Origin of the sequence: Rhodoferax saidenbachensis (assembly GCF_001955715.1) — a bacterium.
In the GTDB taxonomy this organism is placed as follows: domain Bacteria; phylum Pseudomonadota; class Gammaproteobacteria; order Burkholderiales; family Burkholderiaceae_C; genus Allorhodoferax; species Allorhodoferax saidenbachensis.
In genome coordinates, this window is sequence record NZ_CP019239.1 from 960,243 (window position 1) to 1,017,691 (window position 57,449).

52 protein-coding genes (2 of these 52 cut by a window edge) are annotated in these 57,449 nt (G+C 60.8%); 15 read left to right on the forward strand and 37 right to left on the reverse strand.

From position 1 onward, the window contains the following. A protein-coding gene (locus RS694_RS04630; RefSeq protein ID WP_029705497.1) for an SDR family NAD(P)-dependent oxidoreductase crosses the window boundary here: on the reverse strand, positions 1-143 show its 5' portion. Its footprint begins 631 nt before the window's first position; the window shows 143 of its 774 coding nt (coding positions 1-143); its start codon is at positions 141-143; its stop codon lies off the left edge, out of view. A gap of 101 nt (positions 144-244) precedes the next feature. Between RS694_RS04630 and RS694_RS04635 the strand changes: the two genes are divergently transcribed. Beyond that, on the forward strand, positions 245-1,153 hold the full coding sequence (locus tag RS694_RS04635; RefSeq protein WP_029705496.1) for a LysR family transcriptional regulator: 909 nt from the start codon (positions 245-247) through the stop codon (positions 1,151-1,153). Positions 1,154-1,215: 62 nt separating this feature from the next. On the opposite strand, the gene RS694_RS04640 is transcribed toward RS694_RS04635, so the two are convergent. Further along, positions 1,216-1,524 (reverse strand): hypothetical protein, encoded by a 309-nt coding sequence (locus tag RS694_RS04640; RefSeq protein WP_051391639.1) that lies wholly within the window; start codon positions 1,522-1,524, stop codon positions 1,216-1,218. A 365-nt stretch (positions 1,525-1,889) separates the two neighbouring features. Here RS694_RS04640 and RS694_RS04645 point away from each other — a divergent pair, with 365 nt between their 5' ends. The 6 genes from RS694_RS04645 to urtE all read left to right on the forward strand — a co-directional run bounded on the left by RS694_RS04645 (position 1,890) and on the right by urtE (position 7,977). Then, positions 1,890-2,078: a hypothetical protein gene (locus tag RS694_RS04645; protein ID WP_029705492.1), complete on the forward strand. Its 189-nt coding sequence runs from the start codon at positions 1,890-1,892 to the stop codon at positions 2,076-2,078. 175 nt (positions 2,079-2,253) lie between these two features. Further along, positions 2,254-3,528: an urea ABC transporter substrate-binding protein gene (gene urtA, locus RS694_RS04650; RefSeq protein WP_029705490.1), complete on the forward strand. Its 1,275-nt coding sequence runs from the start codon at positions 2,254-2,256 to the stop codon at positions 3,526-3,528. A 107-nt stretch (positions 3,529-3,635) separates the two neighbouring features. Beyond that, positions 3,636-5,216, forward strand: a complete 1,581-nt coding sequence (gene urtB / locus RS694_RS04655) for an urea ABC transporter permease subunit UrtB (protein WP_029705489.1) — start codon at positions 3,636-3,638, stop codon at positions 5,214-5,216. Then, positions 5,213-6,328, forward strand: a complete 1,116-nt coding sequence (urtC, locus tag RS694_RS04660) for an urea ABC transporter permease subunit UrtC (protein WP_029705487.1) — start codon at positions 5,213-5,215, stop codon at positions 6,326-6,328. The genes urtB and urtC overlap by 4 nt, the downstream gene beginning before the upstream one ends. Then, a complete protein-coding gene (gene urtD / locus RS694_RS04665) occupies positions 6,325-7,206 on the forward strand; it encodes an urea ABC transporter ATP-binding protein UrtD (protein ID WP_029705486.1) in 882 nt (293 codons plus the stop codon). The genes urtC and urtD overlap by 4 nt, the downstream gene beginning before the upstream one ends. 78 nt (positions 7,207-7,284) lie before the next feature. Further along, a complete protein-coding gene (urtE, locus tag RS694_RS04670; protein ID WP_029705485.1) occupies positions 7,285-7,977 on the forward strand; it encodes an urea ABC transporter ATP-binding subunit UrtE in 693 nt (230 codons plus the stop codon). Here the strand turns inward: urtE and RS694_RS04675 are convergent. The 10 genes from RS694_RS04675 to RS694_RS04720 form a co-directional block, all read right to left on the reverse strand. Then, positions 7,970-9,643: a tetratricopeptide repeat protein gene (locus tag RS694_RS04675; protein ID WP_029705484.1), complete on the reverse strand. Its 1,674-nt coding sequence runs from the start codon at positions 9,641-9,643 to the stop codon at positions 7,970-7,972. The genes urtE and RS694_RS04675 overlap by 8 nt on opposite strands. A gap of 83 nt (positions 9,644-9,726) precedes the next feature. Continuing rightward, positions 9,727-10,557: an urease accessory protein UreD gene (locus RS694_RS04680; protein ID WP_029705482.1), complete on the reverse strand. Its 831-nt coding sequence runs from the start codon at positions 10,555-10,557 to the stop codon at positions 9,727-9,729. Between the two features lie 26 nt (positions 10,558-10,583). Beyond that, positions 10,584-11,057 carry a nucleoside deaminase gene (locus RS694_RS04685; RefSeq protein WP_029705481.1) on the reverse strand — a complete coding sequence of 158 codons (474 nt, stop codon included), beginning with the start codon at positions 11,055-11,057 and terminating at the stop codon, positions 10,584-10,586. After that, entirely contained in the window at positions 11,057-11,824 is a 768-nt protein-coding gene (locus RS694_RS04690; protein ID WP_029705480.1) for an ABC transporter permease, read from the reverse strand. Before RS694_RS04690 ends, RS694_RS04685 begins: the two co-directional genes overlap by 1 nt. A gap of 9 nt (positions 11,825-11,833) precedes the next feature. Next, the gene (locus tag RS694_RS04695; protein WP_029705479.1) at positions 11,834-12,658 is read right to left on the reverse strand and encodes an ABC transporter ATP-binding protein; all 825 of its coding nucleotides are present in this window, start codon (positions 12,656-12,658) and stop codon (positions 11,834-11,836) included. A 6-nt stretch (positions 12,659-12,664) separates the two neighbouring features. Then, a complete protein-coding gene (locus RS694_RS04700; RefSeq protein ID WP_029705478.1) occupies positions 12,665-13,693 on the reverse strand; it encodes an ABC transporter substrate-binding protein in 1,029 nt (342 codons plus the stop codon). Positions 13,694-13,768: 75 nt separating this feature from the next. Beyond that, positions 13,769-14,995, reverse strand: a complete 1,227-nt coding sequence (locus RS694_RS04705; RefSeq protein ID WP_029705476.1) for a M20 family metallopeptidase — start codon at positions 14,993-14,995, stop codon at positions 13,769-13,771. A gap of 33 nt (positions 14,996-15,028) precedes the next feature. Beyond that, complete coding sequence (uraD, locus tag RS694_RS04710; RefSeq protein ID WP_029705474.1) at positions 15,029-16,813, reverse strand: 2-oxo-4-hydroxy-4-carboxy-5-ureidoimidazoline decarboxylase; 1,785 nt, start codon at positions 16,811-16,813, stop codon at positions 15,029-15,031. Positions 16,814-16,822: 9 nt separating this feature from the next. Beyond that, entirely contained in the window at positions 16,823-17,773 is a 951-nt protein-coding gene (puuE, locus tag RS694_RS04715; RefSeq protein ID WP_029705473.1) for an allantoinase PuuE, read from the reverse strand. After that, the gene (locus RS694_RS04720) at positions 17,770-18,417 is read right to left on the reverse strand and encodes a GntR family transcriptional regulator (protein WP_029705471.1); all 648 of its coding nucleotides are present in this window, start codon (positions 18,415-18,417) and stop codon (positions 17,770-17,772) included. The genes puuE and RS694_RS04720 overlap by 4 nt, the downstream gene beginning before the upstream one ends. A gap of 66 nt (positions 18,418-18,483) precedes the next feature. On the opposite strand from RS694_RS04720, the gene uraH reads away from it, so the two are divergent. Continuing rightward, the gene (gene uraH, locus RS694_RS04725; RefSeq protein ID WP_029705469.1) at positions 18,484-18,837 is read left to right on the forward strand and encodes a hydroxyisourate hydrolase; all 354 of its coding nucleotides are present in this window, start codon (positions 18,484-18,486) and stop codon (positions 18,835-18,837) included. A gap of 124 nt (positions 18,838-18,961) precedes the next feature. Here the strand turns inward: uraH and RS694_RS04730 are convergent, their stop codons facing one another. Beyond that, a complete protein-coding gene (locus tag RS694_RS04730; RefSeq protein WP_051391638.1) occupies positions 18,962-19,486 on the reverse strand; it encodes an energy transducer TonB in 525 nt (174 codons plus the stop codon). Between the two features lie 89 nt (positions 19,487-19,575). Between RS694_RS04730 and xdhC the strand changes: the two genes are divergently transcribed. Continuing rightward, positions 19,576-20,382 carry a xanthine dehydrogenase accessory protein XdhC gene (xdhC, locus tag RS694_RS04735; protein WP_029705467.1) on the forward strand — a complete coding sequence of 269 codons (807 nt, stop codon included), beginning with the start codon at positions 19,576-19,578 and terminating at the stop codon, positions 20,380-20,382. A gap of 60 nt (positions 20,383-20,442) precedes the next feature. Then, positions 20,443-21,672: a urate hydroxylase PuuD gene (locus RS694_RS04740; protein WP_029705466.1), complete on the forward strand. Its 1,230-nt coding sequence runs from the start codon at positions 20,443-20,445 to the stop codon at positions 21,670-21,672. 42 nt (positions 21,673-21,714) lie between these two features. Here RS694_RS04740 and RS694_RS04745 read toward each other — a convergent pair whose 3' ends face one another. The 12 genes from RS694_RS04745 to RS694_RS04800 form a co-directional block, all read right to left on the reverse strand. Continuing rightward, positions 21,715-22,341: a LysE family translocator gene (locus tag RS694_RS04745; protein WP_029705465.1), complete on the reverse strand. Its 627-nt coding sequence runs from the start codon at positions 22,339-22,341 to the stop codon at positions 21,715-21,717. A 90-nt stretch (positions 22,342-22,431) separates the two neighbouring features. Further along, positions 22,432-23,409: a TRAP transporter substrate-binding protein gene (locus RS694_RS04750; RefSeq protein ID WP_081708511.1), complete on the reverse strand. Its 978-nt coding sequence runs from the start codon at positions 23,407-23,409 to the stop codon at positions 22,432-22,434. 3 nt (positions 23,410-23,412) lie between these two features. Further along, positions 23,413-24,300 carry a 2-hydroxy-3-oxopropionate reductase gene (locus tag RS694_RS04755; RefSeq protein ID WP_029705458.1) on the reverse strand — a complete coding sequence of 296 codons (888 nt, stop codon included), beginning with the start codon at positions 24,298-24,300 and terminating at the stop codon, positions 23,413-23,415. Between the two features lie 27 nt (positions 24,301-24,327). Further along, a complete protein-coding gene (gene garL, locus RS694_RS04760) occupies positions 24,328-25,110 on the reverse strand; it encodes a 2-dehydro-3-deoxyglucarate aldolase (RefSeq protein WP_029705456.1) in 783 nt (260 codons plus the stop codon). Positions 25,111-25,158: 48 nt separating this feature from the next. Further along, complete coding sequence (gene garD / locus RS694_RS04765; RefSeq protein ID WP_029705452.1) at positions 25,159-26,778, reverse strand: galactarate dehydratase; 1,620 nt, start codon at positions 26,776-26,778, stop codon at positions 25,159-25,161. Positions 26,779-26,785: 7 nt separating this feature from the next. Beyond that, a complete protein-coding gene (locus RS694_RS04770) occupies positions 26,786-27,745 on the reverse strand; it encodes a Bug family tripartite tricarboxylate transporter substrate binding protein (protein WP_029705450.1) in 960 nt (319 codons plus the stop codon). A gap of 46 nt (positions 27,746-27,791) precedes the next feature. After that, complete coding sequence (locus tag RS694_RS04775) at positions 27,792-29,057, reverse strand: glucarate dehydratase family protein (protein WP_029705448.1); 1,266 nt, start codon at positions 29,055-29,057, stop codon at positions 27,792-27,794. 6 nt (positions 29,058-29,063) lie between these two features. Further along, the gene (locus tag RS694_RS04780) at positions 29,064-30,347 is read right to left on the reverse strand and encodes a TRAP transporter large permease (RefSeq protein ID WP_029705447.1); all 1,284 of its coding nucleotides are present in this window, start codon (positions 30,345-30,347) and stop codon (positions 29,064-29,066) included. Next, positions 30,347-30,874, reverse strand: coding sequence for a TRAP transporter small permease (locus RS694_RS04785; RefSeq protein ID WP_029705446.1), 528 nt, complete (start codon positions 30,872-30,874; stop codon positions 30,347-30,349). The genes RS694_RS04780 and RS694_RS04785 overlap by 1 nt, the downstream gene beginning before the upstream one ends. A gap of 64 nt (positions 30,875-30,938) precedes the next feature. Next, complete coding sequence (locus tag RS694_RS04790; RefSeq protein ID WP_029705444.1) at positions 30,939-31,913, reverse strand: TRAP transporter substrate-binding protein; 975 nt, start codon at positions 31,911-31,913, stop codon at positions 30,939-30,941. Positions 31,914-31,942: 29 nt separating this feature from the next. Then, entirely contained in the window at positions 31,943-32,848 is a 906-nt protein-coding gene (locus RS694_RS04795; protein ID WP_029705443.1) for an SMP-30/gluconolactonase/LRE family protein, read from the reverse strand. 8 nt (positions 32,849-32,856) lie between these two features. Beyond that, positions 32,857-33,684, reverse strand: coding sequence for an NAD-dependent epimerase/dehydratase family protein (locus RS694_RS04800; protein ID WP_029705441.1), 828 nt, complete (start codon positions 33,682-33,684; stop codon positions 32,857-32,859). Positions 33,685-33,769: 85 nt separating this feature from the next. Between RS694_RS04800 and RS694_RS04805 the strand changes: the two genes are divergently transcribed. Together RS694_RS04805 and gudD are read left to right on the forward strand one after the other, a co-directional pair. Continuing rightward, complete coding sequence (locus tag RS694_RS04805) at positions 33,770-34,549, forward strand: FadR/GntR family transcriptional regulator (RefSeq protein ID WP_081708510.1); 780 nt, start codon at positions 33,770-33,772, stop codon at positions 34,547-34,549. Positions 34,550-34,610: 61 nt separating this feature from the next. Continuing rightward, positions 34,611-35,963: a glucarate dehydratase gene (gudD, locus tag RS694_RS04810; RefSeq protein WP_029705437.1), complete on the forward strand. Its 1,353-nt coding sequence runs from the start codon at positions 34,611-34,613 to the stop codon at positions 35,961-35,963. A 90-nt stretch (positions 35,964-36,053) separates the two neighbouring features. On the opposite strand, the gene RS694_RS04815 is transcribed toward gudD, so the two are convergent. Next, positions 36,054-37,490 (reverse strand): 8-oxoguanine deaminase, encoded by a 1,437-nt coding sequence (locus RS694_RS04815; RefSeq protein WP_029705436.1) that lies wholly within the window; start codon positions 37,488-37,490, stop codon positions 36,054-36,056. Positions 37,491-37,672: 182 nt separating this feature from the next. On the opposite strand from RS694_RS04815, the gene RS694_RS04820 reads away from it, so the two are divergent. From RS694_RS04820 to galE, 3 genes are all read left to right on the forward strand, one after another. After that, positions 37,673-39,049 carry a glycerate kinase type-2 family protein gene (locus RS694_RS04820; protein WP_029705435.1) on the forward strand — a complete coding sequence of 459 codons (1,377 nt, stop codon included), beginning with the start codon at positions 37,673-37,675 and terminating at the stop codon, positions 39,047-39,049. A gap of 150 nt (positions 39,050-39,199) precedes the next feature. Beyond that, a complete protein-coding gene (locus tag RS694_RS04825) occupies positions 39,200-40,843 on the forward strand; it encodes a sensor domain-containing diguanylate cyclase (RefSeq protein WP_029705433.1) in 1,644 nt (547 codons plus the stop codon). A gap of 7 nt (positions 40,844-40,850) precedes the next feature. Further along, entirely contained in the window at positions 40,851-41,876 is a 1,026-nt protein-coding gene (gene galE, locus RS694_RS04830) for a UDP-glucose 4-epimerase GalE (RefSeq protein WP_029705432.1), read from the forward strand. Positions 41,877-41,886: 10 nt separating this feature from the next. Here galE and pelG read toward each other — a convergent pair whose 3' ends face one another. The 11 genes from pelG to xdhA form a co-directional block, all read right to left on the reverse strand. Further along, a complete protein-coding gene (pelG, locus tag RS694_RS04835; RefSeq protein ID WP_029705430.1) occupies positions 41,887-43,260 on the reverse strand; it encodes an exopolysaccharide Pel transporter PelG in 1,374 nt (457 codons plus the stop codon). Beyond that, positions 43,248-44,798, reverse strand: a complete 1,551-nt coding sequence (pelF, locus tag RS694_RS04840; RefSeq protein ID WP_241463806.1) for a GT4 family glycosyltransferase PelF — start codon at positions 44,796-44,798, stop codon at positions 43,248-43,250. Before pelF ends, pelG begins: the two co-directional genes overlap by 13 nt. Next, positions 44,770-45,810, reverse strand: coding sequence for a tetratricopeptide repeat protein (locus tag RS694_RS04845; RefSeq protein ID WP_029705427.1), 1,041 nt, complete (start codon positions 45,808-45,810; stop codon positions 44,770-44,772). Before RS694_RS04845 ends, pelF begins: the two co-directional genes overlap by 29 nt. Then, a complete protein-coding gene (locus RS694_RS04850) occupies positions 45,807-47,162 on the reverse strand; it encodes a PelD GGDEF domain-containing protein (RefSeq protein ID WP_051391636.1) in 1,356 nt (451 codons plus the stop codon). The genes RS694_RS04845 and RS694_RS04850 overlap by 4 nt, the downstream gene beginning before the upstream one ends. Positions 47,163-47,169: 7 nt before the next feature. Next, positions 47,170-47,718, reverse strand: a complete 549-nt coding sequence (locus RS694_RS04855; RefSeq protein ID WP_029705425.1) for a hypothetical protein — start codon at positions 47,716-47,718, stop codon at positions 47,170-47,172. Positions 47,719-47,729: 11 nt separating this feature from the next. Continuing rightward, positions 47,730-51,038: a tetratricopeptide repeat protein gene (locus RS694_RS04860; protein WP_029705423.1), complete on the reverse strand. Its 3,309-nt coding sequence runs from the start codon at positions 51,036-51,038 to the stop codon at positions 47,730-47,732. Then, complete coding sequence (locus tag RS694_RS04865) at positions 51,035-51,922, reverse strand: hypothetical protein (protein ID WP_029705422.1); 888 nt, start codon at positions 51,920-51,922, stop codon at positions 51,035-51,037. Before RS694_RS04865 ends, RS694_RS04860 begins: the two co-directional genes overlap by 4 nt. Further along, complete coding sequence (locus RS694_RS20235; protein WP_051391634.1) at positions 51,885-52,892, reverse strand: polysaccharide deacetylase family protein; 1,008 nt, start codon at positions 52,890-52,892, stop codon at positions 51,885-51,887. Before RS694_RS20235 ends, RS694_RS04865 begins: the two co-directional genes overlap by 38 nt. Next, positions 52,876-54,642 (reverse strand): endo alpha-1,4 polygalactosaminidase, encoded by a 1,767-nt coding sequence (locus RS694_RS20240; RefSeq protein ID WP_051391633.1) that lies wholly within the window; start codon positions 54,640-54,642, stop codon positions 52,876-52,878. Before RS694_RS20240 ends, RS694_RS20235 begins: the two co-directional genes overlap by 17 nt. 197 nt (positions 54,643-54,839) lie before the next feature. Then, on the reverse strand, positions 54,840-57,221 hold the full coding sequence (xdhB, locus tag RS694_RS04875) for a xanthine dehydrogenase molybdopterin binding subunit (protein WP_076069393.1): 2,382 nt from the start codon (positions 57,219-57,221) through the stop codon (positions 54,840-54,842). Continuing rightward, positions 57,218-57,449 carry the end of a xanthine dehydrogenase small subunit gene (xdhA, locus tag RS694_RS04880; RefSeq protein ID WP_029709318.1) on the reverse strand. It continues 1,241 nt past the right edge of the window, so the window shows 232 of its 1,473 coding nt (coding positions 1,242-1,473); its start codon lies beyond the right edge, outside the window; it ends in the stop codon at positions 57,218-57,220. Before xdhA ends, xdhB begins: the two co-directional genes overlap by 4 nt.

Below are 57,449 nucleotides of genomic sequence, written 5' to 3' on the forward strand. Positions count from 1 at the left end.
GCCTGCGCTTCGGTGGCCTGGCTGCGGTAGGTGAGGATGACGTCGCTGCCGTTTTTGGCAATGTGCAGCGCGGTGTTTTTGCCCAGGCCACGGCTGCCGCCGGTGACGAGTGCGATGGGGGTGGTGTTGGTACTGGTAGACATGGTCGCTTCCTTGGTGGGTTGTTGATGGAAGCGAGTCTATTGGGCGGTTTGAATTTGATAAATATGCAAATAATGATTTTATTGTTTGTGATAATTGAACAATGAGTGCTCTGGACCGCATGTTGATCTTTACGCGCGTGGCCGAACTCGCCAGCTTTACGCAGGCGGCCGACGCACTGGGCCTGCCCAAGGCCAGCGTGTCCACCGCCGTGCAACAGCTGGAGGCCGAGTTGGGCACGCGCCTCTTGCACCGCACTACGCGCAAGGTGCAGCCGACGCAGGATGGCCAGGCGTTTTACGAGCGCTGCAAGGACTTGCTGGCCGATGTGGACGAGGTGCAAACCATGTTCCAGCAACAGGGCGTACAGAACCTGCGGGGCAGGGTGCGCATTGACATGAGTACCGGCATGGCGCGCAACGCCGTCATCCCGCGCCTGCCCGAGCTGCTGGCCCTGCACCCGCTCCTGGAGCTGGAAATCAGCAGCACCGAGCGCCGCGTGGACGTGGTGCGCGAGGGCTTTGACTGCGTGCTGCGTGTGGGCCCGGTGGGCGACACCAGCCTGATCGCGCGCCCGCTGCCACCTCTGCGCATGGTGAATGTGGTGAGCCCTGCCTACCTGCAGGCGCATGGCACGCCGCAAACATTGGCCGACCTGTCAAGCCATCACTTGGTGCACTACGCCAGCACCCTGGGCGCAAAGCCCGGCGGCTTTGACACCACCGAGAACGGCGAAGTTCGCAGCCTGCCCATGCAGGGCGCCATCACGGTGAACAACGCGGATGCCTATACCGCTGCCTGCCTGGCAGGCCTGGGGCTGATCCAGGCGCCGGCCGTGGGCGTCCACCTGCTACTTAAACAAGGCTTGTTGGTGGAAGTGTTGCCCGAGCACGTGGCGCCGCCCATGCCGCAGACCCTGCTGTATGCCAACCGGCGCAACCTGTCCAAGCGCGTGCGCGTGGTGATGGACTGGATGGCCGAGGTGGTGGGGGACTATGTGCGGACGGTATAAGTTGGCACCGTTTTAACCCCGTTCGCACTTGGGGAATGAGTGGGAACAGGCCCTAACCCGATTCAGGCGGTTTCGCTGCCGGTGGCTTGGCGGGATTTGACTTCCTGCGCCAGTGTGTCCGTAACATCTTCCAGCACTTTCACGGACTCGTTCAGGCGCTTTTCCAGCTCGTCGGTGCGTGCGATCGCTTGGCCCACATCGGCATGGCTCACGTCTTCCGGAATGCGGTTGTCCAGTACCGCGTGCACCACCCCTAGCTCTTCAGCAACGCCTTTGATGTCGTCTGTGGCTTGCTTTTGGGCATCCAGCGCGTCGGCAATGGCGTCAGGCTGGTTGTCTGCCTGTGGCTGTGCGCTTGGCGTAGTTGGCATATCGTGCTTGCTGGTTGGTGGGTAAAGACGAAGGGTTTGTCCGCAATGCGTACGGCATGGACGTGCCTGGCCCAGTATAGATGGCGGCGGCCTGTGTGGCCCCGCCCACACCCATGCCCTTGACCCTGCTGGATGCCAACCGGTGCAACCTGGCCCAGCGGGTGCGGGTGGTGATGGACTGGGTGGCCGGTGTGGTTAACACACATTTACAAGCCTTTTAGCCATCCAGCCCTTGCGGAGTATGCGCAAGCAGCTATAAAAAGAGTAGCATTTCAGGCGGGAAGGCAGCAACCAATCAGTAAGCGGGTGTCAACCGTGGCCGGTGCTGGCGGCTTAAAATGGCATCTATCTGTTGGAGACAAAAAATGAAGCGCGATAACGAGCCCAACGTCTGGCTCACCGTAGTGAAGTTGATAGTGGGTGCCGTGATTCTGATCGGCGGCGTCGGTGCGGCCCTGTATTACGTTTCCGAGCACCAGGGTGGCTTGCCCACACCCCCGGCCGACAAGTCCTGGGGCATCGCCAGCGACTCCCCCATCAACAGCAAACGCTGATCCACCGGCGCGCGCGGCCCGCGCCACGCTGGCTTTGCAGGTGGCATACGCCACTCGGCGTATTTGTGATCTCCCGGGTAATCCCTAGTATTGATTTGTCTGCAGCGAAACCCCGGAAACAGGGTTTGCAGCAGCGAAACAGTTCAGTCTTTACCCACTTGCCGGAGAAGCCCACATGCAAAGCCCCAACTCGCGTCGATTTACCCTGAAGGCACTTACTGCTGCCGTCGCCCTGACCACCCTGTCCGCCTTGCCAGCCTACGCGGCTGACACCATCAAGGTCGGTATCCTGCACAGCCTGTCCGGCACCATGGCCATTTCGGAAACCGTGTTGAAAGACACTGTGCTGATGGCGATTGACGAAATCAACGCCAAGGGCGGTATCCTGGGCAAGAAGCTCGAACCTGTGGTGGTCGATCCTGCGTCCAACTGGCCCCTGTTTGCTGAAAAGACCAAGCAACTGCTGACGCAAGACAAGGTGGACGTGATCTTCGGTTGCTGGACTTCGGTGTCTCGCAAGTCCGTATTGCCCGTGCTGGAAGAACTCAATGGCCTGCTGTTCTACCCCGTGCAGTACGAAGGTGAAGAGCTGTCCAAAAACGTGTTCTACACCGGTGCCGCGCCTAACCAGCAAGCCATTCCCGCTGTCGACTACCTGATGAGCAAAGAAGGCGGCGGCGCCAAGCGCTGGGTGCTGCTGGGTACTGACTATGTGTACCCACGTACCACCAACAAGATCCTGCGCGCCTACCTGAAGTCCAAGGGCGTGAAGGAAACCGACATTGACGAAAAATACACCCCCTTCGGCCACAGCGATTACCAAACCATCGTGGCTGACATCAAGAAGTTCTCCGCTGGTGGCAAGACCGCTGTGGTGTCCACCATCAATGGTGACTCCAATGTGCCTTTCTACAAGGAACTCGGCAACGCCGGCCTGAAGGCCAAGGACGTGCCCGTGGTGGCCTTCTCCGTGGGTGAAGAAGAGCTGCGCGGCGTGGACACCAAGCCTCTGGTCGGCCACCTGGCTGCCTGGAACTACTTCATGTCCATCAAGAACCCGACCAACACCGAGTTCATCAAGAAGTGGTCTGCTTATGCCAAGGCCAAGGGCATCGCTGGTCACAAGGACAAGCCTCTGACCAACGACCCGATGGAAGCGACTTACATCGGTATCAACATGTGGAAACAAGCGGTTGAGAAAGCCAAGTCCACCGACGTGGACAAGGTGATCGCTGCCATGGCTGGCCAGACTTTCAAGGCACCAAGCGGTATCGTTTCCAAGATGGACGAAAAGAACCACCACTTGCACAAGTCGGTGTTCATCGGCGAAATCAAGGCGGACGGCCAGTTCAACGTGGTGTGGAAGACACCGGGTCCTGTGAAGGCCAAGCCATGGTCTCCGTACATCGAAGGCAACGACAAGAAGCCTGATGAGCCAGCGAAGAAGTAAGGCTTAGGTAAAAAGAGGCCAGGTTTCCATGCCAGGCCTTGTCTTACCCAGCCGCCACAGCCACCTGGCCGTGGCGGCTTGTTCCATTCAACCGGAGAGATTGGCGTATGCCAAAGAGATTCATCCATCTGCTGCTATTTGCTACGCTTTTTATAGCTGCTAGCGCACATGCACTCACGGCCCAGGAGGCAAAAGCCATCACAACCGGCGAAAGTGACGACCGTGTGGCGGCACTGCAGGCAGCAGTGGCCAAGGCCGACGACAACACCGTGCGTTTTATCCAGGCGCTGTCGGATGACAGCGTGAAACTGGTGGGTGAGGTGCCCGTGATGGTGGTGGATGGCAAGGGGGTGGACCCCGTGACGCAGGCCGAGATCGCATTGCCCGAGACCGCCGAAGACGTGATGAACAACAACCGCATGCGCGGTGAACTGGACAATGCACTGGCTGCTGTGAAGCTACTGTCCAGTGACGTGGCGGTGCGCCGCGCCGCCGTGGCCACGCTGCAAGGCAATGTGGACATGGACAAACTGCCCCTGCTGGACAAGGCGCTGGCCGCCGAGACGGTGACCGATATCAAGGACCAACTGGCACTGTTGCGCGCATCGGCGCTGCTGTCCAGCGAAGACCCGGCTTTGCGCCTGGAAGCCGCCGCCCTGCTGGGTGACAGCGGCCTGGCTGCCACCAAGACCCTGCTGAGCGAACGCCTGCAGAGTGAGACCGAGAGCGTCGTAAAAGTGGCGTTGCAAAAAAGCCTGAGTGCGGTAGAGCGCCGCCTGGCCTGGGGCGACCGGCTGGGCGCCATGTTCAGCGGCATCAGCCTGGGTTCCATCCTGTTGCTCGTTGCACTGGGTCTGGCTATTACCTACGGACTGATGGGTGTGATCAACATGGCCCACGGCGAACTCATGATGATTGGCGCTTACGCCACCTATGTGGTGCAGGGCCTGTTCCAGAAATACCTGCCCGGCGCGTTTGACTGGTACCTGCTGGCCTCGGTGCCGGTGGCCTTTCTGGCGTCGGCCCTGGTGGGTGCGGCGCTGGAGCGCAGTGTGATCCGATTCCTCTATGGCCGCCCACTCGAAACCTTGTTGGCTACCTGGGGTATCAGCTTGATGCTGATGCAACTGGTGCGCACGATCTTTGGTGCGCAGAACGTGGGCGTGGAGAACCCGAGTTGGATGAGTGGTGGTGTGCAGGTGCTGGGCAATTTGTCCCTACCGTACAACCGACTGGTCATCGTCGGCTTCGCCTTTGCGGTGCTGCTGGGCGTGTGGTTCCTGATTGAAAAAACCCGGCTCGGATTGTTTGTGCGCGGTGTGACACAAAACCGCCCGATTGCGAGCTGTATGGGTGTGAACACGGCGCGCATTGATACCTACGCGTTTGCGTTGGGTTCGGGCATTGCGGGCTTGGCTGGTTGCGCGCTGAGCCAGGTGGGCAATGTGGGCCCCGACCTGGGACAAGGCTACATCGTAGATTCGTTCATGGTGGTGGTGCTGGGCGGTGTGGGCCAATTGGCCGGCACCGTGTACGCCGCGCTGGGCTTGGGCGTGCTCAACAAATTCCTGGAAGGCTGGACCGGCGCCGTGCTGGCCAAGATCGCCGTGCTGGTCTTCATCATCATCTTTATCCAGAAGCGTCCGCAAGGCATTTTTGCCATGAAGGGCCGGAGCGCAGAAGCATGAGTACCCCCGTTCCTATCCTCGTTCTTCCTACCCCGCAACCCCTGCTCACCCGCACCGGCTGGGGCGCCTGGCTGGCCGCATTGGTGGTTTTGTGTGCCCTGGTGCCCGTGTTGAATCTGTGGGTGCCTGAGGGCAGTGTGTTCCACCTGAGCGACTTTGCCGTAGCACTGACCGCCAAGATCATGTGTTACGCCATCTGCGCCATGTCCATGGGGCTCATCTGGGGCTACACCGGCATCCTGAGTCTGGGCCACGGCCTGTTCTTCGCGCTGGGTGGTTATGCCATGGGCATGTACCTGATGCGCCAGATCGGGCTGGATGGTAACTACAAGAGCGCGCTGCCCGACTTCATGGTGTTTCTAGACTGGAAAGAGCTGCCCTGGCACTGGGCGCTGTCGGACAGTTTTGTGGCCACGCTGTTTCTGGTGGTGGCGGTACCGGGGCTGGTGGCCTTTGTGTTTGGCTACTTCGCCTTCCGCTCGCGCATCAAGGGCGTGTATTTCTCCATCATCACCCAGGCCATGACCTTCGCCGCCATGCTGCTGTTCTTCCGCAACGAGACCGGGTTTGGTGGCAACAACGGCTTTACCGATTTCAAGCGCATCCTGGACATCCCGATTGCCACCACCAGCATGCGCATGACGCTGTTTGTGCTGACAGCCGCCGTGCTGCTGGGCTTCTTCTTGCTGTCCCGCTGGCTGGTGGGTAGCAAGTTTGGGCGTGTGCTGCAGGCTGTGCGGGATGCGGAAACCCGCGTCATGTTCAGCGGCTACAACCCCATCGGTTTCAAGCTCACCATCTGGACCATCTCGGCCATGATGTGTGGTGTGGCTGGTGCGCTGTATGTCACGCAGGTGGGCATCATCAACCCCAGCGAAATGAGCCCCGCCAACAGCATCGAGATTGCGATCTGGGCCGCAGTGGGTGGACGGGCCACGCTGATTGGGCCGGTCATCGGTGCTTTCATCGTCAACGGTGCCAAGAGCTGGCTCACTGTGACCTATCCCGAGTTCTGGCTGTACTTTTTGGGCGCACTGTTCATTGGCGTGACCCTGTTCCTTCCCGATGGAGTGGTAGGTTTGATCAAGAAACTCAAAGGGAGCAAAGCATGACTCCCGATCTGCTGGAACAAGGCGAAAAACGTATTCAGGCGCGCATGGCCGCGCTGGCGGCCCAGTCCGGGCAAACCGAATCCGGTGGCCGCGCCGCGGGCTTCTCGCGCGTGGCCAAGGCGGGTGAGGTGGATGTCACCCACGGCCGTATCTTGTACCTTGAAGACGTGAGCGTGAGCTTCGATGGCTTCAAGGCCATCAACAAACTCTCGCTGGACATTGCGCCCGGCGAGCTGCGTTGCATCATTGGCCCCAATGGCGCTGGCAAGACGACCATGATGGACATCATTACGGGCAAGACGCGGCCCGACTCGGGGACCGTGTTCTTTGGCAGCACCATCGATCTGTTGCGTTTCAAGGAGGCCGAGATTGCGCAGCTTGGCATTGGCCGCAAGTTCCAGAAGCCCACGGTGTTCGAGCAGCTCACGGTGTTTGAAAACCTGGAGCTCGCGCTCAAGACCAACAAGGGCGTGAAGGCCTCGATGTTCTTCAAGCTGGACTCGGCGCAAAGTGACCGCCTGGCGGAGATCCTGCACACCATCCACCTGGCCGACAGTGTGGGTCGCCTGGCCGGTAACCTGAGCCATGGTCAGAAGCAATGGCTGGAGATTGGCATGTTGCTCATGCAAGACCCCAAGCTGCTGCTGCTGGACGAACCCGTGGCTGGTATGACCGACGAGGAAACCGAGCGCACGGCTGAGCTGTTTCTCACGCTCAAAGGCAAACACTCGCTCATGGTGGTGGAGCACGACATGAGTTTCATCCGCACCATCAGCGACATCGTTACCGTGCTGTGCGACGGCTCGGTGCTGGCGCAGGGCACGCTGGACCAGGTGCAGTCGGACGAGCGCGTGATCGAGGTGTATTTGGGAAGGTAGCGTGCAGACCCCGTTCGCACTGAGCTTGTCGAAGTGCGTGCGAGGTCTCCGACAAGCTCAGACCGAACGGAATTGCATATGCTTTCAATAAAAAACATCAACCAGTACTACGGCGGCTCCCACATCCTGCGCGATGTGAGCCTGGAGGCCGAAATCGGCAAGGTCACGGTCATCCTGGGCCGCAACGGTGTGGGCAAAACCACGCTGCTCAAATCCATGATGGGCCTGGTGCCCATCAAGTCCGGCAGCATCGAGCTGGATGGCAAGCCCATTCAGAAACTCACGCCTTACGAGCGGGCCCGCATGGGTCTGGGCTTTGTGCCACAAGGGCGCGAGATTTTTGCACGCCTGACGGTGGAAGAAAACCTGCGCATGGGCCTGGCCTACAAAAGCGCAGGCATGCAGATTCCGACCGAGCTGTTCGATCTGTTCCCGGTGCTCAAGCAGATGCTGAACCGCCGTGGCGGTGACCTGTCCGGTGGGCAGCAACAGCAGTTGGCAATTGCGCGTGCGCTGGCGGCAGGCCCCAAGATTCTGATTCTGGACGAGCCCACCGAAGGCATTCAGCCCAGCATCATCAAGGATATCGGTCGCGTGATCCGCATGCTGGCCGACCGCGGCAATATGGCCATTGTGCTGGTGGAGCAGTACTACGACTTTGCACAGGAACTGGCCGACCAGTACGTTGTGATGGAGCGTGGTGCAGTGCTGGCGCGCGGCATGGGCCAGAACATGGAAATCGACGGCGTGCGCAGTCTGGTGGCTATTTGACGGCAGGCGACGCTGCGGCCTTTTCTGCCGCAGCCCGGTTGCCGGTACGCAGCACCAGCCCGCCCGACTGGCGTTTTTGCTCACCCAGCACGGCTTTGCCGATCCCGGTGCCGTAGAGCGAGCGCAGGTGCTGCAGCGCGTTGCCCAGGTCCTGGGCATCGGGAATTTTGGCAATGTGTTTTTGCAGCAACTGGTAGGCGTTGTCGATCAGGCGCGCATTGAAACACGCCTGACCATAACGCAGCAGGTTTCTCACAGCGGCGCCCGGGTCACCCGACATGCTCAGCGCAATGGCGGTTTCTGCACGCTCCAGAATGACGGTTTGCTGCACCCGGATGCGCTCTGCATAGGGCGGGTGGGCCGCGGCACTGTTGACCATCAATTCTGTCAGTGGGCGGTTGCTGCAAAAACGCAGGCCCAAGGTGTCCACCACGAATTCAATGTCTTCCAGCCGTATGGATCGGTAGGCGAGTTGCGCCATCAAGGCCAGCAGGTTGCACGCCGCTTCAAAATCGAAATCAGGGTCACGGACCCGGCCCGTCAATTGGCGCACCGCGTCAACAGCGGGGCCGAACTGTTGTTGCTGGATCAGGTTGAGTGCGATAACGATGTCGGCCTGGCGGCGATAACGCGGGTTGTCGGGGTTGCGTTCCAGCAAACGGTTGAAATCTTCCTGGCAGCGGAATAGACCCTTGCGGTCACCGGACTCCAGTCGGGCGAACGCCAGCAGTACCAGGGTTTGGCAATCGAACATTTTGGAGTCCAGGCCCATGCGCGCCGTGCGGTCCAGCAGCTTTTCGGCCTCGACATGGTCGCCACCAAAAAAGGTCATCATGGCCAGTTTTTGTATCCGGCTGATGCTGGACGGCGTGAGTTTGGCCGCCATCCTGTAGGTGTCCAGCGCCATGTCGAACTTGCCCAACTCGAACTGGGCACGCCCCATCACGTCGTAGGCATCGGCGTAGTTGGGGTCTTCGTTGATCAGCGTTTCGAGCAGGCTTGCGGCCTGCGCCGCCTGGCCAGACTCCAACTGCGCCCGTGCCACACCCAGGCGGGCCCAGGGCAAGGTTTTGGCTGCGATAACGGCCTGGTACAGCTGCTGCGCTTCATCCGTGCGCTCCAGGCGCAACAGCAGTTCAGCACCGACCCGCGCGGCATACAGCCAAAAGATGCTTCTGGACTCGAAGCGTTCCAGGCACAGGTTGGCCGCACGTTCGAAATCTTCTGCCTCGATGGCAGCAAAGATGTCGTGCATGGAAATCTTGCGTACCCGGGCCGCGTGCAGGCGATCTTCCAACTGGCTGGCTTTGTGTGGCTTGAGCAAATAGCCATCCAGCGCCGACTCAGCCGCTTCAGCCACCTTGGAGTAGGTGGCTTCGCCCGTGATCATGATGAATACAGTGGAGAAGGGCAGCAGTTGGTTGCGGCGCAGATCGTCCAGCAACTCCTGGCCCGAAGCCGATTCATCATTGAAGTACTGCTCGCACAGCACAAAATCGAAGACACGGTATTCCAGCAACTGGCGTACTTCCAATGTGCGGGAGGCCTGGGCCACATTGCCCATGCCGAAGTCGCGCAACTGCGAAACCAGGATAGAGCGGGACGTCGGATTCGGGTCCACTACCAGCGCGGAGCAGTTGGAATAGTCTTCTTCAGGTACAGCCATCAGTCATGCACAAAGATGCCCCCGGTGGATGCGGCGCAATGGATATTTTGATGCCCCATGCGGGGTCAGATCAAAATAATAGCCTACATGGACCAGATGCGGGGTGTTGAAGCGGCTTTGGCCCACAGCAGGGCGCGCCACGCTGTACGTATCTGCCGCAGCAATTCCACAGCAGGCTCAACCACGGGCGCCAGTACCCGTACAACGATCACTTGCGGACTGGGGCTGGTGGCGCCTGCAGTGGCCACCAGCGAATGGGCTCCAATAACCGTACGTGCGGCTTCTAGCGCCTGCTCTTTGCGGTCACGTTCCAACGGACTGCCACTGACGAAAAACAGCGAGGCCATGCAGCGCATGCCCGCGAGTCCCAGCGGGCCGTCCAGCAAGCGGGTGTCGGCCGCGCTGATGGCACCACGTTCCAGCCAGACGCCTGGCACTTCCAGGTGCTGGCAAAAGTGGCCTTTTACAAAAGGCTGGTTGGCGTTGGGCAAGCCGAGTGCGGTGACATCCCAGCCCAGCATCTCGGCGCCGGGTTGCACGTCCATGGTGAGCCGGTTTTCCGCCAGACAACCGGAGTAACAAATGGCTTCCAGCGGCAGCCATTCCAGGCGTGCGCCCGACTCCAGATGGATGTGTGTGCGCTGCAATGCGGTAGCACCGTCCGAGCGGTAGAAGCGGGACGCGCCCGGGGTGGTGATCAGGCCGTGGCTTCCATTGCCCGCACGGATCTGGATGTCCAGGGTGTCGCCCCCCACCAAACCACCCGGTGGGTGTACGAGCACGTTGTGGCAGACGGCATCTCCCTCCGGGTAAAGGCTTTGCAGAATACGCAGCGGCCCGCTGTGGCTGTGCCGTGCCACCGTGCGGTTGCCTTCCCATTGGTAATCCAGCGCAAGCTGGGCGTGCCACGCCATGGTGTTCCTTGGGTCCGGTGTACGCCTCAGCGCGTCCAGAAATCGCGGTGCAGTGCAGCGATGGCGTCTTCGACGGCAGGGACTGGCCCGATCACCTCGACCTGCTTTTGCCCTGCAGTCAGCACGGTGCGGCTGGGCAAGTCCATGGTGGGGTTCTCGGCGTGGTTGCCCGTCAGTTCCAGCAAACGCCGCTCGGTCATGCCGAAAACCAGTGTTCCGATATTCGCCCAATACTGCGTGCCTGCGCACATGGCGCAGGACTCCACGGTCGTGACCAGCGTGCAGCCCCACAGGTAGTCGGGTGTGAAGTTGGTCGCTGCCATGCGGGCCAATGTGGACTCCGCATGGTTCACCGTGTCGACATTGCCCTGCTCGGCCAGCACGGTTTCGCCATCGGGTGCCACCAGAATAGCGCCGAATGGGTGCTTGCCCAGGCCGATGGCCCGTTGGGCCACGGCATTGGCGCGCAGCAAATGCCGCTCAACCTGCTCAGGAGTCATCACGTATTTTGCGAACCGCGGTGCGCCCAACCGGTGGTGTGTTTTTCAATCGCGCTGAAAAGCTCATACATCACCATGGCCATCGCACCCACCACCACCAGCCCGGAGAAGGCCAGTCCCATTTGCATGGCGGAGCCGGCGCTGATGAGCAGGTAACCAATGCCTTCATTGGCAGCGGTCATCTCGGACACCGTGGTACCTACGAAAGCCAGCGTGATGGCGACCTTGAGCGAGCCGTAGAAGTAGGGCATGGAGCGCGGCAGGCCGACCTTGATCAACACATCCCAGCGCTTGGCACCCAGCACGCGCAATACGTCTTCGAGCTCGGGCTCCAAGGTGGCCAGCCCGGTGGCGATATTGACCATGATGGGGAAGAAGCTGATGAGGAACGCGGTGAGGATGGCTGGGCCCACACCAATGCCGAACCACACCACGAGGATGGGCACGAAGGCCGCCTTGGGCAAGGCATTAAACGCCGTCATGAGCGGGTACACCGCGGCATAGGCTAGGCGTGAGCTACCGATCACAAAGCCCAGCAATACACCGACCACGATGGCGATGCCAAAGCCCACCATGGTGACCCAGTAGGTGCGCCAGGCGTGCGCGCCGATGATTTCCTTGTATTCCCAAAACTGGGTCCAGATACGCCAGGGGCTGGGGAAGATGAATTCAGAGACCTCAAAGGCCGAACACAGGATCTGCCACAGCACGATCACCACGACCAGCAGGATCCACGGCGACCATATCTCCACTTGTTTCTTGTTCATGGATGGGCCTTATGGGTTGGGCGTGACGGGTTTGCGCATGGCACCAATGTGCCCGCGCAGCTCGTGCACGATGTCGGTAAATTCTTTGGTGTAGGTGATCTCCAGATCGCGCGGGCGCGGCAGTTCTATCTCCTTCTTCACCACAAAACGGCCCGGGCTCTTGCTCATCACATAGACCGTGTCTGCCAAGAATACGGATTCACGCAGGTCGTGCGTGACCAGAATCACGTTGAATTGCTGCTCGGTCCACAGGTCGCGCAGGATGCACCACAACTCTTCACGCGTGAACGCATCCAGCGCGCCAAATGGCTCGTCCAGCAGCAGCATCTTGGGTTCATGGATCAGTGCGCGGCAGATGCTGGCGCGTTGTTGCATGCCGCCCGAGAGCTGCCAGGGGAACTTGTCTTCGTAGCCGCCCAGGCCAACCTTTTGCAACAGCTTGCGCGCGCGTTCTTCGTATTCCTTGCGCTTTTGCTTGAAGGTGGAACGATAAGGCTCCACGATCTCCAGCGGCAGGAGCACGTTGTCGACCGTGGTGCGCCAGGGCAGCAGTGAAGGTGCCTGAAACGCCATACCCGAAATTTTGAGCGGCCCCGTCACCGGCTGGTTGTCGATCAGGATCTTGCCCATGGACGGCATCTTCAGGCCGGTGGTGAGCTTCATGAAGGTGGACTTGCCACAACCGGAAGGACCGACGATGGCGATGAATTCGCCTTGCCGTACCTTCAGGTCAATGGCTTCTACCGCGAAGTGGTTCTGCTTGAGCAGCTCTTCGTTGTAGGCCAGCCAGACATCCTGAAAATCGACAAACCAGGGGGAGACGGGAGCACTCATCGGTTTTTACTTCTTGGGCAGGACGTTGAGTTCGGCCTTGGTGGGCAGGAAGCTGCCGTTCCACACCACGTCAGGGTTCACGCGGCTCTTGGTGTTGAAAGCGTCCGACACTTGTGATGCCATCAGCGACAGACGCGGGCCGTTGACCTGACCAAAACCTTCGGCGCGTGCGTTGGCGCTGTTGATGACAGTGTCGATAGCTAGCTTGAGGCGGCGGGTTTCGAGTTCGGTGTTGATGATGCCGTCACGTGCTTTCACGTCGCCAATGGCGGCGGCGGGGTTGCCGATCACATCTTTCATGCCTTTGGCAAAAGCAACCAGAAACGCCTTCACGGCGGCTGGGTTTTCCTTCAGGATCTTGGGCGAGGCAATGATGGCGTTGCCATACAGCTTCACACCAAAATCAGGGTAGGGCAGAACCACTACATCTTCGGCTTTGACACCACGGGCTTCCAGGTTCAACAGCGATGTGAAGGTGAAGCCGGTGATGGCATCTACATCACCGCGGGCCAGCATGGTTTCACGCAGAGGTGGGTCCATGGCGGTCCATTGCACGCCGCTGATGTTGTTGGCCTTGGCGAAGATCGGGAAGGCGCGGCGGCCGGCGTCGAACACGGGGGCGCCGAGTTTTTTGCCATTCAAATCTACCGGGGTCTTGATGCCGGACTTTTTGAGTGCCATGACCGATGCGGGCGTGTCGTTGTAGACCATCATGATGGCCACAGGTTTGTTGGGGGCATCGGCGTTGTTGGCGTGGAATTCCATCAGCGCGGCCATATCGGCAAAGCCCAGGTCGTAAGCACCGGATGCCACACGTGTCACGGTGCCGCCAGAGCCGTTGCCGGCGTCGATGGTGACGTCGAGCTTGGCGTCCTTGAAATAGCCCTTGGCGGCTGGGGTCAGAAACAGGGCTGCAGGGCCTTCAAAGCGCCAGTCCAGCTGGAACTTGATAGGCGTGGTCTGGGCCAGCGCGGAACCCGTAGCGAGGGCTGCGGTCGCCAGGGCGATGGCGTGCAGGAAATTGCGTTTTTTCATGAGAGTCCTTCAGTTGAATGGGATAGTGAGCATGAAAGCAAGAAAAATGCCCAGATTTGGGGCGCGGTGCAAAAATCAGGAATGCAGCAAATCCAGCAGTGAGCGTGCAATCACTTTGGTGGCGCGGCGCAGGTCTTCCAACTCCAGGCGCTCATCGGAGCGTTTGGCATTGGACTCCAGCACAGTACGTGGCCCGGCGCCATATATCACGCCCGGAATACCGGCCTCGCAAAAAATGCGGACGTCGGTGTACAGCGGCGTTCCCAGCGCGGGAATGGGCTCACCAAAAACGATGCCACCGTGTTTTTGCAGCGCGTCCACCAGCGGCTTGTTGCCGGGCAGGGGGCGCATGGAATTGGCCAGCAGAATGCGTTTGATGTCCACCGTGATGCCCGGTGTTTGCGCCGCCGCCTCGGCGATCACGCGGCGCAGGGTGGCTTCCACCTCTGCCGGGTTTTCTTCAGGGATCATGCGGCGGTCCAGCTTGAGGGTGACGCGGCCCGGGACCACGTTGGTGTTGGTACCGCCTTCAATCTGGCCCACATTGAGGTAGGGGTGGTTAATGCCCTCCACCTTGGAACTGATTTGTTTGTACAGCGTGTTCTGCGCATACAAGGCATTGAGAATTTTCACGGCGCCCTGCAGGGCATCAATGCCAGAGTCGGGAATGGCGGCGTGCGCCATCTTGCCGTGCACCGTGACTTCCATTTGTAGGCAGCCGTTGTGTGCGGTGATGACCTGGTAGGAAAAGCCCGCCGCAATCATCAAGTCGGGTTGGGTCAGCTTGTTTTGCAGCAGCCAGGCGGGGCCCACTTCGCCGCCAAACTCTTCGTCGTAGGTGAACAGCAGATCCACACCGCCGTGCAGCGGAATGCCCAGTGACTCCAGCGCGCGTACAGCAAAGGCATAGGTGGAAAAGTCGCATTTGCTGACGGCTGCAGCGCGGCCGTAAATCTTGCCGTCGGCCACTTCACCGCCATACGGATCGTGGGTCCAGCCTTCACCGGGTGGAACCACGTCACCATGGGCATTCAGTGCGATGGTGCGACCAGCGCCGTATTTGCGGCGCACGATCAGATTGGTAATGGTTTGCAGGCCGGCGGCGTGCACCAGGTCTGCGGGTACGGGATGCTTCTCGGGCGTCAGGCCCATGGCAGCCAGCAGTTCGGCGGCACGATCGGCGTGCGGCGCATTGTTGCCAGGCGGCGTGTCGGTGGGCACGCGAATGAGTTCCTGCAGGAACTGCACCTGTTCATCAAAGTGCGCGTCAATCCAGGTGTCGAGTTGGTCGTAATGGCTCATGGGGTTTCTGTGGTGTGGGAATGGCAGGTCAGTTCAGTGCGCGGCTTCTTCAGCGAGCTGGGCCAGTAGAAGTTCGAAGGCCTCGGTGGCAAGCTGCATGTCATCGCTGGTGGTGGACTCCAGCGGGTTGTGGCTGATGCCGGAGTTCAGGCCACGCACAAACAACATGGCCTGGGGCATGATCTCATGCAGCTTCATCGCGTCGTGGCCCGCGCCGCTGGGCATGCGGTGCAGGGGCACGCCCAGTGTGCGCACGGCATCTTCCCAGCGCTGCTGCCATTCGGGCGCGCTGGGTGCGGCGCTGGCGCGCATGGTTTCCTGTAGCGCGTGGTGCACGCCACGTTTCTCGCAAATCGATTGCAGGGCCGCCAGGACATCGCTGGCCAGACGGTCACGTTGCGCGTCCCGCGGTGCACGCAGGTCCAGGCTGAAGATGCAGCGGCCGGGCACCACGTTGATGGAGCCGTTGGGCACCTGCAGGATACCGACAGTGCCTACCGAGTCACCATCGGCCGCGGCGCGTTGTTCTACAAACAGCATCAACTCGGCCACGGCGGCCGCGGCATCGCGCCTGCGGTCCATAGGCGTGGTGCCTGCATGGCTGGCCATGCCAATGATTTCACCCTGAAAACGCACGCTGGCGTTGATGGAAGTGACGATACCCAGCGGAATATCAAGCTCATTGAGCACCGGGCCCTGCTCGATATGCACTTCCACAAAACCCAGATAGTCTTCGGCCTGGCGCTTGAGGGCTGGAATATCGTCCACACACAGGCCTGCATGCTGCATAGCCTCGCGCATGGAGATGCCTTGCGCATCCACCTGGTCCAGCCAGGCGGGGTTGAAGTCTCCGGTCAGTGCGCCTGAGCCCAAAAACGTGGCCTTGTAACGCTGGCCTTCTTCTTCGGCAAAGGCGACGATCTCCAGATCAAAGGGCAGGCGTTTGCCCTGCACGGAGAGTGCATGGACGCAGGCCAGTGGTACATAGATGCCCAAGCGGCCGTCGTACTTGCCACCGTTGCGCACCGTGTCGTAATGGCTGCCGGTCATGAGCGCACGCGGATTGGCGCCCGTGCCCTTATAGCGCCCCACCACATTGCCTACGGCGTCAATGTGCACCGTGTCGCAGCCGCTCTCCTGCATGTCCTTGCTGATCGCTTTAGCACACGCACGGTGCGCGTCGGTCAGGTAGGTGACGGTGAGCTGGCCGAGCTCGGCGTAGCCGGGGTCGGTGTGTTGGGAGAGGACTTCCTGCCAGTCCCAGACCTGGTTGCCCAGCGTGGGCGTGATACCAAATTTGTCGTTGAGGCGAATCTCTGCAATACGGTGAATGTTGCGCAGGCACTCTGCCAGCTCAAAGTCCGGGTGGCCTTGCAGGCGTCGCTCGAAGGTGGCGATGATTTCGGCTTTTTGCAGACCCAAACCGCGCGGCCCACGCACCGCGAGGATGAAAGGAAAACCAAACTTGGCGTTGTAGTCGCGGTTGAGCTGGTGGATCTTTTCAAACTCGGCCGCTGTGCATTGCGTGAGTCCTGCCTTGTTTTGTTCGTTGGTGCTCTCGGCGGTCAGATTTTTGTCCACCATGGCCTTGCCCGCCAGTTCCGGGTGAGCGCGAACAAGCGCCAGTTGGGCCTCGTGTGAGGCCTGGGCCAGCACGCGGGTCATCGCATGTTTGAACTGCGCCAGCGATGCAAACGGACGTTGGGCCAACGCTTCGCGGGCAATCCAGGGCGAATGTTCGTACAGGCCGTCGAGCAGGGCAACGGCTTCATCCGGCGAAGCCGCGTTGAGTTGGGCAAGGGTGAGTGGAGCGGCCATTGGCAGGGTCTAGGCGGTAAAGGGATGGGTGGTTTTCCAGTGCCGGGCGATGTCCACGCGGCGGCAGACCCAGACCTGGTCGTACTGGGCGATGTGGTCCAGGAAACGCTGCAGTGCCGTGATGCGCCCGGGGCGGCCCAGCAGGCGACAGTGCATGCCGATGCTCATCATGCTGGGCTGGTTCAGGCCGTTCGGGTCACCTTCGGCATAGAGGGTGTCGAAGGTGTCCTTCATGTACTGGTAGAACGGGTCGGCATGTGAGTAACCCTGTGGCAGCGCGAAGCGCATATCGTTGCAGTCCAGCGTGTAGGGCACGATCAATTGGGGCACGACGCTGCCATCGGTCTTTTGCACCTGCATCCAGAAAGGCAGGTCGTCACCGTAATAGTCGCTGTCGTATTCAAAACCACCGTAGTCGGCCACCAGGCGGCGTGTGCGCGGGCTGTCGCGGCCGGTGTACCAACCCAGTGCGCGCTGGCCTGTGAGTTTTTCAATCGCGGCCATACCCAGTTGCATGTGTTCGCGTTCGGTCGCCTCGTCCATGTTTTGGTAATGGATCCAGCGGTGGCCGTGGCAGGCAATCTCGTGCCCCAGTTCCGTGAAGGCAGCAGTCAGTTCGGGGTAACGCTCCAGCGCCATGCCAACGCCAAATACGGTGAGCGGCAGGCCGCGCTTTTCAAACTCGCGCAGGATGCGCCACACGCCCACGCGAGAGCCGTATTCGTAAATGCCTTCCATGCTGATGTGGCGATCCGGGTAGCTGGCCGGGTTGAACATCTCGGAGAGAAACTGCTCGGAGCCCGCGTCGCCATGCAACACGCTGTTTTCTCCGCCCTCTTCGTAGTTCAGCACGAACTGCACGGCAATGCGGGCCCGGTTGGGCCATTGCGCGTGGGGCGGTTTGCGGCCGTAGCCGGCAAGGTCACGGGGATAGGCTTGGGTGGTGTCGTAGTGTTTCATGGTGTGGTGTCTGCCAGTTCGTGCAGGGTCAGGGCGGCTTCCACATTGCGCAGATGCTGGTCCATCAATGCCAGTGCCCGTTCTTCGTCCTTGGCCTGCAAGGCATCGACGATGGCACTGTGTTCTTCGTAGGAATGTTCGGCAGCGCTGGAAGACTGGTACATCAGCGCAATCAGGGCGCAGCGCGATAGCAGGTCCGTCAGCATCAGGGCGAGCACTTCATTACCCATCAACTGGGCCATGCAGACATGGAAGTCACCGAGCAAATCGGTGCGACCCGGCACATCGCCGCGTTTGACGGCCGCTTTTTCCTGCGCCACATGCTGGCGAAGTGCGGCTATACGTTGGGGCGTGACCATGGGAATAAAGGCACGTGTCATGCCGGCTTCCAGCATGCGGCGCACCGCAAACACCTGCTGTGCTTCTGTCACCGAGGGGGCAGAGACAAAGGCACCACGTGCTGGCTCCATGCGGATCAGCCGGTTCTGTGACAACTGGAACAACGCCTGCCGTATCAGGGTGCGCGATACGCCAAACTGGTCCGCCAGCTTTTGCTCCACCAGCTTGGAGCCGGGTTGCAAACGGTGCTCCACGATGGCGCGCGTGAGCGCTTCCACGATGGAGTGGGTTGTGGTGGAATCCATGCGGGCATGATAGCTGCAATCCCAAAAAGTGTATACACTTTGCAGGCATCAACAGAGGGCATCACCATGGGTTTGAGCACACACGTACTGGACACCATGCACGGCACACCGGCGGCCGGCATGCAAGTCGCGCTGTACACCACGCAGGGTGAAGTGGCCGCGCTGGTCAAAGCGTTTTCACTGAATGCCGATGGCCGCAATCCTGACGGCCCGCTGTACGACAACGCCAGCCTGCGCGCCGGGACTTACCGTCTGGTGTTTGATGTAGCTGCTTATTTCAGGACCCGTGGCGTGGCCTTGCCCGAACCCAATTTCCTGAACCGGGTGAGCCTGGACTTTGGTGTGGCCCATGTGGACCAGCATTACCACGTGCCGCTGTTGGTCAGTCCCTGGAGCTACTCGACCTACCGCGGCTCCTGAGTAGCCACCCACGCAGCGGTGCAGATTGGGGCTACCAATTTTGCGCCGGGCCGCCCCAAGCAAAATTAACCCCCTAGGGGGGGGGGCAGCGACCCGCGCAGCGGCGGAGCGTGGGGGTCTCTACTTAGAGCTGTCCTTCGGTCAGCGTGTCCAGTTGAAAACGCCCGCTTTTGTGCCACAACCAGGTGTCGGTGTAGGTCACACGGCCCATCCTGACAGGGGCCGGGTACGGTGCGGCGGCGCGCACGGAACGCTCAATTTCTGCCACCACCTCGGGTGCATGGTCAGGCGAACGCATCCAGCGTATTGCAGTCACCTGGCCGCGTGCATCGATGTCAACTTGCAGCACCCCCACGGCGTAGAGCAGCGGAGGCAGTTTGCCGGTATAGATGCGGCCACTGTTATGGGCATACAAATGCATGGCGGCATCGCGCCGGTAATCGCGCGGTGTCGGTGCAACAGAAACCTGGCTGGGTGGCGGCTCTGACGGAGGCACAACGGCCATTGGTGGCGCGACGGGCGCTACGACGACCGGTGCCGGAGGCGGCTTGCTGGCGCAGCCCGCCACCAGAGCCGCTATGCCAGCCCACAGGGCAAGCACGTGGGGTCTAGAGGGTGTGGTGCCCCGTGATGGGATGTGCTGTTCCATTGCTTGTCTCTTTGTTGTTCAGCCCGTGCATACTGTGCCTGAATTGTGAGGCCTCCGGGCGACGTTCTTATGTTTAAAGGTATCCGATTGTGAGCTTGCTTTCGCAATTCCTCCAGGCGTTGGAAAACGCCGAGGCGGTGCTGGTGACCGTGGACTCTGTGCGGGGCTCTGTGCCGCGTGAAGAGGGGGCCTGGATGGCGGTGTTTGCGCACACTACCGTGGGTACGGTAGGTGGCGGCCGCCTGGAGCTGGATGCCATGGGCCACGCGCGGAATCAACTGCAACAGAATCTGCCCGAAACGACCGTACGTTATGCGCTGGGCCCCAGCCTGGGGCAGTGTTGTGGGGGCGAGGTGCACCTCCGCTATGCCAAGGTGTCGGCATCGGACATTCCTGCGCTGCAGGCCCGGCTGGCACACAGCCATGTGCCGGTGGCCCTGTTTGGTGGTGGCCACGTGGGCAAAGCACTGGTCACGGTGCTAGGTACCTTGCCCGTGCGTGTGACATGGATTGACAGCCGCGACGAGATATTTCCAGCCGCGTTGCCTGACAACGTGTATTGCGAACATTCGGACCCCGTGCATGCGGCCGTAGCAGAACTTTTTGCAGGTACCCGCGTGCTCATCATGAGTTTCAGCCACGCCGAAGATCTGGACATCGTGGCGGCCTGTCTGGCGCGCCAGCGTGAACGTGCGGACCTGCCCTACATCGGCCTGATAGGCAGCAAAACCAAGTGGGCGTCGTTCCGACAGCGGCTGTTGGCCCGGGGCTTTACGGAGCAGGAGTTGTCCCACGTCACCTGCCCGATCGGCATTGCAGGCATTGCGGACAAACGCCCCGAGGTGATTGCCGTGGGCGTGGCGGCCCAACTCTTGCAAGTGGTGGATAGTTCGTAAAACTGTATACACTTTGCGCCTGCGCTGGCATCTGCAGGCGCTAATCTGGAGAACACCTGCATGGAAAGCTACCTTCTGGACTGGGCCAATCTGCTGCTGCGTTGGGCCCATGTGATCACCGCCATTGCCTGGGTGGGGTCCTCCTTCTATTTTGTGTTCTTGGACAGCAGCCTCACGCCGCCCGTCGATGAAGACCTGAAACGCCAGGGCGTGAGCGGCGAGCTCTGGGCGTTACACGGCGGTGGCTTCTACCATCCGGTCAAATTTGCGGTGGCACCGCCCAAACTGCCGTCACACACGCACTGGTTTTACTGGGAGAGTTACAGCACCTGGCTGACTGGTTTTGCCCTGTTCACGGTGTCGTATCTGTGGAGTGCAGGCACTTACCTGGTCGACAAATCGGTGATGGACTGGACACCCGGTGTGGCCGTGGCCGCGGCCTTGGCATTCCTGGTGGTGTTCTGGCTAGCGTACGACGGGATTTGCCGTGTGTTTGGCCAGCGCAAGAATGGTGATGCCATCGTCGGTGCGCTGGTAGCCGTGCTGGTGTGTATAGCGGCCTGGCTGGCCTGCCACTGGTTTGCCGGGCGCGCGGCCTTCTTGTTGGTGGGCGCCATGCTGGCGACCAGCATGAGCGCCAATGTGTTTTTCTGGATCATCCCCGGCCAGCACACCGTGGTGGCGCAGATCAAAAGCGGCCAACCGGTCGACCCCATCCACGGCAAACGTGGCAAGCAGCGCAGCGTGCACAACACCTATTTCACGCTGCCTGTGCTGTTTGCCATGTTGAGCAACCACTACAGCTTCACCTACAGCCATCCGCAAAACTGGCTGGTGCTGATCCTGATGATGTTTGCCGGTGCGGCGATCCGCCAGTTCTTTGTGCTGCGCCACGGCTTCAAGCTGGGCCGCAACAGCCACCCCTGGCCCTATGTGGCGGCAGGTGTGGTGGTTATTCTGGGTGTGGTGGTCTGGTTGCGCCCGGCACCGGTCGAAAATGCTATTAATTCAGGAGCTGGTGGCGCAACATCCACGGGGGCTACAGCCCAATTTGGCTATGAAACTGTGAAGCCCGTGCTGGAGCAGCGCTGTTATATGTGCCACGGCGCGCAGGTGCAGATGAAGAATGTGCGCCTGGATTCGCCCGAGAGCCTGAAGTCGCACGCCCTGGCGGTTTACCAGCAGGCGGTAGTGACAAAAATCATGCCGCTGAATAACGCCACCGGCATTACCGATGCGGAGCGCGCCCAGATCAAACAGTGGTTTGAAGCTGGCGCCAAAGTCGACTAGGACGTTTAGTCGATGGGGCCGGTCAGCGCAGTACCGGCAGTGTTAGCGCTGCGCGGTGGCCAGGCGCAGCGCCAGTCCCACAAACACCAGGCTGGCCACACGGTTGAGCCAGCGCTGTGCGCGCAGTGAGCGTTTGAATACCGCGCCAAAGCTGGCGGCAAACCAGGCAATCGCGCCAAAGGTCAACAAGGCGGCCAGCATGAAGATGCCACCGAGCATGAGGATTTGCACTGCCACCGGCCCCGCAGCGGGGTCGGCGAACTGCGGCAGAAAAGCCAGAAAGAAGATGGCCACCTTGGGGTTGGTGACGTTCATCACCACGCCACGGCCATAGGTTTGCAGCGGCGTCATGGGCGGGGAACTGTCGCTGTCCTGAATGCCCACAGGCGCGTTCCAGGCACCCCAGGCCAAGTACAACAAATAGCCGGCGCCGAGGAGCTTGAGCGCAGTGAAGGCGGTGGTGGAGGCGGCAAACAGCGCCGCCAGACCCAGCGCCACCGCGGCGGTGTGAAACAGCAGGCCGCTGCACAAACCCAATACCACCATCAGGCCCGCCTTTCGCCCGTGCACGGCCGAGTGCAAAAGAACAAACACGTTGTCCGGCCCTGGCGAGAGGGCCAGCAATACCGAAGCGGCAAAAAACGTCAGGGTGGTGTCCAGAGCAAGCATGGCAGAAGGCCGCAGGTGCGGCATAGGAGGGCAGGGCTTGCAATCCTAACGCCTAACGCTTGGCGCTTGGCGCTTGGCGCTTGGCGCCGCTCAGTTGCCGATGATAGTGAGCAGTTCTTCGCGGGTGCTCGGGTCGGCCATGTATTTGCCATACAGCGGAGACATGCGCCGCACCATGGGGGCCACGTCTTTCACGCGCACAAATTGCACGCCCTGTTTGGTGACCGTCTCAATGGCAGAGGCCACACGTTTGTTCCACAACTCGCGCATGAGCGTGGCAGAGTCTGTCCCGGCCTTGGAAAATGCGGCCTTGTCCGCGGGGCTCAGGCTGGCCCACAGCTTGGTAGAGACCACCAGCGCTTCGGGCGAGACCACGTGGTTGGTTACGTACACCGATTTGGCCACCTTGTAGTGCCCGGTGGATTCGAACGAGGGCATGTTGTTCTCGGCACAGTCCACCGTGTTCTGTTCCAGCGCGCCCAGCACGTCCTTGAACGGCAAGGCCACCGGTGTGGCCTGGAGCAGCTTCACCATCTCGATGTAAATCTCGGACTGCTGCACGCGAATGCGGGCTCCCGCCAGGTCTTTGAAGCTGTTGATGGTGCGGCTGGCGCAGTAGAACGAGCGCCCGCCACCGTCGTACCAACCCAGCACCACAAAGCCCGCAGTCTGTAGCTTGGCCGCAAAGCGCTCACCCAGCTTGCCATCCAGGTGCTTGAACATATGGGCCGAGTCACTGAACAGGAATGGCAGGTTCAGCGCCTTGAGGCCAGGCGCTGCATCGGACAACGGGCCAGAGCTGAACTCGGCAACATCTACCTCACCGGCCTTGAGCATTTGCACGGCCTTGGGCTGGTCACCCAACGTGGCGTTGGAGAAAACCTCTATCTGGTACCGCCCACCGGTGTTTTGTTCAACCAGGCTGGCGAAACGTTTCATGGCTTCGGTGACCGGATAGCCATCGGGGTGGATATTCCAGGCGCGCAGTTTGGTTTGCGCGCTGGCACTGGCGCAGCTCAGGGCCAGCAGACCAGCAAGAGCCCAGGTCTGCGCGCTAGGGCGTGCCACAGGTCAGGCCTTCGCGACTTCGTGGTTGCCCATGATTTCGAGCGCCCGCACCAAGGCCGAATGGTCCAGATTGCCCAGGCCGTTGGCACTGCAGACCTGCATCAGTTGTGCGGCACCTGCGGTTTGCGGCAACGCCAGTCCCAGCGCCTTGGCGCCGTCCAGCGCCAGGCCCAAATCCTTCTGGTGCAAGCCAATGCGAAAGCCCGGGTTGAAGGTGCGCTTGACCATGCGTTCGCCATGCACTTCCAGAATGCGCGAGGCGGCAAAACCGCCCATCAACGCCTGGCGCACCTTGGCCGGATCGGCACCGGCCTTGCTGGCAAACAGCAGGGCTTCGCCCACGGCGGCAATGTTGAGCGCCACGATGATCTGGTTGGCCACCTTGCAGGTCTGGCCGTCGCCATTGCCACCCACCAACGTGATGTTCTTGCCCATCAGTTGCAGCAGCGGCAGCAGGGTGTTGAAGGTGGCCTCTTCCGCGCCGACCATGATGGTCAGGCTGGCGGCCTTGGCGCCCACTTCGCCACCAGAGACGGGTGCATCCATGTACTGGCAACCCAGTGCGTTGATCTGCTTGGCAAAGGCCTTGGTGTCCACGGGCGAGATGGAGCTCATGTCGACCACGGTCTTGCCTTTGGTGAGGCCCGCGGCAACGCCTTTGGCGCCAAACAGCACGGCTTCTACGTCTGGCGTGTCCGGCAGCATCAGGAAGATGATGTCGGCCTTTTGCGCGACTTCCTGTGCGCTGGCGCAGGAATGTCCGCCAGCGTCCAGCAAGGCGGATGGCACGGCAGAGCGTGTGTTCAGGTAAACGGTGTGGCCCGCGGCCAGCAAGTGGCCGGCCATGGGTGCACCCATGATGCCCAGGCCAATAAATCCGAGTGTGGTCATAGTCGTGTTGTCATCCAAAGAAAAAAGTTAGGCGGCGTAGCGGTCTTTGAGGGCCTGGGTGGCCGAGCGGAACACGCCTAGGTCACTGCCCACGGCGATAAAAGTGGCGCCCATTTCCATGTAGCGGCGTGCGTCGGCTTCGACGGGGGCCAGGATGCCGGTGGGTTTACCGTGGGCCTTGGCCTGGGCAAACACATGGGCAATGGCCTCTTGCACTTCGGGGTGCGCGGCGTTGCCCAGGTGGCCGTAGCCGGCGGCCAGGTCCGAGGGGCCGACAAAAATGCAGTCCACACCGGGCACGGCGGCAATCTCGCTGCTGGCGGCTACGCCAGCGCGGCTTTCGATCTGCACGGCCACACACATGTGCTGGTTGGCTTCTTGGAAGTAGTTGGCTACGGTGCCATAACGGTTGCTGCGCTGGGATACCGACACCCCCCGCATGCCTTCAGGCGGGTAACGGGTGGCGGCCACAGAGCGCTGGGCCTCGTCAGCGGTTTCTACAAACGGGATCAGAAAGTTGTAGAAACCCGCGTCCAACAGGCGCTTGATTTCCACCGCGTTGTTGCTGGTGGGGCGCACGAATGGGGCACTCACGCTGTCCTTGAGCGCCATGAGCTGGGGCACAAAGGTGATCACATCATTGGGCGAATGTTCGCCGTCCATCAGGATCCAGTCAAAACCCGCCACGCCGAGTACTTCGGCGGTGATGGGGCTGGCCAAGGATGACCAGCAGCCGATCAGGCGTTTGCCGGCCAGCAGGTCTTTCTTGAACTGGTTGGGAAAAGGGCGGTAGGGGACAGGGTAGGTCATGGCAATGCCTTATGGGTATTGGTTTGGGCAAATCGATCAGATAACGGATCAGGTAATGGGTGCGGGGTTGAACAGCACCAACGAGTTGTGCAATTTCCATTGCTCAGCCCATGTTTTCTTGCGTCCGCTGGCGACTTCCAGCATCAGGTGAAAGAGTTCCCAGCCCACGTCGGCAATCGAGGCATCACCGTCCGCGATGGTGCCTGCGTTCACGTCCATCAGGTCGTGCCAGCGGCGCGCCAGGTCGGTGCGCGTGGCTACCTTGATGACGGGAACCTCGGCCAGGCCGTAGGGCGTGCCGCGGCCGGTGGTGAACACATGCAGGTTCATGCCGGCGGCCAGTTGCAGCGTGCCGCAGATGAAATCGCTGGCCGGTGTGGCCGCGTAGATCAGGCCTTTGGACTGCAGCTTTTCGCCCGGCGACAACACGCCGCTGATGGGTGCGCTGCCAGACTTGACGATGGAGCCCATGGCTTTTTCGACGATGTTGGACAGGCCCCCGGCCTTGTTACCGGGCGTGGTGTTGGCGCTGCGGTCGGCGCTGCCACGGCCCAGATACGCGTCGTACCAGGCCATCTCGCGGGCCATGGCGTCTGCCACGGCGGGTGTGGTGGCGCGGGCGGTCATCTGCTCCACGGCGTCGCGCACCTCGGTGGTCTCGGAGAACATCACGGTGGCACCGGCGCGCACCAGCAGGTCGGTACAGAAACCGACGGCCGGGTTGGCGGTCACGCCCGAGAAGGCATCACTGCCACCGCACTGCACACCCACCACCAGCTCACTGGCGGAGATGGTCTCGCGTTGGCGGGCGTTGAGCCGCTCCAGATGCGGTACGGCGGATGCCAGCACCGAATCAATCATGGACATGAAGCCCACATGTTTCTCGGCCTGTAGGCAGACCACGTCGAGTGCAGGCTCATTTTTGGCATCAAATTGGCCTGTAGCCCCCGTGTTACTTGCGCCGCCAGCTATCACTTGTATAGCAAAGCTGCCCGATGGAAACAAGCGCTCCGGCTGCAGCTTCTCGCAGCCCAGGCTCACCACCATCACTTCACCGCCAAAGTTGGGGTTTTTGGAAATGTTACGCAGGGTGCGGATCGGAATGATGGCGTCGGGTGCGTCAATCGCCACGCCGCAGCCATACGAATGCTCCAGGCCAATCACATCGTCGACGTTGGGGTAGCGCGGGAGCAGTTGCTCCTTGATGCGCTGCACCGCAAAGTCCACCACACCGGCCACACACTGCACGGTGGTGGTGATGGCCAGAATATTGCGCGTGCCCACCGAGCCATCGGCATTGCGGTAACCCTCGAAGGTGTAACCCGTCAAAGGCTCGGCATTCCACGCGGGGGCTGTGGATTGCGGCAGGTCGTTCAGTGAACGGGCCTCAGGCATGTGCAACAGACGCTCATGCACCCAGGCGCCTGCGGGGATGTCCTTGAGCGCATAACCAATTGGCACGTTGTAGCGCAGCACAGCGGCATCTTTGGCAATCGGCACCAGTGCGACCTTGTGACCTTGTGGCACGCGGTCTACCAGCGTCAAACCGTCGGGCATAACGCTGCCCACAGCCAGGCCACCGTCGTTAACAACGATGGCCACGTTGTCCGCCGCATGCATTTTTATGCTGCGGGGGACGCTCGTGCTCGTGCTGGGGGACGTAGACATACGAAAGTTAGTCCGCCTTGATGTTGCGCGACGTGATCAGCTTTGCCCAGCGCGCGTATTCCATAGCTTGAAATGTGGCGAATTGCTCGGGGGTGTTGAGCACCAATTCAAAACCCAGCTCCAGTAGTTTTGGCGCTACCGTTGGGTCTTTGATGGAGGCCACGGCGGCGTCAAACAGGCGCTTCTTCACGTCAGCGGGCAATCCCCGTGGCGCGGCCAAAGCTTGCCAGGAGTTCACGTTGGCGTCCTTGATGCCATTTTCTTCCAGCGTGGGCACATCGGGCAGCAGCGGCGAACGCTTGGCACTGGTGATGGCCAAAGCGCGCAGCTTGCCGGACTTGATCTGGGGCATGGCGGTGTTGATGTTCATGAACGAGGACTCCACCTGGTTGCCCAGCAGGTCCGTCATCACTGGCCCGCCGCCTTTGTAGGGGACGTGTACACCGCTGGTACCTGTTTGTTGCCAGAACAGTTCCGCGGTGAGGTGATCGCTGCTGCCGTTACCTGAAGAGGCAAAACTCATCTTGCCCGGGTTGGCCTTCAGGTAGGTAATCACTTCGGCCAAAGACTTACGCTCGGAGGCCGCGGGGACCACCAGGACATTAGGTGCCTGTACCGCAATCGTGATGGGTTCCAGATCCTTCAGTGCGTCGTAGTTCACTTTGATCAAGTGTGGTGCAATCACAAAGGGACCAAGTGAGGAGACCAGCAGCGTATGGCCATCGGCCGGTGCGCGTGCGACCTGCCCGGCACCAATCGTGCCCGTGGCGCCGCCCTTGTTGTCGACGATGAAGGTGACGCCGCCACCCATTTTTTCGGCCATTTTGGTCGAGAGAATGCGGGCGATCAGGTCGGTAGATCCGCCTGGTGGAAACGGAACAACCAGCGTAATGGGTTTGTCGGGCCAGGCCATGGCGCCAAAGCTGGCGCCAGCGGCCAGCAGCAAGGTGATCAGTTGCTTTTTCATACGCATTCTCCTGAGTGACGGTTTGGTATAGGCGGGAGACTTGGAATCAAAACCGGGGTTTGACTTGTTTCCACTCGGGACGGTAGCGCTGCATTTGGGCTACGTCATTGCGGGTGCGAATGCGGCAGACCTTGAATGCTTCATGCAGCTCGGTCAGCTTGTCCTGGTCCAACTCCACACCCAGGCCGGGTTTGTTGGTCAGGTGCACGCAGCCGTCCACGATGGGTACCTTGCCACCCACCAGCACTTCGTCGCTTTGCCAGGGGTAGTGGGTGTCGCAGGCGTAGCTCAGGTGTTGCACCGAGGCAGCCAAATGCGTCATGGCCATGAGGCTGATGCCCAGGTGCGAGTTGGAGTGCATGGACAGGCCCAAGCCAAAGGTCTGGCAGGTTTGTGCCAAGGCCTGTGTGGCGCGTAGGCCACCCCAAAAGTGGTGGTCGCTGAGCAAAATTTGCACCGAGTTGAGCTCGATGCTGCGTTTGAGCTCGGCCCAGTTGGTGACCACCATATTGCTGGCCAGGGGCATGCCCGTGGCCTTGTGCAATTCGGCCATGCCTTCCAGCGTGGGCGTGGGGTCTTCGTAATACTCCAGGCTGCCGCGCAGCTTGTCGGCCACTTTCAGACTGGTGGCCATGCTCCAGTTGCTATTGGGGTCGATGCGCAGGGGCTGGTTGGGGAAGGCCGCCTTGAGCGCCAGAATGGCGTCGGCTTCTTCCATGGGGTCGAACACACCGGCCTTGAGCTTGATGCTCTCAAAACCGTATTGGTCAATCATCTTTCGCGCCTGCTGGACGATTTGCGCGGCGTTGACGGCCTCGCCATAGGGGTCCGGTGCGTACTCCGGGTCTACCGAAGCGTCCCACTTGTAAAACAGGTACGCCGAGTACGACACCTTGTCGCGCACAGCGCCACCCAGCAGTTCCACCAGAGGTATGCCGAGGGTGCGCGCCTGCAGGTCCATAAAGGCCACCTCAAACGCAGAAAACGCGCTGGTCACCAAATTGCTGGCCAACGAGCCGGGTGCCAGCTCCATTTCCACATGGCCAGTCGAGACTTGGGGCGCCAGCGCCTTGAGCCGTGCCAGCATGCCATTGACATCGAATGCCGACAATCCCACTAGGCTGGGTGCTGCGCGCGTCAGCAAACCCAACACCGGTGCGTCGCCATAGGTCTCACCCAAGCCCACCATGCCGTTGGCGCCGACCACTTCGATGATGGAGCGCAGGCCAAACGGTTCGTGTACCCCGGCAGCGTTCAGCAAGGCAGGGTCTTTGATGGCGATCGGGGTGACCCGAACAGCGGAGATTTTCATGCGCAATTACTTCAGCAACAGTCCAGGCAGCCACAAGGACAACGCTGGGATGTAGGTCACGGCTGCCAACACAAACAGCAGGGCGCCAAAGAAAGGAATCAGGGCTTTCACCACCTTTTCAATCGGCAGCTTGGCCACGGCGGCGCCGACAAACAGCACACCACCCACGGGAGGCGTGATAAGCCCCATGCCCAGGTTCACCATCATGATCATTCCGAAGTGCACGGGATCCACACCCAGGGTTTTCACAATCGGCAGCAGGATGGGGGTCATGATCAGGATCAACGGGGCCATGTCCATCAGCGTGCCCAGTATCAACAACAGAATGTTGATCATCAACAGCACGGTGTATTTGTTGTCCGAGACGCTGGTGAACAGACCCGTGATCATGGTGGGGATCTGCATCAGGGTCATGATGTAGCCGAAGCTGGCTGCGAAGCCGATCAGGATCATCACAATTGCCAGGGTTTTGACGGTGCGGTGTACCAGCTTGGGCAGTTCACGCCATTGGTAGTCGCGGTAGATGAACATGGTGACGAAAAACGCCCAGATCACCGCGATGGCTGCTGACTCGGTGGCGGTGAAAATACCGGACAAGATGCCGCCCAAAATGATCACCATCGTCATCAGTCCCCAAAGTGCGTCCACGCAGATGCGCAGGGCTTCTTTCATGGGGATGGAGCGGCCCTTGGGGAAGTTGCGTTTTTTGGCAATGAACAGGCACATGATGGCCAGCGTCAGACCCAGCAGCAAGCCTGGCAATACGCCTGCCAGAAAGAGTGCTGCGATGGATACGGAACCACCGGCCGCCAGTGAATAAATCACCGCGTTATGGCTGGGGGGAATCAGGATGGCCTGCACCGAGCCACTGACCGTAACGGCTGTTGCAAAATCACGCGGGTATCCCTTCTTTTCCATTTCCGGAATCAGCACCGAGCCAATGGATGCGGTGTCCGCCATGGAGGAACCCGAAATGGCGCCGAAGAAGGTGGACGCCAGAATGTTCACCAGCGACAAGCCGCCCTGCACAAAACCGACCAGCACTTCTGCAAATGCCACCAAGCGACGGGACATGCCACCCTCGGCCATGATGGCTCCGGCCAAAACGAAGAAGGGAATGGCAAGCAAGGAGAATTTGTTGACGCCGCCGGCAATGGCGATCATTACCGCGTCATAGGGCAGCTCAATCCACCATGCGCCAATCAGCGCAGACAAGCCCAAGGCATACGCCACAGGCATGCCAATGATCATGAGCGTCACAAAGGAGCCCAACAGTACGAGCGCGTCCATCAGATGGCCTCCGGTTCTATGGCTTCGTGGTCGAAAGTCACTACGGAGCGTTGATGTTGCGATCCGAGCAGGATGTGCTCGACGATAAAAAATAAGGTAATGAATCCACCCAGAGGGACGGGGAGGTAGGTGGCTCCCACGGGCATCCAGGGTATGGCGCCAATACTTTGGTTCCAGGTTTCAAGACACAGCTTGAATCCGTAGAAAACCATAAAAACAGCAATGACAAACATCAGTGCATGAACCAGAACGGCCGCAATCCGACGCAGTATTTGGGGGAGGCGGTCAGTCACCATCGCCACGGCAATATGGGAGCCCGCACGGTAGGCCGCGGCGGCACCAAAGAACGTGAAGATCACCATCAACAAGACAGAAATGGGTTCAGGCCACTGAGACCCCGTACCCAACACATAGCGGGCAAATATTCCCCAGGGGATGATGATGGACATGAGAAAGATGGCGCCACCTGATAACCAAATGCTGGTGAGGTAAAGCGCATCGTTGCAATGCAGGAATTTGTTTTTCATAGCGATCCAAAAGGCGAAGCCAAACGAGCACCCGCGAAGGCGGGCGCTCTTTTTTCTCAAAGGCTTATTTGGTAGCGTCGATGCGCTTCATCAGATCTGCAAAGTTGGCACCGTATTTGGCGCGCACGGGGGCCGTGGCGTCATAGAACAGCTTCTGGTCGACAGCTACGAACTCGATACCGGCAGCCTTCAGCTTGGCGGAGTAGTCTTCCACGCTCTTGTCCCACAGAACGCGTTGTTCCATTTGGGCTTCACGGGAAAACTTCTTGACCAAAGCCTTGTCATCCGCCGACAGCTTGTCCCATGTCACTTTGGACATCACGAGCAGTTCAGGAATGATCAAGTGGTTGGTTTGTGCGTAGTACTTGACGCCGGTGGTGTAGTGGTTGGCTGTGAAAAAGCTGGGGGGATTGTTTTCTGCGCCATCAATCACGCCAGTTTGCAAGGCGCTAAAGACTTCGCCATAGGACATGGAGATGCCGTTGCCACCCATGGCGTTCATGGTGTCCACAAACAAGGGGTTGCCCATCATGCGGACCTTGACGCCTTTCAGGTCGGCAGGAGTAGTGACCTTCTTCTTGGTGTACAGGCTGCGCGAGCCGCCGTCCATCCAGCCCAAGCCGACCAGGCGCGCAGGGCTGGCAGTCACTTTGTCCAGCAACTCGGCGCCAATGGGGCCGTCAATCACAGCACGCATGTGCGGAATATTACGGAATACAAAAGGCATGTTGAACACGTTCACGTCCGGCACCACAGGGCCCACCACACCGAGCGAGATACGTGCGATCTGGATCGCACCGATCTGCGTTTGCTCTACGGTTTCTTTCTCTTCGCCCAGTACGGCGCCTGGAAACATTTGCAGCTTGATGCGGCCATTGGTAGCTGCTTCGAGCTTCTTGCCCATGCTTTCAACAGCCACAACGTTGGGATAGCCAGCAGGGTGTGTGTCTGCAGCCTTGAGTACGATGTTTTGCGCTTGCGCACCCACGGTGCTGCACAGGGCAATGGCGGATGCCACGAAGGTTCTACGGAATGTCATGTTGTCTCCTCTTTGGGGATGGTTTAGGGTTAACGAACGGGAAACTGGGAAAACAGGGGTTCTGGCAGGCCTTGCACGCCGGGCTCCAGCACCAGCACGGCACCGTCCAGCGTGGCGTCAAAGCCGGGTGCGGGCGTGGCAGGTTGAATGGATGTCACAAACAGGTGGCGCAACTCCGGTCCGCCAAAAGCGCACATGGCGGGTTTGCTCACCGGCACGGGCAGGGATTGCAGCAGCGCGCCTTGTGGGCTGAAGCGGTGCACCAGTCCGGCATCGTTGCCGCAAATCCAGTAGCAGCCTTCGGTGTCCATGGCGGCGCCATCGGGGCGGCCGGGCAGGGGTTTCATGTCCACCCAGGGCGTGGACTGTGGGCCCCACTCACCGGTGGTGGCATCAAAGCTGTGCATCCAGATGGATTGGCGGCTGGGGTGGGAATCTGACAGGTAGGCGGCTGTTCCATCGGGGCTGAAGGCCATGCCGTTGGGGGTGATGTAGCCCTGCAGTACCGGACCACGCAGGCCTTGGGTGTCCAGGCAATAAATGCCACCGGCGGGGCTGGCCAGTCCCATGTCACGCACCATGGTGCCAATCCAGAACCGACCCTTTGCATCGCAGCGGCCATCGTTGAAACGCATGCCGTCTTGCGGATGGGTGATGGTGGCCAGGCAGGTGACACGCGCCAGGGGCGCATCTTGCAGTTCCACCTCAAAAATGCCACTTTCCATGGCGGCGATCACGGTGCCGCGGTTGCTCAGTGCAATGCAGCCCACGCGTTCGGCCAGGGCCCAACTGCTTTGTGTGCGGCTGGCCCAGTCCAGGCGGTGGATGCGCTGGCCTTCGATGTCGACCCAGTACAGGGATTGCGTGGCCACTGACCACACGGGCGATTCGCCCACGCGGTCGCGTGCACTGGAAATGGCAAAAGCAGCGGTCATAGTCTGGCTTACTTGCTGCTCTTGTGGGCGGTCATGGGTTCGCCCTGAAACAAGAAACCACCACCCTGGTAAATCGCGGCGGGGTCGGTGATGTCCGGCTGTGGCGTGCGCGCATAGATCGCCTCGCGGAACGGGTCTGAGCTGTCCTGCGGCACATAACCTACGTGGCGTGCCGCGCTGTTGTCGTACCAGACCACGGCGTTGTTGGACATGCCGAAGATGGCGGTGTGGCCCAGGATGGGTGTGGTCAAGCAAGCGGTGACCAGGCGGTGCAGGTCGTCAAAGCTGAGCCAACTGGCCAGCATGCGCCGGTCTTTGGGCTCGGCAAACGAGGAGCCAATGCGCAGGCAAGCGGTTTCGATGCCGTAGCGGTCAAAGTACATGCGCGACAGGTCTTCGCCAAACGCCTTGCTCACGCCATACAGGCTGTCGGGGCGGGCTGGGTGGTCCAGGGTGATGGTTTCGCTTTGTTTGTAAAAGCCGGTCACATGGTTGGAGCTGGCAAACACCACACGCTTCACGCCCTGTTTGCGTGCCGCTTCGTACAGGTTGTAGACGCCCAGGATGTTGGCTTGCAGGATGGGCTCGAACGCGGCTTCCACCGAGATGCCGCCAAAGTGCACGATGGCTTGCACGCCTTTGACCATGGCGTCTACCGCGGCAGCATCGGCCAGATCGGCCAGCGCCATTTCTTCACCCGCGCGCGCAGCGCCAAAATCGGCACGGTCCGAGAGGCGCAACACCTCGCAGTTGGCCTTGAGCCGGTCGCGCATGGCTGTACCCAGGCCGCCTGCGGCGCCGGTCATCAGCAAAGTGTGGTGTACTTTGATCGTCATGAAATTTATCGTTATCTTGTCAGTTGTATGTTGTCTGATGTGTTAAATTGTCGACACCCGTTCCAACTGAGTCAAGGGCTTTTCCATGGACCTAGTGCAAACCCCTAGAGCCAATGTGGCGCAACCATCGCTTGCTGATGGTGGGGATGTCGTGCGCCCGCGCCGCGCCCGTGGCTTGGTCACGGAGGTCGTGGAAAACCTGGCCGCCAGCATCCGCGAAGGCGCTATTCCGCCTGGCGCCAAGCTGCCCACCGAATCCGAAATCATGGCCCGCTTTGACGTGAGCCGCACGGTGGTGCGTGAGGCCATTTCTCATCTGCAGGCCAACCGGCTGGTCGAGACGCGCCATGGCGTGGGTACCTTTGCATTGGCGCCACAAAGCAGTGGCAATTTCCAGATCGCCGATGTGGATCTCGCCACGGTGGCCGACGTCATCGCCCTGCTGGAGCTGCGTATCAGCCTGGAAACCGAGGCTGCCGGCCTGGCCGCGCAGCGCCGCACCGAAGCCAATTTGCTCTCCATGCAAGCCATGCTCGATGCCTTCCAGACCTCGATTCTGGAAGACTCGGATGCGGTGCCTTCGGACTTCAGCTTCCATATGGAAGTCGCCAAAGCCACGGGCAACCGCCACTTTGCCGATCTGATGACCTACCTGGGTACCATGATCATTCCGCGCACCCGGGTGAACACCGCCAGCAGTGCGCCCGAAGGTCGCCTGAACTACCTGCGCCGCGTGCACGGCGAACACGAATACATCTTCAACGCCATCCGCAACCAGGACGCCGATGCCGCCCGCGCGGCCATGCGCACCCACCTGGCCAACAGCAAAGACCGCCTGCGAAAGTCGCAACCCGACGCACTTTAGTTGTATGATGTCTGATATGTAGGGGCGCCACCTATCGAGCGCTCCACACAGGAGACCGTTCATGACCCAACCCGATTCCGGCGCCGTGCGTGGCGCGCCCACCATCACAGCGTTGCGGGTCATTCCCGTGGCCGGCCACGACGGCATGTTGATGAACCTGAGCGGTGCTCATGCGCCGTTTTTCACCCGCAACATCGTCATCCTGACCGATAGCAGCGGCAACACCGGCGTGGGCGAAGTGCCTGGCGGCGAGAAAATCCGCCAGACGCTGGAAGACGCGGCCGCCTTGGTCGTGGGCCAGTCCATCGGCAACTACAACGCCATTCTCAACCGCATGCGTGAAGCCTTTGCGGCGCGCGACAGCGGCGGGCGTGGCCTGCAAACCTTCGACCTGCGCATCGCTATCCACGCCGTGACGGCGGTGGAGTGTGCGCTGCTGGATTTGCTGGGCAAGTTCCTGAACGTGCCCGTGGCGGCGCTCTTGGGCGATGGCCAGCAGCGTGACAGCGTGGCCGTGCTGGGTTACCTGTTCTATGTGGGCGACCGCAAGGTCACCGATCTCCCCTACATCAGCGAGCCCGATGCCGAGGACGACTGGAAACGCCTGCGCCACGAAAAAGCCATGGATGCCGACGGTGTGGTGCGCCTGGCCGAAGCCGCTTTTGCGCGCTACGGTTTCCAGGACTTCAAGCTCAAGGGCGGCGTGTTGCGCGGCGAAGAAGAGGTGGAGGCCATCCGTGCGCTGCATGCGCGCTTTCCGCAAGCCCGCATCACCCTGGACCCCAATGGTGGCTGGCTGCTGAAAGACGCGGTGCGCCTGTGCCGCGACCTGCACGGCGTGATGGCTTATGCCGAAGACCCGTGCGGTGCCGAAGGTGTGTTCTCCGGCCGCGAAGTGGTGGCCGAGTTCCGCCGTGCCACCGGCCTGCCCACCGCCACCAACATGATTGCCACCGACTGGCGCGAGCTGGCGCATTCGCTGGCCTTGCAGTCGGTGGACATTCCGCTGGCTGACCCGCATTTCTGGACCATGCAGGGTTCGGTGCGTGTGGCGCAGGTTTGCGAGACCTGGGGCCTGACCTGGGGTTCCCATTCCAACAACCACTTCGACGTCTCGCTGGCCATGTTCACGCATGTGGCTGCCGCAGCGCCCGGCAAGGTCACCGCGATTGATACGCACTGGATCTGGCAAGACGGCCAGCGCCTCACCAAGGCGCCGCTGCAGATCGTGGGCGGGCAGATTGCCGTGCCCACCACGCCCGGTCTGGGTGTGGAGCTGGACATGGTGGAAGTGGAGAAGGCCCACCAGCTCTACCTGCAGCACGGCCTGGGCGCCCGCAACGACGCCATGGCCATGCAGTACCTGATTCCGGGCTGGAAGTTCGACCCCAAGAGCCCCTGCCTGGTACGCTGAGGCTAGAGAGCTCCAGCCATGGAGTTTGAAGCCAAATCGGCCTCTAGCCCCCGCGGAATATGCGCGAGCAGCTCCCGTTTTTATAGCGTTTTAGCGCGCCGCCTCGGCCAGCTGGATCGCCAGTCGGTTGTGTCGCTCCATGAGCGGCCCCAGTTCTACGGTCTCCAGATGCCCCTCGCGCACCACCACCCGGCCGTTAACGATCGTGTAGTCGGCTTGTGGGCTGGCGCACAGCAGCAGGCTGCCCACGGGGTCGTGCACGGCGCCACCGGCAACGCCCAGCGTGTCCAGGTCAAACAGTACCAGGTCGGCGCACATGCCCACGGCCAGGTGGCCAATGTCATTGCGGCCCAGCACCTGCGCGCCGCCGCGCGTCGCCACGCTGAGCGCATCGCGCGCGGTCATCTCGGCCGGGCCCAGGTCGCAACCAAAGAAGGTTTTTCCGTCGCGCACTTCGGGTGGCTGCATGGCGCGGCCCACGCGCGCCAGCAGCAGCGCTTGGCGCGCTTCGTTGACCATGTGCGCCGCATCGTTGCTGGCGCTACCGTCTACACCCAGGCCCACGGGCACACCGGCATTGAGCATCTTGCGAATGGGTGCAATCCCGCTGGACAGCCGCATATTGCTGCAGGGGCAATGCGCCACGCCGGTGCGGCTGGCGGCGAACAGGCTGATGCCCTCGTCGTCCAGCTTCACGCAGTGCGCGTGCCACACGTCATGGCCCAGCCAGCCCAGGTCTTGCGCGTACTGCGTGGGCGTGCAGCCAAATTTTTCGCGGCTGTAGGCCAGGTCGTGGTCGTTCTCGGCCAGGTGGGTGTGCAGGCGTGCGCCGTACTTGCGGGCCAAGAGCGCCGACTCGCGCATCAGGCCGCGGCTCACGCTGAAAGGCGAGCAGGGCGCCACCGCCACGTTAAGCATGCTGCCATGCGAGGCATCGTGGTACCGCTCGATCAGGCGTTGCGTGTCCTTGAGGATGAAGTCTTCTTGTTCCACCACCCGGTCCGGCGGCAAGCCGCCCTGGCTCTGGCCCACGCTCATGCTCCCGCGCGTGGCTACAAAGCGCATGCCGATTTCAGCCGCCGCTTCGATGCTGTCATCCAGCCGCACGCCATTGGGGTAGATGTAGAGGTGGTCGCTACTGGTGGTGCAGCCGGAGAGCAGCAGCTCAGCCATGGCAATCTGTGTGCTCACCTGCACCATCTCGGGCGTGAGCCCGGCCCAGATCGGGTACAGCCCGCGCAACCAGCCAAACAGCTCGGCGTTTTGCACCTCGGGTATCGCCCGGGTCAGCGACTGGTACATATGGTGGTGCGTGTTCACCAGGCCCGGCGTGACCAGGTGGTGGCAGGCGTCTATCACCTCGCCGGCCTGCAGCGCATGGGGCGGCAGGTCGGCGGTGGCGCCGATAAAGGCGATGCGGTTGCCTTCGATGTAAATCGAAGCGTCGCGCAGTTCAGTAGATTGGGTAGGGTTGGTGTTATCGAACGTGGCGATAGCCCGTGCGTTGTGGATCAGCAAAGTGCCCATGTGAAAGTTTCTCCGTCAAACAAGTCTTCCACCTGCGAGGGTGGGTCCTGCCGAGGCCGAATCCCGCTGACGGGCCAGACTGGCCGCCAGAGGCGAGCACCACGTTGCCGAGCATCCCGGGCTGTGCTTGCGCGAAGCGCCCTTGAATTTTGCCTCAAGTACCATGACCATGGAATAAAGCGATGACCATGCCAAGCCAAACTCCTCCCTCCCATTTCTCTGCGCTGGCCCCGCGCGACGTGCTCGGCCAGCTCTACTGGGCCGCCGTGCGCCAGGCGCTGCCCAGCCACACGCTGGCAGGTTTTTTACCCCCCGTGCCCAAGGGCCGAACCCTGGTGCTGGGCGCCGGCAAGGCTGGCGGCGCCATGGCCCATGCGCTGGACGCGTTGTGGCCGCAAGACGCACCTCTTTCAGGGCTGGTGGTCACCCGTTATGCCCACACGCCGCCACGCCCGGCGGATGCCGCGCCCCAGCGTATCGAGGTGGTCGAAGCCGCCCATCCCGTGCCCGATGCCGCAGGCCTGGCCGCCGCGCAGCGCATCCTGGCGCTGCCCCAGGGCCTGACCGAAGACGACCTGGTGATTTGCCTGATTTCAGGCGGGGGCTCTTCGCTGCTGACTCTGCCTGCGCAGTGGGAGGGTGGTGGCATTACGTTGCAGGACAAGCAGCGCATCAACAAGATGCTGCTGGAGAGCGGCGCCGGCATTCAGGAGATGAACTGTGTGCGCAAACACCTCTCCGCTATCAAGGGCGGGCGCCTGGCCGCGGCCTGTTACCCGGCCCAGGTGGTGACGCTGCTGATCAGCGATGTGCCGGGCGATGACCCCAGTGTCATTGCCAGCGGCCCGACCGTGCCCGATCCCACCACTTGCGCCGATGCGCTATCAATATTGAAGCGCCTTGCGCAATCTGCATCAGGGCTGGAGCTCGATTCGATAGTTAAAGCGCTGGAAGCCGGTACGCTGGAAACGCCCAAGCCGGGCGACCCGGTGTTTGCCCGCAACACGGTGCACCTGATTGCCACGCCCCAGCAGTCGCTGCAAGCGGCGGCAGACGCGGCCCGGGCCATGGGGCTGAATGCTTATGTGCTCAGCGACGAACTGGAAGGGGAGTCACGCGAGGTGGGCAAGGTGCACGCCGCGCTGGCACGCACGGCGGCGCGGCGCCCCGCATCCAACCAGCAGCCGTTTGCCAAGCCCTGTGTGATTCTGAGCGGTGGCGAAACCACGGTCACCGTACGCCCGCGCCGCGAAGGCGCCGCCAAGGGCCGGGGCGGGCGGGCCGGCGAGTTCTGCATGGGCCTGGCACAGGCTCTGCAAGGCCAGGCCGGTGTGTGGGCGCTGGCCGCCGACACCGATGGCATTGACGGTGTGGAAGACAACGCGGGTGCGGTAGTGGCGCCCGACACGCTTGCGCGTGCCAGAGCCGCTGGTGTGTCGCTGGCCGATTGTCTGGATCGAAACGATGCCGTGGGCTTTTTTGAACCCTTGGGCGATTTGTTCACCACGGGCCCGACACACACCAACGTCAACGACTTCCGGGCTCTGCTGGTGCTCTAAGCGAGCGGTGCACGTGCCTGGCGACGACTGGGTACACAGGCGCGTCTAGCCACGTTATAGTGGCTCGAATTGCTGTGCATCACATAACAAGATCAGCGCATGCCAAGTCGGCATGCAGCTGTGGGACAGCAGTCTTTTCCAGGGGAAGATATGGCGCCTCACGAGCCCAGCCTGTCCGTACCGGTGTCGCACAATGGCAAGCGACGGCGGCTTATCGTCATCGTCTGGATGTTTGCGGCCATGGTGGTCGGACTTTTCCTCTTTGCCTATGCGAGCATCACTTTGCTCTCGGCCGGGCGGGCCTATGTGCAGGGCGAGGGACTGTGGTCCAAGGGGCAAAAGGACGCGATCTACGCCCTGTCGCGTTACGCCCTGTATGCCAATGATGCCGACTACCAGACCTACCTGACCGCGTTGGCCGTGAACCAGGGCGATCGCATTGCGCGCCTGGAACTGGAAAAGGCAGAGCCCGATCTGCACGTGGCCCATGCGGGTTTTGTGCAGGGGCGCAACCACCCCGACGACATCCCGGGCATGATTTTTCTTTTCCGCCAGATGCGCAACGTGCCGGAGATCGACAAGGCCATCCACCTGTGGACGCAGGCAGACCAACATCTGGAAATGCTGACGCAAGTAGGCACACGCATCCGTTCCATCGCCAACACAAGAGCGCTGACCAAGGAAGAGAGTCAGGGCTTTCTTTCTCAATTGCACGACATCAACGCGCAACTGACGCCACTGGAGGATGGTTTCTCTTCCACGCTGGGCGACGTGGCGCGCAAGTTCACTTTTTTGATTTTGCTGGTCATGTTTGTGCTGGTGTCGGTGCTGTTGGCCGGGGCCTATCTGTTCTCACGGCGTCTGGTGCTGCAGTTTGAGGCGGTGCAGGACACACTGCAGGCGGGAAAGAAGCAACTCGAAGATGTGCTGCAGTTTGCCCCGCTTCCCATTCTCATTACCCAGTCTTCGGATGAAAGTGTCGTGTACATCAACGACCCGGCCCTGGTGCAGTTTCAGGTCAACCGGGCCGACATGGGAAGCATGCGGGCGCGTGACTTTTACGTTGACAGTGCAGACCGGGACCGGTTGATCGCGGCCGCCCAAGGGACCGGCACCGTGCGCGGCCTGGAGCTGCATTTGAAGGACGCACAGGGTAAGCCGTTCTGGGCGCAGTATTCGTCACAACGCATCCGTTACGACGGGCAGGACTGCCTGATGACCGCGCTGGTCAATATCGATGAAAAAAGGCGTGTGCACGACGATCTGCACTACCGGGCTTACCACGATGAGCTGACATGCCTGCCCAACCGCGCGATGTTCATGGATGCCCTCAAACGCACATTGGGGCGCATGGAGCGCAAGAACGGCATGTGCTCCATCCTGTTCATTGACCTGGACCATTTCAAGGCGGTCAACGACCAGTTGGGCCATGAAATGGGTGACTTGCTGTTGCAGCAGGTGGCGCAACGCATTCAGGCCTGTGTACGCGCCAGTGATCTGGTGGCACGGTTGGCCGGTGATGAATTTGTGGTCCTGATTGAAGAACACGAGGGCGCAGACGATGCGCGGGGCATCGCCCAAAAGATACTGGGTGCGCTGGGGCGTGACTACAGCCTGAGCGGCAATACCGCCCGTGTGACGGCCAGTATCGGCATCAGTCGCTACCCCCACGATGGGGTGGAACTGAATCGGTTGCTGACATCTGCCGACCTGGCCATGTACCAGGCCAAAACCCAGGGTAAAAACAACGTACAGTTCTACCGTCGTGAAGACAGTTCGCAGTTGCCTGGATGACGGATCAATGACAGAAAAAACAAGTGTTCTCCTTACCGGTGGCGCCGGGTATATCGGCAGCCATACCTATGTCGCGTTGGTACAGGCGGGCTACCAGCCCGTGATCCTCGACGATTTTTCCAACAGCGATCCTGCGGTTCTGGCGCGTTTGCAGCGCATCACGGGTCAACCGGTGCCGCACCACCGTGGCAATGTGGCGGATGCGGGGCTGGTGCAAGCGCTGCTGGAGCAGCACAAGATTCAGGCGGTGATCCATTTCGCGGGCTTCAAGGCGGTCGGCGAGAGCGTGGCACAACCGCTTAAATACTTCGAGAACAACCTGGGTGGAATGGTCGGGTTGCTGCAGGCCATGGACGCGGCCGGTTGCCGTACGTTGGTGTTTTCCAGCAGCGCTACCGTCTATGGTGACCCGGCTTCCGTGCCCATCACCGAAGACTTCCCGCGCAGCCATACCAATCCCTACGGGCAGACCAAACTGGTCTGTGAAGACATGCTCACGGCCATGCGGGTAGCCAACCCAGCTTGGCACATGGGCGTATTGCGTTACTTCAATCCGGTAGGGGCGCATCCGAGCGGACTGATTGGTGAAGACCCCGCAGGTCCGCCCAACAATCTGATGCCCTACGTGGCCCAGGTGGCCGTTGGCAAACGCCCCTTCTTACAGGTGTTTGGCAACGACTACGCCACACCGGACGGCACCGGCGTGCGCGACTACATCCACGTGCAGGACCTGGCGCAGGCGCATGTCGCAGCCGTACAAACGCTGTTGCAAAAGGGAGAGAGCTTTACTGTCAATGTGGGCACTGGCCGTGGGTACAGCGTGCTGGAAGTGGTGCACGCATTTGAGCAGGCCAGTGGTAAACCGGTGCCTTACCAGTTCGTCCCACGCCGCTCGGGGGATGTGGCGCAGTGTTATGCCAATGCCGCATTGGCCCAAAGCCTGCTGGGCTGGACCGCCAGCGAAACCCTGGCGTCCATGTGTGCGGACGCGTGGCGCTGGCAAAGCAGCAACCCGGACGGTTACCGCAGCTAGTCTCTTTGCCTCACTGGAGCATGAAGGTTTCGTACTCCAGTACTTCCAGCTTGCGGTTCAGTATCCAGATGCCCGTCAGCACGGTGACCAGCATGGCCATGGCGAAGCCGTAGCCGAACCAGGCGGCACCCAACTGCAGTGAGATGGCCGTGAAGACGATGTTGGTGATGGGCAGCATGGCGGTGAGCAGCACGACCGAACGCCGCTGGTCCAGGTAGAACAGAATGTTCAGAATGCCGAGCAACACCACCTGCAGGGCCGCCCCCACCACATCCACGTACAGCAACGGCAAATACAGGGTGGAGATACCCAATGACTCCAGCAACACGCCACCCAGCGCAAAGGTGATCAGCACGGCGATGGTCTGTATTTTGGCGATATCGAACAGGCCGCGCTGCACGTGGTAGACCATGTGGTTGCGCATGCGTTCAATGAAGTCCAGCGTGGCGCCCTCGCGCACGGCGTCGTAGAACTTGACGTAGTACTCGACAAAATCGGTCTCGATGCGGACCAGAAAAATGGCCATGCCGGGGATGACCGACAGGTAGGAGAGAAAAATCGGAAAGTCGTAGATCACTGAGGCATTCAGCGGCCCAATGACCTGTTGGCCCGTGCTGGGGAAGTACCAGAACATCAACTTGTCGACCCAGGCGCCCAGATTGAACAGCAGGCCCGCCACCATGAGGCTGTGGTACATGGCGCCGGGTTTCCAGATGTCGAAGGCAATGAAGCGGTCTGAGTGGTAATTGCGGTAAATCAGCCAGATCATGCCCATCAGCAGCAGGTAGTGGCCCAACACAAATCCCAGCAGCAGGCCTTCCATGCCCAGGGTGCTTCTGAATAGCAGCGCCAGCACCAGCGTGGCGCTGTAGCCCAGGAAGAAGATCAGCACAATCGCACGGTAGTGCTTCATGCCGGTCAGAAACACGGTGGCAATCCAGATCGCGGACATCACACCCAACCCCATGACAAACAGCAGGCGGTACAACACGGTTTGCTCTGGGAACAAAAACGCCACGCAGGGCAGCGCCAGGATCATGCTCAGGCCCATGGCCAGCAGGATCAATCCGTTGAAGTTGGGCAGGATGGACGCTTCGTCCTTGGCGAAGGTGCGGTCCGCGACAAAGCGGGTAAACGACAACTGCACCAGGCCGGTGGAAATCAGCGAAATCAGGAAAAGGTAGGTCACCGTCACCTGAAACTGCGAGATGGCGACCTTGGGGGACACCACGCCCACGCTCAGCAAGCCGATCAGCATGATGCCGATGATGGACAGCACCCAGGGGCCCGAGCTGATGATGCCCGCAAAGGCATAGGCCTGCAGCAGACCGGAGTAGGTTTGTTTGCGCAGCAGCTTGCGCAGCTCGAAGCCTATGCCTGCCATGCGAAGTTCTTGCTGTACAGCGCCTGGTAGCGGTCAAACATCAGGCGCTGCGAGTAGTATTTTTCGACGCGTTGAATGGCGGACGCGCGTGCGCGTTGCCATTCGACAGGGTCGCCCAGCAACTCAATGGCCGCCTGCGCCAGCGCCTGTGGGTCTGCGATGCGCACGATGCGTCCGGAGGCACCCAGGGCTTCGTCTTCGCCAGGCAGGCCAAACACCAGTTGCCTGCATGACCCGACATCGGTACTGAGGGTCGGCACACCAGCGGCGTAACCTTCCAGAATCACCAGCGGCAGGGCCTCACTGATGGAGCTCAGAACCACCAGCCCGACCTTGGGCAGGAGTTCGGTGAGTTTCTGGAAACCGAGAAACTTCACGGTGTTCTCCAACCCCAATTGGGTCACCAGCTCGCGGCATTCCCGCGCGTATTCGGGGGACTCGTCTTCCGGCCCGGCGATCCAGGCCTCGGCCTGTGGCAAATGCGTTGCCACGATGCGCATGGCACGGATGTAGGTCTTGATGTCCTTGATGGGAACAACACGGCCGATCAGGCACATGATGGGAGGCGGCCCATCCGGCCAGTCTGCGCGCAGGGCGGCAAACTTTTCTACATCAATACCGTTGGCAATATTGGACGTTCGTTCCGGTGGCGCACCGTCGGTCAATTGGCGTTGGCGATTCGCCTCGTAAAGCGCCACGATGTCGTTGGAGGCCTGGTAGGTGACATAACCCAGGTGTTCAAAAAAGCGGATCCAGAGCTGGCGGAAATAACTGACCCGTGAAGGATCGCGTTCAAATACGCTGCGGTTGTCCTTGATCCACTGTGCCTGGTACAGGTCAATCTTGCGCTCTTTCACATAGATGCCATGTTCGCTGAGCATGAAGGGGCGCTGGTTGCGGTGCTTGAGCAGCACACCCAGGATGCCTGCATACCCGGTGGACACCGCGTGGTAAATGCGCGCCGGCGGAGCCTTGACGGCCACCTCGCGCAAGCGCCAGAAGGGCGTGTGGATGGTGCGTATGGTCCAGAAGTAGTCGACAAAGGAAGGGTCAGTACTGCGGCGACGGTAACTCTTCTTGATGAAGTCCCACGCTCCTTCGCTGTAGAGGAACATGTCGTGGCCGATCTTGCCGTCAGGCCCCGCCTCGTCCATCATGCCGGCGAACATATGGGCGCAGTTCGGGTGCTTCAGGTCGTTCTCAAACAGGTCGTGCATCTGCTCCACCATGGCCATGGTTTCGGCGGGCGCCTTGACCGGAACGATGGGAGGATTTTCCTGGTCGTCAAAGAGGTAGGCGGTTTCCAGATGCACCAGGTTGCTGGGCAGGGTGTAGCGCAGCTTGCCGTAATCCTGCTTGCGGCTGCCCAGAAAAATGGCGCCGAAACGGATCTCGGGAAAGCCCTGGATGATCTGGTGCACCCAACTGGACACCCCGCCTGAAACGAAGGGGAAGGTGCCTTCCAGCAAGAGCATGACATCGACGCTGTCCGCCTTGGGGAATTGGATTTCAGATGTGGGGGAGGTATCGGCGGTCACTGAAGTTGCTTACCTTGTCGCGTCCGGTCCAGAAGTCGGCGATGGCGCGTGTCCGCGATGCCACATTGAGTTCTGCCAGTTGTTCCATGAATTGTTTCACAAGCGCAAAATCGCGCCGCTTGAAGGCCATCTCGGCCAGATAGGGCAAGGCAGAGGTTAGGGGTTGCCCCAGCACAATGGCCTCTTCCAAAGCCTTTTGCGCATTTTCGATATCACCCTGTGCCAGCAGAATGCGCCCGTGCAGGAAGGTCAGGCCGGAGTCGGTGGGCACATCAACCTGCAATGCGGCATCCACATAGCCGCGTGCTTGTCCCAGGATGTGCTTGCGTAGTTCGCCCTGGGCCAGGGAGGCATAGATCAACTCCCAGTGCAGCTCGGCAAGGTGCCGCAGGCAGGCATAACGCTGCTCGGGGGTGAGATCGTGTTCCAGATGGTCGCGTTCGCGCTGGATGTGGGTGTTGAGCTTTTTCTCTTCCGCATCCAGCATGCCAAAGGCAACCAGGCGCACGTCATCGGTGCTGTCACCCAGCAGGTCTTCCAGGATAGGGTTGGCAACGCGGTTGGGCACGGCTTGCAGGGTCATCAGGGACTGCATGCGCACATCACCAGGCACGTTTTTCCCCAGGCGCGAACGAATGGCCCCCTGGCCGCTGCGATTGACTTCCTTGGACTGCACATCGTATTCCGGCAGGTTCACCGACACCGGAACCGCATGGCGAACGGAAGAGGATTCACGCCGCAGGGTCGTGCGGATGATCAGCAGCATGCCGACGGCACCGACCACGGGCGCGATAAAAGCAAAGGTGAACAGCAGCAGCCAGACCATGGTGCGCGGCTCCTGAAAACGTTTGGGCTGCAGAACATAGGTGCCGCTGGCCACGATGGCACTGGCCAGAACGTGCAGGGTCAGAACACTGATGAAGGCGTAGATGCTGTTGATATGCATCAACGGGCTCCAGAACAAGCCCAGCTCTACCAGCACGGCGCTCCAGGCCCAGTACAGGACGTTCATGCCTTGACTGTCTCCAGTAGCACGTCCAATGGATTTTCCTTGTCGAAATCGATGGTGCGTACATGCACGTCCAGCGAATCAAAACCACCATGGAAGCGGGTGTGCAGCCAGGAATCAATGCGGTGGATGAACCCTTCCTTGGCCGATGGAGACGCAAACGGCATCAGCACGGCAATGGCGGGTTTGTCGTGTATGCGGGTTTGCCAGTACAGGTCCAGGCCACGTTTGATACGCAGAAACTCGGCAGGAATTTCATCGCGCAAGGGGCCGTCAAAAGTCATGAGCACGATATGGCTGGAAATGCCGACCTTGTCCTGCATCATCAACATGCGCACCAGTTCTTCGGCGAACAGGGCGGGCATAGAGGGCATCTGCTGCTGGATCTCACGCACCCGGGGGGCATTGCGAATGTTGTCGGCGTAGTAGGCCAGGATGACTGACATCATCTGCAGGTTCTCGACATTCAGCGAGAAGAAGGGCATGCGTGTGACGGCGAGCACGCCGATCAAGGTGTCATTGCCCGAAATCAGCGGTGCGACCACCAACTGGTTGGTCTTGCGTTCCAGGCTCAGATCGCGGCTGGCAATGTGGGACAGGCTGAGCTCGTCCATGGACAGGCGCAGGAGCTCGTCATCCGGTTCCAGCAGCGCGGGCTCTCCGATATGGGCGATTTGTGCGCCCAGAACCGGGTCTGTAGTGCCTGCATTCACCACATAAAGCGCTGCAGATTCGATGTTGACGTACTGCGATAACAGTTGCAGCAAGCCCTGGGCGGCAGGCATGGCCGGTGTGGAACCATCGGCAGCAATCACCATGGCGCGCAGGCGGGCCAGGGCGTCGCGCAGGGAGCCCGGCCGTGCCAGCATTTCCTGCTCCAGGCGGTCATGGGACAGGTTAAGCAACAAATGCCGCTTGGTCAGGCGCGACAAACGTTCGGTCACATAGAGGTAGGTTTCCTCCATGCGCGCGTTGCGGTCACGCCAGACATCGCTGAATTCTCCGCACAGCAACACCAGCACGCCTGCGCCAAAGAAGAACTGGGAGGAAAAGTTCTCGACCACCAGCCCCATGCGATCGGCCACCAGCCAGTTGATGAGGATGGGAATACTGCCCAGCAAGCCTGGCAAGACACCGTAGCGCAGGGAGATCAACACTGGCGCAAACCAGAACCAGGGGAACTGGCTTTGCGACAACATGGGGTCTTTGGGGCTGGTGATCCAGCCTACCGCAATGACCAGCAGCGGGATGATGAAGATTTCCAGCCATTGCGCCCGTGCGGTGATCTGCTCTGGCGCCAGCGCTTCAGCCCTGGCTTGGCGCTGTAGCAGCCGTGGCCATCGAAATCGGGGCATGCTGCGGTTACGGACGGGGTTTACCGGAAACCAGTGGCAGGCTGTCCAGCGCGTCGGTCAAAACGGTTTGGGCCACTGCCGACAATGCTTGACGGCTCCAGCCGCTCTTGGCACTGGAGGCACTCCACACGGTCTGGCCGGTGGACAGGTCTACCACCTTGAGCGTCACGCCCACGGCAGGCTCTCCGTCGATGCCCACCTTGTAACGCCACTCTTCCACGCTGCCGGATACGGCGTAACGCACACCCTGGGCGCGGGCCCATTCACGTGCCTCGTCGCTGACCTTGCGCTCGGAAGGTTCAAACAGGCTGTCACGCGACAGGGTTGCCGGATAGAGCAGCATGTTTTGAATGCCGCGGCGACGTAGCAGATGCTCCAGCATGGACTCGGCCGACAGGGCCGCTTGTGGCGTGTCGGTATTGTTGGACAGGGGCAGCAGGGCCCAGCGCGCCTGGGTGTCCAGCGTTTCGCGTTCTGCGGTGGATTGGATGGCGGTGGAGCAGCCCACCAGAATCAGAGCAATACATCCCAGCAGGAAAAGTCGGAGTCGGGTCATGGTCGCAATCATTAAAAGTAGTGTCGATATCGCAATGTCAGTGTGCGTGTGGGGCCTTCGACGGTGGTCAGACCATCGCTGTTTTGTAACTCCACGGCCACGTGGTCTTCTCCTGTGACGGAGCCCACCATGCCCACTGTTCCGGTGTAGCCGCTACCTGTGCGGCTATTGTCGCGCAAACACATGTCAAAGTACGGGCGCCAGGCCCGGCTGTACACGGTCTGCAGGTTTTGTCCTGCCAGGTTTTCTCCCATGCTGAAACACAGCCCCCAGGACGTGCTGCTTTCGGGCAAAAAGTACGTGGTGGGGTCGATCGTCCCGTTGTTGATGGCGGCCTGCAGGTCCGCGGGCAAACGCGCCAATGACTCTGCGCTGATGCCGCCATTGCGCGAAAAGTCCTGTTGGGTCAGCACCGCGCGCAAGCGCCAGTCGGGGTATTCGGTGCGGATGCGGTAACCCGCTTCCAGGTCCAGCAATTGCCCGCTACCCAGGTAGTCTCCGAACTGGGTGTAGTACTGGCTCAAACGTGGGGAGGCACGCAGGTAGTGCCGTTTGCCAAGCGTGTAGCCCAGGCTGCCGTGAATGCTGTGCTCATACCCGGCCACTTGCATGGGCAGGCTCAGGCCAGAGTCCGCGCGGTAATCCAGACCGGTATCGAGGTTGATGCGCTCGCCCCAGCGGAAGGTCTGGGTTGCCTGCAAGCCCATGTAACTTTGCAGCTCATTGCGGTGAAAAAGTGCCAGACTGCCCTGGTCACGCGTGCCTTGCCACTGGATTTCCAGGCGTTCCAGTTGGTCCGAACCCGGTGCCAGGGTTTGCAGGTTGGTGTCCGTGCTGGACTGCTGCATTCGGGACCATCCGGCAAGCAGATGCAACTGAGGGCGCACTACAAACCGGGCTTCGCCGTACAGGCCTTGCCGGTCCAGCGTGCCCAGCATGTCCTTGCGGGCCATCAGTTGCAGATAGGGGGCGTTACCGGGAGCGTGCTGGCGGAAGCGGTCGTGCAGGGGCTCATCGTTCTCCTGCTGGGCCATGCCTTTGAAAGCAATATCCAGTGCCTGCGGCGTGTGGCCCAACGCATAGGCTGTGTCATAACGGTTGTAGATGGGCATGGCGTCGCTCTTGCGATCCAGCAAGCGACTCATCGTGGCCGTATCGCCCAACTGCAAGGCCACCTGGGACTCTCCCCAGAGCGGGGCGGCCTGCTCGGCTTGCCGGGCGTAGCGTTGCCACATCCAGTAACGTGCATTGGCGAACTGTTCTTGTGTGATGGCCCAGCCCAGCACCAGCGTACTGGTCTCTTCGTCGCTTTGCTCACTGGGCAGGCCCCGCATCTTTTGCACCATCTGGCGGACCTGCTGCATGGCGGGGTCTCCCGGGCGGTTTTGCAGCGACAGTCTGACAGCCGTCAATAGTTCGGCGGGGCTTGCACCCTTTGGAACGGCATCCGGCGAGGGGTACTTCTGCTTGAGCAGCAGCCAGGCGTGGCGGCGAATGCGCGCTGCCATGCCCGCCTGCTGCAACTGTTCCAGCGTATCTGCATAGTTCAGCAGCAACAAAGGGGCTTGTGGCGTGCGTTGCACTTCTTTGCCATACCAGTGCAAGGCTTCCTTGTTGCGCCCCAAGGTCTGGTTGCCTGCGGCAAAGGCCATCCAGTACGCAGAATCTTTGCTTGCAGTGGCTGCATGTTGCCGCAGCAGAGTGTTCAACACCGGGTGGCGACCTTCGTCGATCAGGAACCACAAGGCCGACAACACGGCGTCCTTGTCGCCAGGAGCGATCTGCATCGCACGTGCGAGGTCAGACCACGCCAGGTCGGGTTGTTTGCCCCGCTGGTAGTACTGCGCGCGTAGCAGCAGGAAACGTGGCTCCTGCTGCGCTTGCTTCAGTGCTTCACCTTGCAACGCCTTGTAGATGCGGGTCTGTGTCTGGATATCTCCCGCAGCGGTATAAATTTCCAGTGCCAGTGTCAGTTGGTCCACGGCGCCAAAGCGGCGCCACGCTTCCAGCGCCAGGCCGGCTGCTTCCAGTGGCATTTTCTGTCGCACCAGAAATATCAACCGGGACCAGTCGGCCACCGTGGCCTGTGGGGTTTTTACATAACGCGTGTAAGCCTCTTGTGCAGCATCATTGCTGCGTGTTTCCCAGGCAATTTGTCCCAACATACGCCAATACTCGGCCGCATCCGCAGGTACCTGCGATGCATAGGTTTGCATCAGGGTTTGTGCGTCGCCCATGCGATCCATGCGGACCAGATGGGTCACTGCACGCAGCACAGTCGCGAGGGAAAACGGCGCAAGCTCGGCTCTTTGCAGGTACAGGTTCAGCGCGCGGGTGTCGTCACCGGCGTTGTCCGCCAGTCGCGCCGCGTAGTCCAGTAAAGAGATGTCCTGGTGGCGCCGGTACTGCGCTTCAAAAAAAGTGGAACCTTCGGCGGGCTGGGACAACTCCTCGAACAAATGAAACACTTCCTGCCACTGCGCGGTGGTCAGGGGTTGGCGTACGGCCAGTTCCTTCCAGACCTGCAGTGCAACGGAGGGGTCTTCCATATAAGGCGACAAACGCAAGACGTTTGCGAGGACATCGGGCGTACGGTTACCTTGCAGAAACAAGGCACGCCATTGTGTTGCAGCCACATCCGGGTGCTGTGTCCACTCGGCAACCTGGGCCAGTTTGCGGCGCCAGCTTGGGTCTTGCGGAAGTTTGGCAACGGCCTGCTGTGCAATGCGGTAGGCGCGTTGCAGGTCTCCAGTGCTCAGCAGCACGTCATAGGCGAGTGCAAAGTCATCCGGATTGAAGGTGCGCAAGCGGTCACTGATATCCGTTGCTGTCGTCGGTGATAACGGTGCCTTCTTCTCGGGGGCAGGGTTCACCAATGCGGGTTGTGCAGGCACCGGCGCCACAGCCATGGTCTCGGTCGCCTTGCCTGTGTTGGCGTCAGGTAGCGGCAACGCGGGTTTTGCCAATGCGTTGGGATTGGAAGGTGCCGCTTCCGCCCAGTTGTACTGCACCAAAGCTTCCGGGCGCAGTACCGCGACACGCAGTTTGGCACCCGGTACGGGGTTTGCGGCCAAGGCTGCCTTTGCGGCACTGGTGCTGGTCCAAAAGCCTGCACGGAGTACATACTGCGTGCCACGCTGCTCCAGGCGCAAATAGGGCAGTTGGGTGTGACGCGCGTACAGTTTCTTCAGCGCGTTTAGGTTGGTGCTGCTGGCGATTTGCAGGGACTGGTAGTCCTGCCCCGCAACCGGTGCGTCACTGGCATGTGCCTGCGACAACATGGCACAGGACACAACCAACAGACCAACACGCAGACTCACGGTGTAGCGCCCTCCGTCTGGAAGACTAACGCACGTGCGTACAGCGCCGCTTGCGCGGGCGAACCGGCTGCGAGGGCCGTGCGGGCCAGATAACGCAAGGTTTGCGGGTCATTCTCCAGCGCACCTAAATGCTGCTTGGCGGATTGCATCGCTTGCTGAAAGAGGCTGTCCGCCATCAGCGCGTCAATGCCGGCCATGAAGAGCCGTCGGGCTTGCGCTACCTCTTTGGTCTGCTCACGCGCCAACAGGTAGTACTCTGCTGCCACACCGTATTCCCCTTTTGCCAGGGCTTCTTTGGCATAGTACTCCAGCGCGTCAGGTGAACGGCCCGTTTCGATTTTTGCCAAAAATTCTGTGCCCAGCGCAGGCAGGTCCAGCTCGAAAGCCAGGTTGGCAAATGCCTGGGCGAGTCGCTCAGGAAGGGCCTCTTTGGCAGAAGAGCGCATCAACGCGGTCAGGCGGGCCTTCAGCGACATCCTTTGCTTGGGTTCAAGGCCCGCTTCATGGAGTGCGCGGGCATACGCCTTGACCAAAATCAGCCGTGCCTCCGTACGCTGGCGTGCATCACCGGTATTGGCGGGAGGAAGCAGCATGTTTTCCAGCGTGGTGATATCCATGTCTTCCTGCTGCGTGCGGGCCAGCAGGATGGCAACGTCTGTATTGCGGGTATTGGCGCGGTACAGGTTCTGGATGTAGGACAGGGTCAGTTCATCCAGCGTTTCCTGGGCGTACAGTTTTTCCACCAGCTCCCGACGTGGAAAAATCATGACGAGCAGAGCCATGACCAGCAGCGCAATCAGGAACAGCTGCCAGGGGGACGCGAGGCCCAGACGGGGTATTTCCCCGTCAATACCTGCATATCGCTTCGAGCGGGCTGGCAGCATGGGCTTGCAGTTCGTAGTGGGACAAAGTGCCTTCTCGGCGCACGGGTGTGAGGTCGCGGTTGCCCGCGCGCACGCGGCAAGTGGCCACATTGGACAGCGTGAATTTCAGCGGAACATGGCCCTGCAATGTCCAACGGGGGCCATTGGCGGTGTTTTCAAAGGCGTTCAGGCGGGCATTTGCAGAAACCAGTAGCGGGGTTGTCGAGGCCGCCCCAGGCTTTGCCAGGACCAGCTCTGCCGAGTCACTGGCGAGGTGTACATAACTTTCAGCCTCACCCATGCGGTAGCCTGCAATCCCTGTGCTGGCGCGCATGTCCGGTGCTGTTGCGGAGGCGGGCAAGCGCACGGTCCGCAAGTCTTTCGCACCGCGGATGCGCCAACCGGTCGGTGTACGGGCAATGGCCATCGTCTGAAAGTCCAGTACCTTGCGCGCGTATTCGGACACATACACCGGGGTGGTCTCCTGGGCCAGCGCAAAAGCGAAGATCTTGTCGAGCGACTGCATGCCGGCGCGCTTGGAGACCAGATAGGTGTGGAAGTAAATATTGATGGGTTTTAGGCGGCGTGGCTTCTCGGTGAATTCGTAGGTTTCAATCACACGTTCGAAACCATAAAACGGGCCTTGCCAGTTGTTGGTGTAAACGTTTTCGTTCTGGTTGGGCGCAAACACCTGGTAGCCGCCGGGGCGCGGTATCCCCAGTCCTTCAACTTCTGTGAGCGTGGCGCTGGACCGTGTGGCAACGGTGTCGCCGCCGTTCATGTTGAGCAAACCCGCTTGTCCTACCATGGCCAGGGCGTCGCTGCCGGGGACGCAGTCGCCGGTCCAGAAAAACATCTCTACTTTCTTGCCCGCAGGTGCCAGGCGCCGCTGGATGTACTCGACCGAGCCGTCGATTTCCCTTTTCAGGTCAAAGCGGTAACCGGGAATACGCAGGTTGTAGCCATCCTCATTGTCAGCAGTTGCCCCCACTTTGTGCCAGAAAAAGGGATGGGAGTAACTGTGCGATGCGATGGCAACGTGGGGGGGCACGGAAAATATCCTGCGCCACTTTTTCCGACAGTGCGGAAAGTCCCGGGTAGAGCCCCTGCGGTGACAACTCGGCTTCAATGACGGAAATGGTCATGGGCACCGGGTATTTGTTGACCACCCGATCCCGTACTACCTCTCCCGCCAGCGGGTTGCCCGGAAGCTCGGATCGGCTCACAAAACCGTCTCCGTCCATGTGGACCATGAGCATGCGACGCCCGGTTTCAGTGCTGACATCTGCGACGGGCATGTCCGGCAGTTGCAATGCATCGCGCAAGAAGGCAAATGGATCGATGACCCATCTGCTGCCTGCTCCACCCGGCAGGTTGACAACGCCATAGGGGTCGATCACATAGCCGCCCCACGGGGCAATGCCGGCTGCATGTTGAGATATTCCATCACGCTGAAGCGTGAGAAGTGGCCGTCCCTTGGCCAATGTCAGCCCAAAAAAACTGTCTGCAGTGGGGCGGGGTGAACGCTCAAACCCCACCGAAGCGTCTTGTTGGGTGACGCTGGGCAAGTTGGTGCCGGCTGCGGCCCGTAGATTGAGCCCCAAGGTTTTGCCCACCGCACCGTCGAGTAGATCGCTTTGCAAACTCACAAAGGCCAGCGGCAGTTTGTCCGTAGTTTGTTTCTGTATCCAGGCCGCCAGCTTTTGGCGCTCTGACGCGCTGAGTTCTTCGGTGAGCCAGATAACGGCACCTGCATAGCGACCTGTCAGTGTGTGGTCCGGCAAATGCAAGGTGTCCAAATACTCGGGCGCGTATCCCAGGTAGTTCAGCGGCATGGCCATCAGGCGGGCCGGGTCCAGCGTGTTCAGTTCAAACTCTGCCTGCAGAGGGCTGTGTACCACCAGCACCTTGCGTGGCATGACTTCAATGCTGCCGACCCCCAGCGTGGTCAGGTCAGGCGTGGCGACCCAGGGGGTGAAGCCCAGGTCGCTGATGCGTTTTGCGGTGGCGCGGGCCAAGTCCCGCTGCCCGGGCGGCACATAGTCAATCGCCAGGATGGGTAATTTGAATTCATCGCGCGCCCGGCGCAGTTGGCCCAGCAGCCATTCGCGGTCGGACTCCGACACCGTGGTGTAGCTGCCTTTGCCCGCGTCATACCCCTGAAACAGCGATTCGGCGGCGACCATGTCGACCAGCTTGCCGGTGCGGTCCAGAATTTCAAAGCCACGGTTGAAAATCAGTTTGGCTTGGGGGTAGCGCTTTTTGACTGCCTGGATGGTGGCGACCAGGCCAGCTTCCTGTTGGGCCCGCTCCTGCGGCGTTTTGGCGAACAGCTGGTAGGAGTCCAGCGTGTCGAAGAAGAAGCTGCGGTAACCGGCTGCCCACAAGGGTTGAATGACGTTGTCGGTGAAAAAGGCGGGCCATGCGGCTTGCGACTGGTCAATCAGGCGGCTGCCCCAGTCCTTGTTTTCGCCACGCAGCCAGGCTTTGGGAATGCTGTTGGCGTAAGGGCGGCTGGGCTGGACTTCTCCCACGGCCACATAGGCCGCGAGGGTGGTGTGCGCGGGAGCGACCGCAGCGGGGTTGGGCACATGGCCTGGGTCCACCACCACGATGTCGAAGGCCTGCAAAGCATCCCAAGGGGGATTGTCTCCGTAGTACAGCGCCAGCGCAGGGCTGGCCGCGCTGGCTTGCGCGCCGTAGGCCAGCAGGGCCAGCAGCCAGGTGAGTAATTTTTTCATTCCAACGTCCCCGGTATGGGGGTCTGTGCAAGATCCGCTGCGTGGATTACCACAGCGGTTTCGGACCATATCAGCAATACACGGGTTGTGCAGGCCAGTACTGGCAAAGCCCCTATTTTAAGACGTCTATCGCTCCTAAAAGGATAGCGTTTGCATGATCTTTGTGCAGTTTTGCACACATCTCCGTTGAATTTTTTTCAAGCCGTGAGGGCGGCCAGCACATGCTCCGCCGTTGCGGGGGCTATCAGGCGTACGGCGGCACCGTCCCCGCGCGCCCGTGCCACGGCGTCTTTCAGCGCCTCAAACACGCTGATGGCCAGCATGAAGGGCGGTTCACCCACGGCTTTGCTGCCGAAGACGTTGTCCTCGCGGTTGGGCTCAGGCCACAGGTCGACCTTGAAATGCGCGGGTACATCGCCTGCGGTAGGAATCTTGTAGGTGCTGGGGGCGTGCGTGGACAGGTAGCCCTTGTCGTTCCACACCAGTTGTTCGGTGGTGAGCCAGCCCATGCCCTGTACAAAGCCGCCTTCGATCTGGCCAATATCCAGCCCCGGGTTGATGCTGCGACCCACGTCATGCAGGATGTCCACCTTGAGCACGCGGCTCTCGCCGGTCAGCGTGTCGATCACCACTTCGCTGCAGGAAGCGCCGTAGGCAAAGTAGTAGAACGGGCGGCCGGTCAGCGTGGCCTTGTCGTAGTGGATCTTGGGGGTGCGGTAAAAGCCGTCGCTCCAGAGCTGGATGCGGTTGGCGTAGGCCATGCCCACCACCTCTTCAAAAGAGCGTGTGGTTTTGGGGGAGAGAACCTGCCCGTTCTGGAACTGGATGGCACCCGCGCCGCAGCCGTCCAGCCCGCAGACAAAGGCGGCCAGGTTGTCGCGCACGTGGCGGGCGGCAAACTGCGCGGCGCGGCCGTTCAGGTCGGTGCCGGCGCTGGCTGCGGTGGCGGAGGCGTTGGGAATCTTGCTGGTGTCGCTGGCGGTGGCCAGCACGCGCGTGAAAGAAATGCCCAACTCGTCGGCCACGATCTGCGCCACCTTGGTGTGCAGGCCCTGGCCCATCTCGGTGCCACCGTGGTTCACCTGCACACTGCCGTCGGTGTACACATGCACCAGCGCGCCGGCCTGGTTGAACAGCGTGGCGGTGAAGCTGATGCCGAACTTGACGGGCGTGATGGCAATGCCGCGCTTGAGCACCGGGCTCTTGGAATTCCATGCTGAAATGGCCTCTACCCGGCGCCGGTATTGTGCAGACAGCTCCAGTTTTGATAGCAACGGGGCGAGGATGTTGTCCTCGACCTTCATCCCATAGTGGGTCGTGTCGCGGCGCAGGGCTTCGACAGGCTCAGCCCGAACGGCCTCAGCTCCCGTTCGCACTGAGCTTGTCGAAGTGCTCAGCACCTCGTCGCTGTACAGATTGCGTATGCGCACGTCCAGCGGGTCCATCTTCAAATGGCGTGCAATGTCGCCCATGATGGTCTCGATCAGGATCACGCCCTGCGGCCCACCAAAGCCGCGAAAGGCAGTGTGACTCTGCGTATTCGTCTTGCAGCGGTAGGACGCAATATCCACGTCCTGCAGGTAGTAGGCGTTGTCGCTGTGGAAGATGGCGCGATCCGCCACCGGGCCGGACAGGTCGGCGCTGAAGCCGCAGTTAGCGGCCATCATCAATTGCAGCGCGGTCAGGCGGCCGGTGTCGTCAAAACCGGCGGTGTATTCGTATGCAAACGGGTGGCGTTTGCCGGTGACCATGAAGTCGTCGTCGCGGTCCAACCGCAACTTCACCGCCTGCTTGACCTTGTTCGCGGCCACGGCAGACCACACGGCCAGATGGCCGGCCTGGGTTTCCTTGCCGCCAAAGCCACCGCCCATGCGCCGGCACTCTACGCGCACCGCGTTGTTGTCCAGGCCCAGCGCGTGGCTGACCCAGTGCTGTACCTCGCCCGGGTGCTGCGTGCTGCTGTAGACCACCCACTGGTTCTGTTCCTGCGGTAGCACGTAGGCAATCTGGCCTTCCAGGTAGAAATGCTCCTGGCCGCCGACCTCCAGCGTGCCGCTGAGGGTGTGCTGCGCGGTCTTCATGGCGGCAGCGGCATTGCCGCGGCGCACATGCACCGGTGGCAGCACAAAGCTCTTGGCCTCCAAGGCCTGCTGCACCGTCAGGATGGCGGGCAGGGCCTCGATGTTCAGCTTGACCTTGCGCGCGGCACGCCGTGCCTGCATGGCGGTACGCGCCACCACCACGCCAATCACCTGACCGATGTGTTGCACTGTGTCGATGGCAAACACCGGTTCGTCGCCGGCAAAGGCGGCCAGCATCGGATCACCGGGAATGTCTTGGCTGAGGACCACATCGACCACGCCGGGCATGGCCCGCGCCGCGCTGGTATCCACGCCCAGCAACTTGCCGTGGGCCACGTTGGAAAGAATGGGCGCTGCATGCAGCGTGCCGCGCACTTCGGGGATGTCGTCGATGTAGGTGGCTGCACCGGCCACCTGGGAGCGTGCGCTTTCATGCGGGCGGGTCACGCCAGCAGCCGGGCCGTGCTCTATGGCGATGTTGGGCGGGTTGGAAGTCATGCTGCGGCTCCTTCCAGTTGCAGTGGGTCCAGGAGGCTGTGCACTTCGATGGCCTGCAGGCCCTGGCTCTCCAGCCAGTAACGCTGCAGCAGATTGCCCAGTACCTCGGTGCGGTAGGCGGCAGAGGCGCGCATGTCGGAGATCGGGTTGAATTCGTTGCGCAAGACCTTTTGGACCTGCTTCACCGTGGACAAGTTCCATGGCTGGCCCCGCAACGCGGCTTCGCTC

Excerpts from the sequence above, each read along its gene's own strand:
- RS694_RS04635 (WP_029705496.1), top strand. The coding sequence starts at position 245 with ATGAGTGCTCTGGACCGCATGTTGATCTTTACGCGCGTGGCCGAACTC.
- RS694_RS04640 (WP_051391639.1), bottom strand. The coding sequence starts at position 1,524 with ATGCCAACTACGCCAAGCGCACAGCCACAGGCAGACAACCAGCCTGAC.
- RS694_RS04645 (WP_029705492.1), top strand. The coding sequence starts at position 1,890 with ATGAAGCGCGATAACGAGCCCAACGTCTGGCTCACCGTAGTGAAGTTG.
- urtA (WP_029705490.1), top strand. The coding sequence starts at position 2,254 with ATGCAAAGCCCCAACTCGCGTCGATTTACCCTGAAGGCACTTACTGCT.
- urtB (WP_029705489.1), top strand. The coding sequence starts at position 3,636 with ATGCCAAAGAGATTCATCCATCTGCTGCTATTTGCTACGCTTTTTATA.
- urtC (WP_029705487.1), top strand. The coding sequence starts at position 5,213 with ATGAGTACCCCCGTTCCTATCCTCGTTCTTCCTACCCCGCAACCCCTG.
- urtD (WP_029705486.1), top strand. The coding sequence starts at position 6,325 with ATGACTCCCGATCTGCTGGAACAAGGCGAAAAACGTATTCAGGCGCGC.
- urtE (WP_029705485.1), top strand. The coding sequence starts at position 7,285 with ATGCTTTCAATAAAAAACATCAACCAGTACTACGGCGGCTCCCACATC.
- RS694_RS04675 (WP_029705484.1), bottom strand. The coding sequence starts at position 9,643 with ATGGCTGTACCTGAAGAAGACTATTCCAACTGCTCCGCGCTGGTAGTG.
- RS694_RS04680 (WP_029705482.1), bottom strand. The coding sequence starts at position 10,557 with ATGGCGTGGCACGCCCAGCTTGCGCTGGATTACCAATGGGAAGGCAAC.
- RS694_RS04685 (WP_029705481.1), bottom strand. The coding sequence starts at position 11,057 with ATGACTCCTGAGCAGGTTGAGCGGCATTTGCTGCGCGCCAATGCCGTG.
- RS694_RS04690 (WP_029705480.1), bottom strand. The coding sequence starts at position 11,824 with ATGAACAAGAAACAAGTGGAGATATGGTCGCCGTGGATCCTGCTGGTC.
- RS694_RS04695 (WP_029705479.1), bottom strand. The coding sequence starts at position 12,658 with ATGAGTGCTCCCGTCTCCCCCTGGTTTGTCGATTTTCAGGATGTCTGG.
- RS694_RS04700 (WP_029705478.1), bottom strand. The coding sequence starts at position 13,693 with ATGAAAAAACGCAATTTCCTGCACGCCATCGCCCTGGCGACCGCAGCC.
- RS694_RS04705 (WP_029705476.1), bottom strand. The coding sequence starts at position 14,995 with ATGAGCCATTACGACCAACTCGACACCTGGATTGACGCGCACTTTGAT.
- uraD (WP_029705474.1), bottom strand. The coding sequence starts at position 16,813 with ATGGCCGCTCCACTCACCCTTGCCCAACTCAACGCGGCTTCGCCGGAT.
- puuE (WP_029705473.1), bottom strand. The coding sequence starts at position 17,773 with ATGAAACACTACGACACCACCCAAGCCTATCCCCGTGACCTTGCCGGC.
- RS694_RS04720 (WP_029705471.1), bottom strand. The coding sequence starts at position 18,417 with ATGGATTCCACCACAACCCACTCCATCGTGGAAGCGCTCACGCGCGCC.
- uraH (WP_029705469.1), top strand. The coding sequence starts at position 18,484 with ATGGGTTTGAGCACACACGTACTGGACACCATGCACGGCACACCGGCG.
- RS694_RS04730 (WP_051391638.1), bottom strand. The coding sequence starts at position 19,486 with ATGGAACAGCACATCCCATCACGGGGCACCACACCCTCTAGACCCCAC.
- RS694_RS04740 (WP_029705466.1), top strand. The coding sequence starts at position 20,443 with ATGGAAAGCTACCTTCTGGACTGGGCCAATCTGCTGCTGCGTTGGGCC.
- RS694_RS04745 (WP_029705465.1), bottom strand. The coding sequence starts at position 22,341 with ATGCTTGCTCTGGACACCACCCTGACGTTTTTTGCCGCTTCGGTATTG.
- RS694_RS04755 (WP_029705458.1), bottom strand. The coding sequence starts at position 24,300 with ATGACCACACTCGGATTTATTGGCCTGGGCATCATGGGTGCACCCATG.
- garL (WP_029705456.1), bottom strand. The coding sequence starts at position 25,110 with ATGACCTACCCTGTCCCCTACCGCCCTTTTCCCAACCAGTTCAAGAAA.
- garD (WP_029705452.1), bottom strand. The coding sequence starts at position 26,778 with ATGTCTACGTCCCCCAGCACGAGCACGAGCGTCCCCCGCAGCATAAAA.
- RS694_RS04770 (WP_029705450.1), bottom strand. The coding sequence starts at position 27,745 with ATGAAAAAGCAACTGATCACCTTGCTGCTGGCCGCTGGCGCCAGCTTT.
- RS694_RS04775 (WP_029705448.1), bottom strand. The coding sequence starts at position 29,057 with ATGAAAATCTCCGCTGTTCGGGTCACCCCGATCGCCATCAAAGACCCT.
- RS694_RS04780 (WP_029705447.1), bottom strand. The coding sequence starts at position 30,347 with ATGGACGCGCTCGTACTGTTGGGCTCCTTTGTGACGCTCATGATCATT.
- RS694_RS04785 (WP_029705446.1), bottom strand. The coding sequence starts at position 30,874 with ATGAAAAACAAATTCCTGCATTGCAACGATGCGCTTTACCTCACCAGC.
- RS694_RS04790 (WP_029705444.1), bottom strand. The coding sequence starts at position 31,913 with ATGACATTCCGTAGAACCTTCGTGGCATCCGCCATTGCCCTGTGCAGC.
- RS694_RS04795 (WP_029705443.1), bottom strand. The coding sequence starts at position 32,848 with ATGACCGCTGCTTTTGCCATTTCCAGTGCACGCGACCGCGTGGGCGAA.
- RS694_RS04800 (WP_029705441.1), bottom strand. The coding sequence starts at position 33,684 with ATGACGATCAAAGTACACCACACTTTGCTGATGACCGGCGCCGCAGGC.
- RS694_RS04805 (WP_081708510.1), top strand. The coding sequence starts at position 33,770 with ATGGACCTAGTGCAAACCCCTAGAGCCAATGTGGCGCAACCATCGCTT.
- gudD (WP_029705437.1), top strand. The coding sequence starts at position 34,611 with ATGACCCAACCCGATTCCGGCGCCGTGCGTGGCGCGCCCACCATCACA.
- RS694_RS04815 (WP_029705436.1), bottom strand. The coding sequence starts at position 37,490 with ATGGGCACTTTGCTGATCCACAACGCACGGGCTATCGCCACGTTCGAT.
- RS694_RS04820 (WP_029705435.1), top strand. The coding sequence starts at position 37,673 with ATGACCATGCCAAGCCAAACTCCTCCCTCCCATTTCTCTGCGCTGGCC.
- RS694_RS04825 (WP_029705433.1), top strand. The coding sequence starts at position 39,200 with ATGGCGCCTCACGAGCCCAGCCTGTCCGTACCGGTGTCGCACAATGGC.
- galE (WP_029705432.1), top strand. The coding sequence starts at position 40,851 with ATGACAGAAAAAACAAGTGTTCTCCTTACCGGTGGCGCCGGGTATATC.
- pelG (WP_029705430.1), bottom strand. The coding sequence starts at position 43,260 with ATGGCAGGCATAGGCTTCGAGCTGCGCAAGCTGCTGCGCAAACAAACC.
- RS694_RS04845 (WP_029705427.1), bottom strand. The coding sequence starts at position 45,810 with ATGAACGTCCTGTACTGGGCCTGGAGCGCCGTGCTGGTAGAGCTGGGC.
- RS694_RS04850 (WP_051391636.1), bottom strand. The coding sequence starts at position 47,162 with ATGCCCCGATTTCGATGGCCACGGCTGCTACAGCGCCAAGCCAGGGCT.
- RS694_RS04855 (WP_029705425.1), bottom strand. The coding sequence starts at position 47,718 with ATGACCCGACTCCGACTTTTCCTGCTGGGATGTATTGCTCTGATTCTG.
- RS694_RS04865 (WP_029705422.1), bottom strand. The coding sequence starts at position 51,922 with ATGCTGCCAGCCCGCTCGAAGCGATATGCAGGTATTGACGGGGAAATA.
- RS694_RS20240 (WP_051391633.1), bottom strand. The coding sequence starts at position 54,642 with ATGAAAAAATTACTCACCTGGCTGCTGGCCCTGCTGGCCTACGGCGCG.
- xdhB (WP_076069393.1), bottom strand. The coding sequence starts at position 57,221 with ATGACTTCCAACCCGCCCAACATCGCCATAGAGCACGGCCCGGCTGCT.